Genomic DNA, 57,671 nt, shown 5'->3' with positions numbered 1-57,671 from the left:
GCCGAACCGCTCCAGTTTCATCCGCGCCGCGCTGCTGCACGCGCTCGATCACATTTGCCCCCTCTGCGGCGGCAGCGGCGTCTTCACGCCCGACCAGCGCCGGCACTGGCGCCACTTCGAGGCCTCCCACGCGGTCCGACGCTGCCGAGACTGCCATGCGGTCCACGTCGTCTGCCGCGCCGGCGCCGCCCGCCCCGCCCGAAGGCATTGCGCGACAACATGAGCCGCACGATCCCGACGCTGGCGCTGTGGGCTGCCGCCACCCTCAGCGGCGCCGCCGCACCGCCGCGGGTCCTCGCAACGATCTTCCCGCTGTACGACTGGGCCCGAGCGATCGCCGGCCCCGCCGCCCAGGTCCGCCAGCTTCTTCCGCCCGGCGCGGAGGTCCACTCGTGGGCTCCCACCCCCTCCGACGTCGCCGCCCTCCACTCCGCCGATCTCTTTCTCTACGCCGATGCCCAGCTCGAGCCGTGGGCCGAACGCCTGCTTCAGTCGGTCGGCACCACACCGGCGGTGTTCGTTGCCAGTCGGCATTTGCCCGCAGACATCCCCCCCAACGCGGACCCGCATTTTTGGACAGATCCTCTCGCGGTGACCAGCGTGGTCGCAGCGCTGAGCGAGGCGCTGGTCCGGTTGGACCCACCCCGCGCCGAAGAATACCGCGCGCGATGCCGCACCTACCTCGAGCAGGTCACGGGGCTCGACCGGGACATCCGCGAACTCGTCCGTCGGGCTCGACGGCGAACCATCATCTTCGCCGGACATCGTGCGTTCGACGCCTTCGCCCGCCGCTATGGTCTGACGTTCCTCACTCCCATCGAGGCCTTTTCGCCCGATGCGCCCCCGTCGCCCCACGCAGTTGCAGGCCTGGTGCGAGCGGTTCGCGACACTCACGCGCGCGTGGTCTACCACGAGGAAATCCTCGAGCCCAAAATCGCCAGCGTCATCGCCGCCGAGTCCGGCGCACAATTGCGCCGGCTCCACGCACTCCATAATCGCACGCCAGAAGAGGCGCTCCGCGGTGAAACGTGGCTGTCGCTGTACCGGCGGAACCTCGAAGTGCTGAGGGAAGGCCTCGATGCTCCATGAGCAGCTGCGTTGGTGACGTTCCGATTCTGCGGGTTCGGGACCTCACGGTCCGGCTGGGCGAGCTCGTCGTACTGGACCACGTGACGTTCGAGGTGCCCGCCGGCGCTTACGTCGGTGTGGTCGGCCCGAATGGCGCCGGCAAGACCACGCTGCTCAGAGCGATGCTGAACCTGATTGCCCGGGAATCGGGCGTCGTGGAGTTTTACTCACCAGACGGCCACCCCGCACAGCCGCGAATTGGTTACCTGCCGCAGAGTTTTTCGCTGCCCCTGCCGCGGTTCCCGGCCTGCGTCGAGGAAATCGTCGAAACCGGATGCGTAGCCGGAGCGCGCGAGTCGGGAGATGGCCGCAGGCGACGCGGCGACGTGGTTCAGGCGGCGCTGGAGGCCGTCGGCCTGAGCGCGCTGCGGCGGCGAGCGGTCGGCAGTTTGTCCGGCGGCGAGCGACAACGTCTGCTGCTGGCTCGAGCGCTTGCCGCGGAGCCGCAGCTGCTGATGCTCGATGAGCCCACCACCGCACTGGACCCCGCCTTTCGGGAAGCGTTTTACCGCCTGCTCGAGAAGTGGAATCGCGAACGCCGGACCACGATTCTGTTGGTCACCCACGACACCGCAACAATTGGCGCCCATGCCCAGCGGCTTTTGTACCTTGACCGAAGTGTCGTGTTCTACGGGACGTTCGAGCAGTTTTGCGCCTCCGCGGATATGTGCCGTCGCTTTGGCGCACCGCACCAGCATCTCATCTGCCACCGGCACGGCCCTGATACGGAGGACAGCTCCCATGCTGCCACCGGCTGAGCTTCTGCGGTACGCCTTTGTTCAGCGCGCGGTCGTGGCCGGGCTGCTCGTGGGACTGGCGAGCGGTTTCCTCGGCGTAATTCTGCTGCTGCGCCGCTCGGCGCTGGTGGGTGAAGGGCTCTCGCATTTCACGTTGGGCGCTGTCGGGATCGCACTGTGGCTGGGGTGGGCGCCACTGTCGTTGGCGCTGCCACTGGCCGCTGCCGCCGCACTGCTGATGGCGCGGCTGCCGGAACGCGGCACGATGTTTGGCGACACTGCAATCGGCATGGTCGCCGCCACCGGCCTGGCAGTGGGCAGTGCACTGGCCGCCCGTGGCGGCGGATTCCGCGCCGACCTGTTCGCATATCTGTTCGGCGATGTGCTGGCGGTGACACCGCGGGACGTGATCGTTGCCTCGGCGCTGGCCGTGGCCGTCACGGTCGCCGTCCTGCCATTGCGCCGGCACTGGCTCTCGATCACGTTCGACGCGGATCACGCGCGCGTTTGCGGACTGCCGGTTCACCGATACGAACGAGGACTTGCGATCCTCACCGCCGGCGCCGTCGTCATCGGACTGCGAATCGTCGGCAGCTTGCTGATGACCAGTTTGTTGATCTTTCCGGCAGCAACAGCGTTACTGCGAGCGCGAAGCTTTACAGGGGCCATCCTTTCCTCCGGTGCACTCGGCGTCGCCGGCGTGTTCGGAGGTCTAGCGGTGGGCCTTCTCCTCGACGTTCCCGCCGGCCCCGCGATTGTGCTGGTTCAGGCCGCGATGTTCGCGCTGGCGTGGCTCGCAAACACCTCGCAGAAACGACAGAGACGATCGCTCATTTGACCGACTGGTACGGCTTTGATAGCGTCCGGTGCGGCGTTGGGCCATGCCCTGTGCCGCATGCCAGCCTGTGCGGACCTGCCCCCCCGCGGGGCGAGGTGCGGCACTCGTGAGCTTGCTTCGGATCCGTCACGCGGAGAGGTGCCAGAGTGGTTGATTGGGCACGCCTGGAGAGCGTGTGTCCCCCAAAAGGGGACCGTGGGTTCGAATCCCACCCTCTCCGCCATCTCCTTCCTTGCCACCATGAGGTGTTCCGCCTGGCCTCCGACCGCCGGTGGCGGCACGCCGGTCGGGCTCAGGCGCGATTGGCTGGCGAGCCGGGCGCGAACCCGACCGAACCCCTTGCGGCTTCCCGATGAAGGCGGCCGCGATCCTCGCAGATCTCATACTGGTGTTGCACTTCGGCTACATCGCCTTTATCGTCGGCGGCCAGCTTTTGATCCTGATCGGCGGCTGGTGGAGATGGCGGTGGGTCCGTCACCGGGGCTTCCGGCTCCTCCACCTGGGCGCGATCGCTTTCGTCACGCTCGAGGCTTGGCTCGGACTGCCCTGCCCTCTCACCGTCTGGGAAGACCGCTTGCGCCGCGTCGCAGGGCAGCCGGGATACCAACGTTCTTTTTTGTACGACTGGATCGGCCGTTTCATCTATTTCGACGCGTCGCCCATTACTTTTGCGATCGCCTACACACTGTTCGGGCTGATCATCGTCGCAAGTTGGCGGCTCATCCCACCAAACAAGAAATCAATCCCGGCGGCCCCGCCCCCCTGAACAACATCAGCAACGACATGCCGGAAGGCAACACGCCGCCGGCCCATTGCGTTCGCCGGACGCGTCGCCTCCCCGCCGCAGGAACGGGAGCTGTGGATTCTTCCGTCCCCGCCGTCCCACGGCGCACATCGGGAAGAATCTCAACCGCAGTCTGTTTCAGCAGAGCCGCGTACGTGGCAAGCGCCTTGAGCCTCAATTGGAACAGTGCACAGAAGATCCCCGCCCTCCGCGCCGCCGCCCTGATGACGATGGTCCGCCGGCCTGAAAATCGCTCCTCCGACGCCCGCCTTGCGTGCAGCGCCGCGAATGACAACCCACATGGAGTGCTTCGATCCGCCGGCGCCCACGGGTCCAACGTCTCCTTGTCCCGCTCCTGTTCCTGCGGCCGCACCCTCAATCGACCCTCCCGATGCGCCGGTCATCGCGGCAACCCTGCTGCCCGCAAAGCAGAGAAAAACTCGTTTCCGCTGGGTTCGTTCCGCCGGCAACGCGCCAGCGCGTGACTTCCTCAAGATGCGGTTCCGCTGGTGGGTCAACGTGGAGGTCGGCACGTGGGAGGCTGCCCAAACACACACCCCTTTTCTTGTCCACCCCGCGGCAGGTCCCGCCGGGCCAACGTCGTGCACCTTTGCAGGGGGACGCTCCACCACCCTCGCGTGGCCGCCCCCTCACTGCGCGTTCCGCGCCGCATCCGGCGAAATCCCTCTCCCGTCCAAGCGGGACGCTTCCGGAAAACGCTCCGCGGGGATCAGCAGGGAGCCGCTTCGCCGTGGGGATAGCGGTAGTCGGCGGTCGCGTGCTCGGAAATCCGTTCCGTCGAACCGTACCGCAGGCGATACAAATACAGCTGACAACGGCCGAACGGGCCGGCGTGATAGACAATTGCGCTTTGATCAGGGAGCCACCGCGGATACGCAAACCACAAGGGCCGGCCATCCTCGTTCGCAAACGGTTTCGGGTGGTCGACCCGACGCCGCGGCGCGTCGAACTCCGCAATGTACAGCGTCCGACCCGCCATTGACCGCCCCCGGGAAAAGGACTGGTACTCGAAACAGATCAATCGCTCGTCAGGCGAAACGCTGATTCGATCCAGCAGCCCGTCCTTCGCCAGTGCGCACTCAATGGGTTCATACACGGGTTCTGTTCGATCTGTGTATTCAAGAAGTTAGTACCCGCGGCCCAGACGAGGAGGGGTGGCAGCGACCAGCAGTCGGCCATCCCGCAGTGCCGAATGTACCCAGGTGGTCACACGTCGGTCCGTGATCGCCTGCTCCTCGCCAGCGCGGCCCCCCACCCGACTGCGCATCACGATGTACCCGCCAGTGGCTTCATTCTTTCGGTTCCAGACCGGCGTGCTTGTCCCGTCCCGCGTCCAGGTGGGATTGAAGTCGGTATGGGTTCCATCGCTCAGAAAATGAAGGCCGGTCCCGTCGACCTTCACCACCAGAATCGCAGTCTTCCAGTTTGCCACCACACGGTCGTCCCTCAAACGCCGAAAGCCGACCAGCAGTCCGCCCGTCGGCGACCAGGACGGCTTGAAGTCCCAGTGCCCGGACGTGACCACCCGTTCGGCGCTTCGGCCCGGCACACCGATACGCAGTTCGCCGTCGCAGTAGTAGGAGATGCGCGACTCCGATCGCGCCGCATGCTCGCCGCGATCCCCCTCGGGTCCGGCTGCGCCCACTGCCGCGGCGGCCAGAAACTCCCGCCTCGTCAATCCCCTTGTCGACACCGTTTTCACTCCTTTACCTCATCTCGCCCGCGCTCCTGCGCGGCCGGAACCTCACGCCGGGGATCCCGCCCATACACCCCGTCATGCTCCGGTACAGGCAGCCGAGGCAGTGAGTCCTCCGGCCGGTCCTCCGCAAACCACCAGTTTCGTTCAAATCGGAACGTCTCCGGCGCGGTGCCCGGTCCGATGTTCACCTCCTCGCGGAGATCGGCACGACGAAACACAATCCGATTATCCGCAATTCGAACGTTGCCGCACCGAAGAAATTGTGGATCGCGAGTCTCCTGTAGGATGCGGAACACCCATCGCCGCGGAAACAGCACGATGTTGTTTTCGAACCGTGCACTGTCCGCGCCAACAAACGCGACGGCGCACAGCCCACCTTCGATGCGGCAGTCCCGCACCACCACTTCCCGCGCCTCCCACGTCGCACTGGCCGGCCGGAAAAATTCCCGCCCCGTCGAGCCACCAATGTTCAACGGCCGCTGGCCCGCCTCCACCAGCCGACAGCGTTCGACCACCACCCGACGGCTTCCTCCCTTGATCTGGATCCCGGCGGCCGCGCCGTTGCTTGGCCGGCCAATGATGTCACAGTCGCGGATCAGCACGTCGTCACAGCCGACGAGGTCGATCGCCTGACCTCCCCAGCCTTCGATGACGCACTCACGGATCATTACGTGCTGCAAACCGGAAAGTTTGATGCCGTCATAGTTGCCACCGGGACGAACCTCACGAACACGCACGCCTTCGAGCAGGACATCCGAGACCGGCGGATTGGCCGGCCCGCCATCGTCAATGTTCAGACCGTTGATCTTCTGGCCGCGAAACTCCAGCGCGCGCACGACGAGGCCGGGACACATCGAAAACTGCCATCCCGTCTCGCCACCCTGAATGATTGGCGGACGACTCGAATCCGCAGCGCAGACGGTCAGGTTCGACACGCCCCGGACATACAGCCGGCCGGCATATGCGCCTGGCGCCAACTTGAGCACATCTCCGGCTTGTAGAGCACGGACCGCGTCACGCAGTTCGGCTTCGCTCTGCACCCTGCGTTCGGCCGCGCCACCGACAACCGCGGCAAAAACAAGAATCACCCTCCACATCCGCCGAAGCCAGGTCACCATTGGGGCGCCGTACCTTTCGTCAACGCAAACACCGCCTGCCTCCTGCAACATGGGGGCGCCGCCCTTCCTCCGCACCAGTCGGTCCACCGGCCCTTTCCGAGGGGCAACAAGATGCTTCGTCCATCGAACGCGAGACGTCACGCCCGAACGCCTTCACCTCCAGCGTCTCCCGGCGGGGTTCTGCCGGCTCACCGATGGTCACGGTGCCGGCCGCGATCTGAAGCGGATCCAGCGATTCGTCCTCACCGGAATCGCCTCCGTCCAGTTTTCCAGCTCGGCCCGCTGGAACCAGAGAGTCCCTCCGGCGGCGTCATACCGAACATACGGCTGCCATGTGCGACCAAAGTTGGTGGTGAATTCGATGCCATAGAGCAAGTTCGTGCCCGCGAACTGGCTGAACAATGAGGTCCGCTGCAGCGGCCGCAGCAGGGAGGGCGTCTCCAGCACCTCGTTCACCACGGCGAGAACACGAGTGTCCCGTCCCTCCCCGCGCAGCGCGACCCGCCACGGCCCAGTGCGGGCGGGCACATGGTTGGTCATCCACATGCTGAGCTGTCCTTCCGTGTGCATCCAGATCTCGCTCTGCATCCTGAACCGACCGTCCGCGAGAGGCGATACGTCGATCCATCCCTGTGACACGGGCGAGACGCAATTGCGAATGCGAGCGAATAGGTGAGGCTCTCCGTCCTCATCTGCAAGCCAAACTTCTGCCAAAAGCGACTCCGCCCGGACTGGAATCCGGCCGACGGACTGGGTCGCCCCGCCGAGCGCGAGGAGTTGCATGTGCGCATTTTTCACTTGCATCGGATACGGAGGGTAAGAATCCTCATCGAAGCGGACGATGGTCACCTCGTACGCGAAGTCGAAATCAAAGTTGATGCGCAGGTCCGCTTGAACCTGAGTCCGCACGATGTTCGTGAATCCCATCATACGAACCCGCCGCAGATCGAAACAAAACACGTGGTTGGTCCCGAGGTACTTGAACGTGCCCTCATAGCGCACGACCTCATTCGGCAACCAGACATCGAACGCGCTGGACATCGGAGGCAGCAAGTTGGTGCCGACGATGGCTTCCGGCCAGTGGGGTGGCAGCGTCGCGCGGGACAGCACCGCGAGGAAGAAAACCACCGTACCAGCCGCCCGCAACCGCGCGCCGATCGACGTCGCCGCGCAAGGTGCACACCGCAAAGTCGACGGGGCCCCCGGACACGCTCTGCGGTGAGGAGCTGAAAGCCGTTTCTCGCTGATTATTGCAGTCATCGGCAGACCTCCCATTCTGCGCAAAGCCACAATGGTCCGATGGCTGCATCCGGCCCCACACTTATACCGTCCGACGATGCGCGCCACGTCGTTCGCGCTCCAGCTTATTGCCCCGACGAGAGACCGGCCACCCCCCCGCCGGAACTCGGCCGCTCGCCTCAATATACCACCGCCTCCGCTCCGGTAAACCAGGTCGGCTCCGCCTCGCGGTCGAGTTCGATCTTAATGGCGAACTTCGAACCGGCGCCCTGGGTCAATCGCCTGGGAGAACCTCAGCCGCTGCGCTTCCAGAGCCTGGCCTCCATGGAGGCGCTTCCGGTCGATGACCCAGCTGGCCGCTTTGCGTCGATTGCCCCGATCCGGCCGTCCTCGCACCGCCATCGCCGCCCACGGCGGTCTTGCATCGGGGGCTCTGACGCGCGTGTTGGCGACCGTCAGATCGCCCCCCCGATGGTTCACCGCGCGAGAGGGAAGCATCAGCGCAAGCCTTTTCCTGCCGCGAGCAAGAAACGCGGATCGCCGCATTTCTCACCGTGGTTGCGGTAAGTGCAGCCGCCTTGACGGTCTGTCTCCTCCCGTTGGTGTTGCCGAACGGCCGCTCTCACAGGGAACAGGCGTTGGGGAGCCGCCGCCCCTGAGCGTTCCGCGACGGCTGGCTAGATTCCCGGTCCTCAGGCATCCGACTCGCCAAACACTACCGCCTCAAACACCTCAAAGTCCGCCCCGCTTCGCCAGTCGTCGGGGGCGAGCCCCGCCTTGAGCGCGAGATGGCGGAGCGTCGTCGGCAGGTCCCATCCCTGCTGAGGCGCCACCTGCGGCAGGAAGAGCGCAGTGTGGCCTTCCTTCCGGAGGATGATGCCGTGCCGACCCAACACGATCTCGGACCACGACGAGACTGGCTTCGGCTCGGACAACGCGGAGATCTCAATCCGGCATAGCGGCAGCTCCAGCTCCTGAAGCGGCGGAAACCGTGGGTCACGGAACGCGGCATTCAGCGCCTGGTCCATCACCGCCGCATACAACGCGCGGGTCGGCAGAATCTCACCGATGCAACCGCGCAGCTCACCGTGTTTGTGTAGCGTCACAAACGCACCCGCCACTTGTCGCATCGCGGGGGTGATCTGCACCCCGAGCTCGGCGGGGGTCGCACGGCGCTGGTGGGCAAAGTAGAACCGGATCGTGGACCGGGCCAGCGACAGCAGCGCCGCGCGATCGGGCTCGGGAATCTGCAGCGGGCCCTCCTCTGTCGCCGAGGATTTCGGCGCCGGCTCTGCCGGCCGCTCAAGTGGCCTTGGCGTCCAGCGGCACCGAATCGCCGCACTGAGATAGCTCACCGAGTTCAGCCAGTCGCCGGTGATCCGTCCGGAGGTGTCGTAGGCGAGGAGCCGGACCTCCGCATCCTCCGGCAACATCGCGGTGAGCACGGCCACAGGGTCGCGGCCACAGATGGTCGCACCTGTCCGGTCAATGTAGCGCCGAAAACCGACCGCATCCCGCCGCCGGATAAACTCGAAGGCGCCCAGGTCCAGCTCCCGCAGCTTCGTTTCGATCGCGCCGGTGAAGGGCACGTAATCGAACCTCGGCCCATAGTGTGTGAAGTCGGTGCTGGCCACCACCAAGGTGTTGGAGTCCATCTCCGCGCGAAGACAGGCCGCTGCCTCGGTGACCGCCGCATCGTCGAGCTGGCCGACCACCAGCGGGACCAGCCGGAACTCCCCCAGCGCATCCTGCAGCAGAGGGAACTCGATCTCGATGCTGTGCTCACCCGGCATAGCACCGCGCACCGTCCGAAACAGCGGATAGCGGCGAAGTCGGCCGACGAACTCAACGTCGATCGGAATCGAGCCCAGAATTGTGGCGTATGCGTCTGCGTCCGGCGTAGCGATCGCATTGCGCATCGGCACGCGGTGCGTCGGGCCCATCACGATCACGCGCGAAAACGATCTCCCCTCCACCATCCGCGCCCCGTGCGCGGCGACCGCACCGGAGTACTGGTAGCCCGCGTGGGGGAGAATCAGGGCAAAGACCGCAGAGTCCGGAGTCTGACCCGAGGCCGCCCTTTTGGCGCGCAGTTCGCGGCGGAGCTCCCGCTCGTCCGCCGTGTACCAGGAGCCCGCCAGAGTGGATGTGTACGTGAACGGCGCTGCGTTAGTGTTCATCGCCCGACCTCCGGGCGGCCGCACCGCCGCGCCGAGGCACGTCAGCGCAACCGCCACCGTGGTGCGATACCGTCCTCTCATGCCGCCTCCGCCGACCAGCTACCGCGCGGCATCGCCGGCCGGCCTCTCCTCCACCCTACTCCAGAGCCGTCGCCCCGACAATCACACCATTGCAAACCAAGACACACTCACGCTATTCTCGCCAACGTTAGCCCCTAGCATGGGACCAGAGGAGTTACCAATGCGAACACTTTGGTCGTGTTGTATGTTATTCCAATCGTTGATGTTGAGCGGCCTGACCGCTGCAGCGACCGACCGGCCCAGCTTCGTGCTGGTCTTCACCGATGATCAGGGCTGGGCCGACGCCGCCTTCGCCGGTCACCCCTATTTAAAAACCCCCGCGCTGGATCGCCTTGCGCGGGAGGGCACGTGGTTCCAGCAGTTCTATGTCGCCTCCACCGTCTGCTCGCCCAGCCGCGCCGCAATCCTCTCCGGTCGCGAACCGGCCCGCTATCACATCCACGGTCATTTCTCGGACCCAGAACTGAACACGCAGCGGCACATGCCCCACTGGCTCGATCCCGCTGCACCCAGCGTCGCCCGGCTGCTCCGGGCCGCCGGTTATGCGACCGCTCATTTCGGCAAATGGCATCTGGGCAGCGGGCCGGGAGCGCCCGAACCCTCCGCCTACGGTTTTGACGTCCATCTCTGTGTAAACGCCAACGGCCCGGAACTCGGTGGCGAGGGTGCCCGGCGAGATCCCTTCTTCCGAGCGAAGTCCACCGCGATGATCGTGGATGAGACCATCGCGTTCATGCGGGCGAACCGCGAACGGCCGTTCTACGTCCATGTTTGGACGCTGCTGCCTCACGCGCCGTTGCGGCCGACCCCGGAACAGCTCGCGGGGTACTCCAACCTTTGCCCGCGTGCGGATGATCCTGCGTTCGGCCCCTGGATGCAGCGCTACCTCGCTGCGGCGGCGGACTTGACCAACCAAATGCGAGTTTACGCCGCCTCCATCACCGATCTCGATACTCAGCTCGGCCGGCTGCTCGACGCGATGGACGAGCTCGGCCTCTCTTCGAACACCGTGCTGTTTTTCAGCAGCGATAATGGCCCGGAAGACTACCGGATCAGCAATGCCGCGAACGCCGGTGTGGGCTCCACCGGGCCGCTGCGCGCGCGGAAACGGAGCCTGTACGAGGGCGGCATCCGGACCCCCGGCCTCCTACGCTGGCCCGGCCGCGTGCCCGCCGGCCGCGTGGATCGCGAGTCGGTGCTCAGTGCACTCGACTGGATGCCCACCGTCTGCCGGCTTGCCGGCGTCGAGATTCCGCCCGACCAGCGGGGAGTCGGCGAGGACGTCAGCGACATCTGGTTCGGCGCCACCCGCCCGCGTCGGACGGACCTGCACTGGGAGTGGTTGTTCCGCGTGTGGGGCGATGAGTACCTTCCCCCCATGCTCGCGATCCGGTCCGGTCCGTGGAAGCTGTTCGCCTACCATGACGGGTCGGGCGTCGAGCTCTACCGTATCCCCGACGATCCCGGTGAAACCCGCAATCTCGCCGCTCACGAGCCCGTCATCGTGAGCAATCTGGTCAATCGCCTTCTCGCCTGGGCGGATTCGCTGCCGCCGAGCGAGGCGCGCCGCAAAGCCGCCGAAACGCGAACTCCGTTTGACGCTACGGCATCCGCCCGGCGGCCTCCTACCCCTCAGGCCGAGGCTCGCCGGGAGATCTTCCGCAAAAAGGACAGGGACTCCGACGGGCGCCTGACCCTCGACGAATACCTCGACCGCTTTCCGGATCCGGTGGAGGGCCGCCGCCGTTTTTCGGCCTTCGACTCAAACCACGACGGCATCCTCAGCGAGGAGGAATTCGCCCGCGCCGGCGGCCAGTAACGCCTCTCAGGTGTTGCGCTCCGCTCTCGACTTGCACCCGGAGGTGCACTGCGTATGTTGATCGGGATCTTTTGGAGCTGTCAGCGATGCCGTTCACACTGCCCTTAGGCGCGAAAGCGCCGCCGTTTCGTCTGCCCGGCACCGACGGGCGCATCTGGTCGCTGGACGATTTTTCTGATGCGCCGGTGCTGGTGGTGTTCTTCACTTGCAACCACTGTCCGTACGTGATCGGGTCGGATGAGATCACGCGCGCAACGGCGGAGCGGTTTGCATCCTGGGGCGTGCGTTTTGTGGGCATCAACTCGAACAGCGCGCAAACCGTGCCCGAAGACGACTTTCCCCACATGGTGGAACGCATGGCGCGATACAAGTTCCCCTGGGTGTATCTGCGCGACGAAAGTCAGGAGGTCGCTCGCGCCTACGGGGCGCTGCGCACCCCCCATTTTTATGTGTTCGATCGCGATCGTCGGCTCGTCTACTGCGGTCGCGGCGTGGACCAGCCTCGCGACCCCTCGCGGATGACCGTGAACGATCTTGCGAACGCCCTTGACGACGTCGTAAACGGCCGGCCCGTGCGGGTGCCGCTGACGAACCCGATCGGCTGCAACATCAAGTGGGCGGGCAAACCGTTCAAGTGGATGCCGCCCGAGGCCTGCGATCTGGTCTGACCGGCGCCGCAGCTTGAGTGGCCACACAGGGGCGCTATGCTGGCGCCATGCGGGACGAGCTGCGGATGGGTCGTCGAGCCTTTCTGGCAAGAGCTGCCATCGCGTCGACCGCAACCGTCGCGGGGGCCCCGGTCAGACCCGTCTGGCCGCCTGCGGTCGTACTCTTCAGCAAGGTCTTTCAGGAGCTGAAGCTCGACTTTGAGACAGCGGCCGAGCTCACCGCTCAAACTGGCCTCGATGGTGTGGACTGCCCGGTGCGACCGGGTGGCGAAATCGAGCCCGAACGGGCCGCGGACGAATTGCCGCGCTACGCGGAGGCGCTTCGCCGGCGCGGCCGCCGAATCGGGCTGCTGACCACGCACATCGTTCGCCCGGACTCGCCACACGCGGAAACCGTGCTTCGAACCGCGAAAGAGCTGGGCATCCGATGGTACCGCACCGGCTACTGGCGCGTGCCCAAAGATGCGGCGCCCCCCGATATCGAGGCGATCCGCGCCGGTTTGCGTGAACTCGCGGACCTGAACCGCCGCCTCGGTGTGACGGCGGTCATTCAGAACCACTCTGGCGGGTTCGTTGGTGGGGATCTTGACGAGATGGCCAGGGTGCTTCAGGGGCTGAACCCGGATGAAGTTGGCTTTGCCTTCGACCTGTGTCACGCCCTGATCACGCACGGCGACGGCTGGGCGCCACGTTTTCAACGGCTCGTCTCACACGTGCGTGTCGCCTACGTGAAAGACACGCGTCTGCCCCGCGAAATGGTACCGCTCGGGCAAGGCGAGCTCGGCCGTACCCATTGGTTCACCTGCCTGAAACAGCTCGCGCTGGAAGCGCCGCTTTCGCTGCACATCGAATACGACTGGGCTCGTGGTGCCGCAAGAACCCGCGAGGCGCTCGCCGAGGCGATCCGTAGCGATCTGGCGGTCCTGAAACGTTGGCTCGCCAGCGCCTAGTACTCCGCTCAGCCGCCCGTCTCGCCAGCGCCCCCACTTTGCAGACTCTCGCCGCTCCGCGGGGCCGGTCGGCGCATCTGGCGCTTCTCGTCAGTTCGCCAACCCGCCCGGCATGGCACCAAACGGAATGCCAAACAACAGTGCGCTCCACCCCTTCGGAAGGAGGTCCTCATCTATGGTCTGAAGACGGCCATCTGCGCCATGGACCTATGCACGTGTGGAATGCTGAGGCGGTGGCGCCCCTTCCTGCTCCGCTGATCATCGGCGACCAGTTGGTCGCTGTGGCGGAGAAGGTGAGGGTGAGCGTACGCGACCTCCGTCCCGCCAAAATGGTCCGCGGGGAAGGGGCATCTCGTAGGCGCTCACCGCTGGAACCGCCTTGCGGCTCGTTCCCGTTTCCACAGTCACGCTCGCAGTGGGATTGGAGGGAGTCGGCCCCAATCTTTCTCCGATGAGGCCAGTCCGCTGCCGCGCCACATCTGACCGACAGACTTGCGGGTACCAACCGACTCGTTGGCCGTTTTCGGCCCGTTGGGCCAAGCGGCGCGCACCGCGCCACCATGGCCACTGCCAGGCGAAGACGTGGGGATCACGGGTGCCGGTTCTGTCGGCGCGAAGGCCGCCGCGATCGCGCGGCCCGCAACGACGATCCGTGGTGATGGCCGGTCCAAACCCGCGCGGGCGACGACCGGCTCAACGGTTCGGCATCGCGTTCGCGCTGGGCAGCCGCGATACCCCCTCGCCGATGTGAGGGCCCTCTCGACATGCAGGCGGCGATCGGGCGAAGCGGCGGAAGCGATCCGCACTGGAGCCAGGCGAAGCACGCGAGAAAGGCGGCCTGATCACGGTGCCGTCCTCGGCGTTTCCAACCCGTCGGCCCTCCATGCGACGGCGTCCTGCGGGATAACGCAGTGCCGGCCGCGCAGTCAGAAGACGAGGGAACACCCCAAGCGGGGCAGAACCGCAGATCTGAGTCCGGTCGCTTCTGGCAGATAGCCCCGCGTCTTCGCCAGGACCCCCAGATCCAGGCGGAGGACCGTGCGATCGGTTGGTCGGGCCACCCGAAGCCGGACGGTCGCCTCCAGCGCCCCACCCCACTCTCCCCTCCTCGTGTTGAACAGAAGGTTGTCGGGCTGGCGCCAGAGGTGAACGGCCACGTCAGCGAGCGCGATGCGGGTCTGGGAAAGATCCGCCCACCGCAGCCCGGCGGCTGGGAACCACGCGCGTCGGTTCTGCATCGCCCGGCCGTACGCATGCAGTCCCCACGCGCCGACTCGCGCGCCCCACACGCTGAGCTCCAGGGCGTCTCCAAACGGCGTCAGCCCGTGCGCGACTGACGCGGCCACCGGCCGCCCCTCCGTCCATTCCCACGCCGCTTTCCCCCACAAGAGCGGCGAGCCGAGATTCGCCAGCGATCGCCAGCCGACCCGCCGCACGAAACGTCGCTCCTCCTCCGTGAGGTCCGACCATTCCGTGTAACGGCGGAACGGCATCGAGGGCCGATGCAGATGGCGGGCGGCACCGTACACGTCGTGCCCCACGATGTCGCGGTCCAGCTCGTCCTTTTCCTCCGCGATGTCTGGATTCCACCGCAGCAGGCCGCTCGCCAGATAGCCCATCAGTGAAAGGCGGCGAACCGCGTGGTCGGTCCATAGCAGTTCCGTACGTTCCTCACCCCACGCGGCGAGCGTTTCGGCAGCCAGACAGATCCGCGCGTCGGACTCTAGCCCGGCCGTGTGCAGCCGGATGAACGTCGGCAGATCGCGGTCCCGCAGGTCGCGCAACGTCTCATCCCGCACGCCGACCACGCGAGCCGTGCCATCCGGTCCAAACCACGGCTGCGAAACCGAGCCGATGTGCTTCGAGCTCAACACCGACCGGTGCGCTTCCTCATGGGTGAGTGGTAGCAACAGCAGCGCGTCCACACCAAGGTGAACAAGGCGCAGAGCGGGCGCGTCGTACGCGTCGCCGAGGGACCGCAGTGCGAGGCGGTGCACTGACAGAAAATTCTCATTGACCTGCCGCATCGTCAGAGGCAGCTCCGTCCCCTCTGCGAAAAGGAAGGGGTAGGAACGAAGCCCGTCACCGGCAAACGCGGCCGGCGCCGCGCCGAGCAGAAGGCTAGCGAGTCGGCGCCACATTCAGCTCGCCATCCAGCGCAACGAGCGGACCAGCTTCAGCGGGCACTCGGCGAATTCGTTCGCCATGGCGCACCCAGGTGGAGCGGCCGGAAGGGCGGCGCAGCGTGGCCCCGCGCAGCCGCCCTTCGGCCCAACGAATGTCCACTTCGACGCCGCCACGCGCGCGCAATCCGCGCACGGTGCCATCTCGCCATTCGGAGGGCAGTGCGGGCAGCAAATGCACCAGAAACCCGTCCTCCGCGGAGCCGGCCGCCGTCAGGCCGGCCCGAGAGGCGCGCACATGGCTCTGCAGCAACATTTCCACCACGCCCGCGGTGTAGCCGAAGTTGCCGTCAATCTGGAACGGCGGATGCGCGTCGAACAGATTGGGGTACAGCCCGCCCTTTCCGGGCCGCACCGGTTCGACCAGGTTTCGGATGATCACCATCGCGCGGTCGCCGTTCAGCAGGCGCGCCCAGAGATTGATCTTCCATCCCATCGACCAGCCGGTGGCGGCATCGCCGCGGAAGATCAGCGATTGCCGGGCTGCCGCCCACAGATTGGACTCGACCCACGTGATGTCATCGCCAGGGTGAAGACCCCAAAGATGCGATACGTGGCGGTGCTGGTTGCGCGGATCGTCCTTGTCCTCGAGCCATTCCTGGAGCTGGCCATGCCGACCAATCTGATTCGGTGCGATGCGGGGCAGCAGACTGCGAAGCCGAGCGGTGAGGCCGGGATCGACACCGCCGAGCGCCGCATCCGCCTCGAGAACCGCATGGAACAACCGCCGGATGATCTGGTGATCCATGGTGGGACCCATGACGAGCCCCCCCTGTTCCGGCGAATTCGACGGGCCACTGATGAGCCAGCCGGTGAACGGATCATCCACCAGCGTATCCACGAAGAAGAGCGCCGCCTCCCGCAGCACCGGCCAGGCGCGCTCGCGAAGAAACGTGAGATCCCCGGTGAACAGCACGTGGTCCCACATGTGCAGCGCGAGCCATGCGCCGCCGGTGAGCCAGATGCCATGGTTGGCGTGGTTGATCGGCGCGGTGCCCCGCCAGAGGTCGAAGTTGTGGTGCAGCACCCATCCTCGCGCGCCGTAGTGTTCCCGCGCGGTGACACGCCCCGACTCGGCCAGCTCACTGAGCGCATCGAACAGCGGCTGCTGGCACTCCGCCAGGTTTGCCGGCAGTGCGGGCCAGTAGTTCATTTCGGTATTGATGTTGCAGGTGTATTTGCTGCCCCACGGCGGGTTGCGCAGTTCGTTCCACATCCCCTGCAGGTTTGCCGGCTGACCGCCCGGACGACTGCAGGCGATCAGCAAATACCGCCCGTACTGGAACAGCAGCGCAAGCAGCTCGGGATCGAACTGTTGTCGGAACGCAGCCAGACGCTCATCCGTGGGCCGGCCGGGCACCGCGGGCGGCCCGAGGTCGAGAGCGACGCGCCGGAACAGCGCCCGATGGTCCGCCTGGTGCTCGGCGAGCAGCGCATCCCACGACTTGCCCGCCACCGCCTCCAGCCGCTGCCGACAGAGCTGCGTGGGATCGCCGGAAATGTCCTTCCAGTTGCGAACATTGGTGGCGGCCACCAGGCGCACTACCAGCTCATCGGCCTCCTCCACGCACACCGCATCTTCCGTGGCGCGAACCTTCCCGCCACGAGCGTCCACGTGGGCATGGGCCTCAAATCGAACGCCGCCCTCGGCCACCTCGCCACGCAGCACCACACGATGGGCGTCCTCGACGACCACCGTTGCTCGAGGGTGCGGTGAGGAGAGCCGCACGCGACACGCCACCCGACCCGGCGGCTCCGATCGCCAGCGGACCACAATCGCCCGGGCGGGATACGACGCGAACACCTCGCGGAGGAACCGGACGCCGCCGGCCGCAAACTCGGTCGCGCAGATCGCACCATCAAGATCGAGCCAGCGCCGGTAGTCAGCCACTTCGGCGGGAACGGGTTGCTCGAGCCACAGGTCGCCACAGGGCTGATAGGCCATCTGGCGAAGCGGATCGCTCATGAAGCCGCGCATCGCGAGTTCTTCCGCCTGGGCTTGTTTCGCGCGCGCGGCCTTCAGCAGCGATTCCGCGTCCGCGTTCAGCGACCGCGCCTCCTCCGCGCGCCCGGCGGCGGCCAGCCTCTCTGCCGCGGCGATCTTCTCCAGCCCCTGCCGCTCGCTCGCCCGCCCCTCCTGCAGCAGCCGGCGGAGTTCCGGCAACACCTGCACCGCGTTGGTGCGAGCGTACAGCCGCGGTTGACCGGTCCAAACGGTGTGCTCGTTGAACTGAACTCGCTCGACCGCCGGATCCCCAAACACCATGCCCCCGAGATGGCCGCCACCGATGGGTAGCGCCTCCGTCCACACCACCGCGGGGCGCCGATACCACAAGCACAGCGAAAAGGGCGGCGGCGGCGCCTCTCCGCGGAACTCACCGGAAAAGGGCCTCGCCGAGAGGGCGTCACGGCGAAGAACCAGCGTGCCGGCGCGCGGTCGGATCTCGGGCGGCGAATCGGGCGGAAACGACCAATCGCCCAGAGCCCCGGCCACTGGCGGCGCATCGGCGGACGCGGCGCGGGCCGAAAGCTCCTCGGCGGTGAGCGCCCGGCGATACACAGCGGCGCGAAGAATCGCGCCGCGGAAACGGTGGCCACCGCCGGGATCGGCGCCCACGCACAGTGGCACGGCGCTGCGGCTCATCCGGGGGAACTCACCGCTCTCGTACCGCGCCACGTCACGACCGTCCACGTACAACCGCATGAGGCGCTGGGAAACGCTGTAGACGCCGGCGACATGGATCCAACGGTCCGCGCTCAGCCGTGCCGGATAGCGGCACATACCCTTCAAGTTCAGCAGCCGGAGCGAATTGCCGGGGTGTGTGTCCAACATGTAGCCCTGCGATGTCCCCGGAACCGATTTGTCGAGAATCCGACCGCCGGCCGCATCCATCGGATCCGCGCGGATCCAAGCCTCCAACGTCACCTCGTCGGTCAGATCCAACTCCGGCGAGGAGACGGTATAAAGCGGCCCCTGTTCTCCCAGACGGAGCCCCTCGCCTGCTGCGGCGCAAGGGGGGACCATCCGCCCAGCTACAATCAGCGAAATCACGAAAACGGACACGCGGTTCATCGGCATCGGACTCCTTGGGGAATCGCCGCGGTCACACTATCCTTGCCGCGGACGGCGAACAAGCGCCAACGGTGCCGACGGCGCAGAGGTTGACGTTTCGATCGCCCCGTGCTGAACTACGCGGCTGCACATTCAAAGACGCCTGGGAACTCAAGCGATGTCTGCACATTCGAGCCTAAAAATCGGCGGAAAGACCGCAGCCAAGCGGAACGTGCTGAAGCGGTTCGAGCGCATTGACGCGCTGATGCGCGCCGGCAAGTGGAAGCCCGGCGACCGTGCCCTCGGACTGCCCAAGACCAAGCCGACCATCTGAGGTCCGGCTCCAGCGATTTCTGGCGGCATGCGGCGTCGCGTCACGACGCGGCGCCGTTGAGTGGATCCGGCAAGGCCGGGTCACGCTGAATGGGCAGATCGTCACCGAGCCAGGTGTGCGTATGGATCCCGACCGTGACGAGGTGCGGTTGGATGGCCGTCGCCTGCGCCCCGAACCCCACTGTCACCTTCTGCTGAACAAGCCACGGGGCGTGCTGTGCACCTGCCGTGATCCCCAAGGACGCCCGACGGTCCTTGACCTCCTGCCCCGAAACATCGGTGTGCGGCTCTATACGGTGGGCCGGTTGGACTGGGACAGCGAAGGGTTGCTGCTGCTGACCAATGACGGAGATCTGGCGGCACGGCTCATCCATCCTCGCCACCACGTGGCGAAGGTGTATCGCGTGTGGACTGACCGGCCGCTGGCACCGCCGTGGCTGCATCGATTTCGCACCGGCATCGAATCGGAAGGGGAGATTCTGCGGGCCACGCGGGTGCGGGCGATCCGAACCACCCCTCGCGGCGCAGAATACGAGATCGAGCTGATCGAGGGCCGGAACCGCCAGATCCGCCGGATGGTGCAACGGGCGGGACGGCGTGTCGCACGGCTGTTGCGCATTCGCATCGGCCCGCTCACGCTCGGCCGGCTGGCCCCAGGCCGGTGGCGCCGGCTGACGGCGGAAGAGCTCAGAGCGCTGCGGCGTGCGGCCGGCCTCACCGCGGCTGAAGCATCAGAAAGTGCTCGCGGATGTAGCGGGCGGCCTCCTCCAGCGAAGGCAAAATTTTCGTGCAGTACTTCACCATCCACGGGCTGCAGTCCTTGAAGGGAAACGGAGAGAACGCGATCACAAACTTGTGCAGCACGTGGGAGGCGTAGAAGACCTCCATCGCGGTGCCGATGGACGGTTTGCTGTAGTTCACCAGGATGATGTCGGCGTCGCGCACGTCCTGGAGGTCAAACTCGACGATCTCGTTGGCGCTGTCCACCTCGCGATCCTTGAAGTTCCGCCGCATCGGGTCTAGGAGCGAGAACTCGCGGCCGAGCAGCTCAAAGGCCCGCTCGCGCCACGCACGCGCGTGACCGTCCACCTCGTCCATGATGGGACCGCACAGATAGATTTTTTTCCGTTCCACGACGTGTAGCCTCCCGGTCGCCAGGCCCGGCCTCAATCCGCACGGACGGGCGCTTCGGGCAGCCCGAGCTCGGCCGCGTAGGGCATCGCCGGGCCGAGCCGACGTGCGAGCGCAATCGCCGCATCCCTGAAGGTCGGGTCACGGGTTCGAATATGCTCGCCGATCAGCCACGCGAGCTTCTGCCGCACCCACAGGTCGCGGATTTCTGGACCGCCCGCTCTAGCCGTCCGCGGGTCCAGGCCGAAAACCATGTCGTAGGCGTTGGTGCCCGATCGCCCCAAAATCCGCACGCCCGCCTCGCCCATGTCCGCCGGGACCCGGCCGACAACGGTGAGCGGGCGGTCGAGGTACAGATGGGTCAGCAACTTCGGATAGATATCGGTCTCATCGACGCCGGACCACCGGTGCACAAGATCGGTCAGCACCGGCCGGCCGACCTCGCGCACCAGCGCCGCAAGCTCCGAGGGAATGGCGGCGAGATCGCGGACGATTTTGGACGCCCCGCGGTTCTTCTGGCTGAGAAAGTCCAGCAGGAACCGGTTCACGTTCTGACCTGCACCAAAAGAGAAGACCGAGACCCGGCCGCGGTTCGAATCCGAAAACCTCTGAATGATCTCGAAGTTGTCCTGCAAGCCACGCGTGGGGCGGCCGTCCGAAATCACAATTACGATCGCCGGCCGCGCCGGATCGGTCGGCATGGATTTGACCGCCTCCAGTGCGGCGTAGATGTCGGTCATACCGCGAGATTCCATCTGCTCGATGAACCATCCCCCCTGAGCCAGCTCGGTGGGGCGGACTGGCGCCCAGTCGTCAAAGCAGCGCGCGATCGCCTCACGGAAGGTGAGCAGATTGAAGCGGTCGGCGGGCTGCAGCAGTCGGAGTGACGCGTGGAGTCCTTCGCGGCAGGCGCGAACCTTGGCGGCGGTCATGCTCGCCGAACAGTCCTGCACGAAGAGAATATCCCGCGGCAGCGGCGGCAGTACCTGTTCTGCCGCTCGTCGGATATCCACCTGAAGGTACCGCCAACCGGGCTCATCGGGCGGTGCCCACGAAAAAAGATCCAGACGCAGCAGGTGCTCGACCGGCGGCACGCCGGTCACATCCGGCCCGCGCTCACGGACGGCGACCGCGACCTCGGCGGCCGGCGCCACCGTCGGCAACATTGGCGCACGCCCCGGCTCCGCGGGCGCGGGTTCCGCCGGCGGCGTAGGGACCGGCGGAGGAGGTGGCGACGCCATCGGCGTGGGCACCGCCTCCGGCGCCGGCGGTCCCGCCGGGCCCACCCCTCCGTCCCCCGCTCTCACCACCGCTGGCCGCGGCGGTGCGGCCACCGCGGGATCGAGCATCGCGGCGGGAACCACATCCGGCGCGCGCACCGACCGTTCCACCAGAGGCGCGATCCGGCGCGGTAGCGCCGCGACCTCGTCCGGAATCCAACCCGCGGGGATTTCGAGGCGCTCAGGGCGCGGCATCCACGCGCGCAAATCCTCCGCGGAGGGCGCGCGCCGCGGGGGTTCGTCGCCCGGCATCGCGGCGGGAAGCTCCGGCGCGATCCTCGACGGATCGGCCAGCGTTGCGGGCGGTGGCGGCACACTGGTCAACCCCACCCGTTCAGGTTCGAACGGCGGAGCGTCGAACAGATTGGGCGCCGCCTCCGGCCGAACCGACTCGACCCGCACCAGGCGCGCTATTGAGGGCGGCGTCCAGACGGGCGAGGCCACCGGAATGGGTGGCATCTCGACCGCGGCCAGCCAGTGCAGAGCGAGCGATACCGCGACCGCCGCCCACGCCAGCGCCTGCCGGGCCGCCCGTTTCGGCGGCTGCAGCAGCCATTCGTTGCCGGCGATTGCGGACGCCATCGCGCGCCTCCCCCGCAACTCAACCCTGCAGCGACAACAGGAACTCGATGTTGTTGCGGGTCTTCTTCAGCCGATTGATCAGCAGCTCCATCGCCTCCACCGGCGGCACACCGTTCAGCGCCTTGCGCAGAATCCAGATCTTCTGCAGCTCTTCGGGATGCAGCAGCAGTTCCTCTTTTCGGGTGCCGGACTTCTCGATGTTGATCGCCGGAAAGATGCGCTTGTCCACGAGGTTGCGGTCCAGCCCCAGCTCCATGTTGCCCGTCCCCTTGAACTCTTCGAAAATCACCTCGTCCATGCGGCTGCCCGTGTCGATCAGTGCGGTCGCGATGATCGTGAGACTACCCCCACCCTCGATGTTGCGGGCGGCGCCGAAGAATCGCTTCGGTTTGTGGAGAGCGTTCGCGTCCACTCCGCCGGATAGGATCTTCCCGCTGTGCGGTTGCAACGTGTTGTAGGCACGAGCCAACCGCGTGATGCTGTCCAGTAGAATCACGACGTCGCGGTTGCACTCGACCATCCGCTTCGCCATCTCGATCACGATCTCCGCCAGCTGCACATGCCGCTCGGGCGGCTCATCGAAGGTGGAACTCAGCACCTCCGCCTTCGTGTTCCGCTGCATGTCGGTGACCTCCTCCGGCCGCTCGTCGATCAGCAGAATGATCAGTTTCACGTCCGGATTGTTCGCCGAAATGCTGTTCGCGATCTCCTGAAGCAGCACGGTCTTGCCGGTGCGCGGCGGGGCAACGATAAGCCCCCGCTGACCTTTGCCGATCGGCGTCAGCAGGTCCATCACACGCATCGAAATGCTGCCGCCCGGCCGTTCCAGCACCAGCCGCTCGTTCGGGAACAGCGGCGTGAGGTTCTCGAACGGCACCTTCGACCGCGCCTTTTCTGGCGAGTCCCCGTTGATGCGCTCCACGCGCAACAGCGCAAAAAACCGCTCCTTCTCTTTCGGCGGCCGGATTTCCCCCTCCACAAAGTCGCCGGTTCGCAAGCCAAAACGCCGAATCTGGGAGGGGGAAACGTAAATGTCCTCCGGACACGGCAGATAGTTGGACAGCGGCGAGCGCAGAAACCCGAAGCCATCCGGCAGAATTTCGATCACGCCTCGGCCGAGCATCGTCGCGTTGCGCCGCCCGCAAGCCTTCAGGATCTCGAAAATGAGCTCGTGCTTTTGCAGCGCCGCAAAATCCTGCAGTCCGCACTCGTACGCGAGCGAATGCAGCTCCGGGACGCTCCAACTCTGCAGTTCGTACAGTCGAATCACCGTGCCGAGCGATACGCTCGGGGTTTTTGGGGGCGATGAGGGCTCCGCCGGCGGCGCTTCGGAGGCGGGCGGCGGGGGCGCGGGCGTCGCGGTGGAGGGCTCGGCCACCGCGGCGGCCGGTGCCGGGACCTCCGCAGGAGGTGTCGGCGCGGGCGTGAAGTCCGCCTCCGGCGCAGTCATCGTCTCCGCCGGCCGCGCAGGGCGCGGCGGACGCCCGCGACGCCGATGATGTGGAATCGTCGGTTGATCGGACATGAGGTCAGTCTCCTTCCTGGTGCCATTCCATCCACCAGCGACGGACCGCTCGTGCCAGTTCCGCGCGAGTGCCGTTGTTCCAGATGACGTAGTCAGCCGCGCGACATTTGCGCCGCACCGGCCACTGCGCGGCCAGGCGCCGCCGGGCCTCCGCCGGGCCAATTCCCCGGCGCCGCAACCGTTCCAGCACGGTGGCCCGGTTCGCGGCGACACACAGGACCGTGTCAAATGTACCCTGAATTCCGATTTCAAACAATAGCGGCACGATCGCGGCCAAGGCGGGGCAGCGGCGGCGCGACATGCGGCGGACCCATGCCCGAAGGTCGCGCAACACGGGCGGATGCAGGATCGCTTCCAGTTCGCGTCGCCGCGCCGCATCGCGGAAGACGATCGCGGCGAGCCGGTCCCGCGCCACTGCACCATCGGCACGCAGCACCGAGGTGCCGAAACGGCGCGCAATCGCGCGCGTTTCCCGCGTGCGCGGCCGCAGACGCGCGTGCACCGCTTCGTCCGCCTCCCAGACCGGCACACCCAGACGGCGCAGAATGCGGCCGACTTCGCTTTTGCCGCAGGCGAGGCCGCCGGTAATGCCAATCAAACGGGGCCGGTTCATGGGTCTTCCGGCGGGGTGGACCGGCGCTCCTGGCCGCCGGCGCGCTGCGCCTCGATACGCGAAAACAGCTGGCGGCACTGCGGGTGATTCGGCATGCGCCGGAAGACCTCGGCGGCGGCCGCCTCCGCCGCAACCAGATCACCCCGCTCCATCGCGGCATGCGCACGCTCCGCCCACGCGTCCGCAGCAGCCTCCTCCGCTGCAGTCACGAGGCGGAACACGCGGTACTTCGCGTTTTGCCACTCCAGCCGAAAGCGGGTCGCGCGCAGGGGATCAAACTCAAACACACGAGCCGGCGCCGAGGAGGGCGGATCCAGCGCATTGACCATGTAGCGCAGCGTCAGTTCGGGATGGTGCGGCGTAAACTCACCGAGCGAATACACGAACCACCGCGCACCGAGCCCCTCGGCCCAGTCCCGCAGCTCCCGTTCCGTGCCGAGGAACAACAGCCGTGCAAAGGTTTCCACGCGCCGGCGGACCTCGGCCGACTCAAACTTCGGATGTAGCAGGATGGGACAGCGACCGTACGCGAGCACCGTCGGACTCGTCTGAAAGTTTGCCAGCACAGGATCCGGCGCGGCGTTCCGACGCAGCCACTCCCCGAGTTCCTCGAGCTGCGGGTACATCTCCCGCGTGCGTCCCCATTCCGCCGCGCCGCCGAGCGTCACACCGGCCTCCCCCAGTCCCGCCAGCGCGAGCGCAGCCGCGACGCCCGCCCGTGCGCGAGGCCGCCACCGCTCCGCCGCCGCGAACCATGCGCCGGCCACCGCGCAGGTGCTCAACGCCGCAAACACACAGAACCTCACAAACAAGATGAACATCACCACGCCGACACCGTGCGCCAACAGCAGACCCGCGGGGCTGGGAAACCAGCCGGATAGGTTCTCGCGGCGCCGCACCATCACCAGCGCGCCGATCGCGGTCAACGGCAGCGCGGCCGGGAAGAGTGTGGTGAACAAACGCACGTCCGCCGAATGCAACGCGGGCGTCCAGAGAATCCGCTGTTCGAAGGTCAGCCGCGAGGGATCCGCGGGTTTCCGGTTCGCGTGCCGCAGCTTCGCGACGGCGAGCGAACCGAAATGGCCATAGGCTCCGGCCCATCGCAGCGCGCCCGCGGCGGCCACGGTGGCCACAACTGCGGCCGCCAGCAGCACCGCGAGCCATCGCTGCGTCCGGCCAAACCGACCGAACACCGCCGCTGAAGCGAGCGTCGCCCAGACCGGCCAGACCGCTGGCGATGCGATCAGGCCGTGCACGCGGTGATACGGACTGGCCACCGCCGCCAGCGCCACGCCGGCCGCAACCGCCAGCAGCGGCCGTGCGCGCGGCTCCCGCAGCACGAACGGCTGCCGCCACCAACCGGCGAACATCACCAGCCCCTGCACTGCGACCACATACTGCACGAGGTCCCAGCTCGCGAGCGCGACCGCAAGCATCAATGCGGCGCCCGCCCACCGCGCGAAGGTCCGGCCGCCGGCGCCCAGCGGCCCCGCGCAGAACGCCAGGTGCGCGAGCACCCAGGGCAGCGCGAAGTTTTCGTGCGAAATTTCCTGGCCCGTCGAGCGAATCACGGACGCCAGCGACACCGCATGCAGCCCCCCCGCAACGAAGCCGGCGGCCCAGGAACCAGTCATCCGGCGGACCCACACCACCACCAGCGGAGACGTGAGGCAAAACCATCCCACGCTCACCCATCGGATGCGGTCGGTCAGTGTGATGTCGGCCGGAAGCACACGGCAGAGCGCCGCGTAGACATACTCGGCCCCCACCGTGTCCTCCGCAAAGGTCCGAACGCCCACCGGAACCAGCAGATCGCGATCGATCACTGGCAGCCCCTGACCGGCGTAAATCATGCGGATCGCACGGTAACTCAGCGCGCTCTCCAGCGTGAACGGTAACGGGCGTCCCCGGTCGGGCAGCTGAAATTCGACGACATGCCGACGCACTGCGAGCCCCCCAGCCCACAGCGCCACCATGCCCGCGCCAATCGCCGCACGTCGCAAACGACGCCCCCACACCTCCGCCATCGCGCGGCTGACACCGGTCGGCTGGTTGGGCACCCCTAAAACAGCTCCCTCTGTTCAGCCTGCGGAACGAGCGACCGCAGTCCGTACCGCATCAGAAATTCGCGCAGCTTCTCCGTACGAGCGGGCCCCGGCGTGAGCGCGGCCCACACCGGTAGCCCCGGCACGTCGCGACGCAGCCGGACGATCGCGAGGTTCCGCTCCACGATCGGCCGGGCCGCCCGCAGCCGTTCTCGCAGCGCCGGCGGCGCGACCTCGTCGAGTTTCGTCCACAACTCGTCCAGCGAGCGCGCAGCCGAGAGCAGCCGCTGCGCGGTCTTCGGACCCACGCCGCCCACGCCCGGCACGTTGTCCACCGCATCGCCCGTGAGCGCCAGCAGTTCCGGCAGCCGCTCGGCCGGCACACCGAACAGTTGGGCCACCTCCTCCCGACCCATCGCGGCGTCGGGCGCGTCCGGCCGAATGACGCGGATGCGCTCGTTGACCAACTGCATGAGGTCCTTATCACCGGTGGCGATCAGCACGCTGGCCCCGTCCGCGGCGGCTTTCTCGGCGAGCGTTGCCAGCACGTCATCGGACTCCTCCCCCTCGCGCCGCACCGCCGGGATACCGGCGAGCGTCAGATATTCCTCGATCAGCGCCAGTTGCCGACTCAGCGACTCCGGCATAGGCGGACGCTGCGCCTTGTACTCCGGCAGCACCGCGACGCGCGAGGCCGGCACCCCACCATCGAACACCACCGCCAGATGCGTGGGCCGCCACTGCGCCCGCAGCGCTTGAAGGGAACGCACAAATCCGAGGAGCGCGCCGGTCGGCGTACCATCCGGTGCGCTCAGCGAGGCTGGCAGCGCATGGAAGCTGCGATAGGCGAAGTGATGGCCGTCGACAAGCAAGAGCTGAGCGTGGGCCAAACTCCCGACGGCCATGTACAACCGCCTCTCCGCGATTCGGCCGCCCGCCCCTTTGGCGCGACGCCGCGGGTCCCGCCCGCGGCGCGCCCCGACGCCTATGGTTGGGTCGCCTGCGTGGCCGCCCGGCGGGATTCGATTTCCTGCAGGCCGGTCTTCGGCGGGCGGACGACGGCGCCCGCGGGGTCCACCAGTCGCGCGGTGACAAAAATCACGAGGTTCTGCTTTTGGCTGAATTGCCCCTTGTTGCGAAACAGCGCGCCGAGCACCGGGATATGGCCCAGCACCGGGATCTTGTCATCCAGATGAGTGGCTTGGTCGCGGATCAGACCGCCCATCACCACGGTCTGGCCATCCCACAGCACGATGCTGGTGGTCACATTCCGGCTCGCGAACACCGGCTGGAGGATCGGATAGAGACCGGCCGGTCCGTAGTCGATCCACCGTACGAACTCCGCGACCTCCGGCACGAGCGTCAGATCAATGGTGTAGCCGTCAGGACCGACGGTGGGAGTCACGTTCAGGATCACGCCGATTTCTCTGGTCTCGAACGAACCGGGAATGGGCGGGCGATACGCATACGGCGAGATCTGCGTCCCGGTGATGGGGTTGATGATCGACCCGAAGCCGGTGCCCAGGTCACCGACCGACTGTTGTTCGTACTCGGTCGGATAGATGATTTCCTCGACCACCTTGATTTGCGCATTCACGCCGCTACGGGTCGTCACGCGCGGAGACGAGAGCAGGTCCACACCGCCCTTCTGCTCGAGCGCATGAAGGATCACCGTCAGCTCGGGATTTGTCAGGATGCTCGACAGGCTCAAGATGTTGCCCGCCATCTGGCCGGCGTTTTGCGTGGAGCGGGCCGCTGGCGTCATCGTGTCGCTGTTGTCAATGAAGTACCGAAGGCCGTGCGTGAACCCGCCCGAGCCCAAGTTCGCATTGACCTGCACGCGCTCCTTCGCCTCAATCGGGCCGGGTCCCTTCTTGTTGGCGATCTCCCACGCGTCGGTGAGCAGCCACTCAAACCCGAGTTCGTTGAGGTCCTTCTGCGCAACCTCCACGAAGCGCGCCTCGATTTCCACCTGCTTCGGCACCACGTCCAGAGCCGCAAGAATGCGCTCAAAGATTTCCAGGTTCTCTGGCGTGTTGCGCACGATCAGCTGACTGATCGCAGGGTTGTACGAGATCGAGGTGCCCGGCGGGAACGGCACGCCCATGTCGGAGAAGAACTTTTTCATGTCTCGCTGCTGGCTGATTTCGACGCCGGCAGTGCCGCCCATCGTAACAAACTCGCCGCGGGAGGCCTGGCGATCCGTCTCGGTCTTCGTCGTCACAATTTCAATGATCGAGGGCATCACGGGGTACAGGCGCGTCATGATCGTGCCTTCCACCGCCGTGCGCGGCGTGATGATGACCGCGTTCTCCTCGATGCGGTACTTCAGGTTCGCGACTTCGGTGACGTAGCGGATCGCGTCCAGCAGCGTGACCCGCCGCAGGTTCAGCGTGATCAGCGGGACGCTGGCCGCACCCCCAAACTCCTGCGCCGGCGCCGCGGCGGGCTCTGCCGGCTGCGCCGCAGCGGGGAAGCCGGCCGCATCGCCAGCCGGCTGCGGCTGCGCCGCGAACGGATCGGCCGGCATCGCGGGCGCAGCGGCGGCCTCGGGGGCAGCGCCCGCGACGTCCAGTTTCAAAATGATGTTCACCCCGCCCTGGCCCGTCGGGTCCGCCGCCTCGCTCGCATCGCGCAGGAAATTGATCACATCCACGATGTTCGCCTGGCGAAACTCGATCGCCGGAATGACGATCGCCTGCATTTTCTCCTGAAGCAGCCGCGTCGCCTGGCTGGTGCTGACCACGCCCTCCTTTTTCGGCTCCTGCGGCATCACCGCGGCCGCCCGCAGCGGCGGATTCCAGCGGTCCGCGATGTCCTGGATCAGATCCATCCGCGTCGCGGTGCGGTGCAGCTCGCTCAGCTTCAGCCGCCGTTCCTCAATGCGGCGAAGGTATCGCATCGCATCGCTGTTGTAGGGGTCGAGTCTCAGCGCCTGGGAGAACATCCGCTCCGCTTCGTCGTACTCTTCCAAATCGAAGTACTCGCGGCCCTGCCGGACGAAATCAGCGACCGTTGTTGCCTTCAATCGAACCGTTTCGCCGCGCCGGATCGGCACCGGGCGCGCGACGTCCCCGCGGATCACCGCCTCGAGATCGGCAATCCGTTCCATCCAGCGCTTCTGCGCCGCCAGCTGATTGGCATCCGGACGGTCGAGCGTGCCCAGCCGGTTGCGCGCCTCTGTCAGCGCCTTTGTCGCCGTCTCCCACTGCTCTTTGCGGCGTGCCTCCCGCGCATTTTCGTAGGCGGCCTCCGCCAGCTTCAGTGCCGCCTCGTTCTTGCCCTCTCGCGCGCGCTGCAGATCGGCGGTCCGCTCAGCGCGATCGGGTATTTTGGACAGCGCCACCTGGAACTGATCGAACGCCTTCTGGTACTCACCCAGGCGCATCGCCTCCTGGGCAGCGGCCAGCGCGTTCAGCCCCTCCCGCTCCTCCGCCTGACGCCGCACCCGTTCCTGCTCTTCGATTTCTTTCGGGCTGATTTGCGGCTTCTGCGGTGCCGCCCGCACCGGAACCGCGGGCACTGACTCGGCGGGCACCGCTTCCGCAGGCATCGGGGCGGGGGCCGCCGGAGCTGTTTCGCGCAGCAGCCGCTCAAGATCGGACGGCGGCGCCGCGGGAGCGGGGGCGGCGGGCATTTCGGGGGCCGCAGGAGCCGGGGTCTCTGCCGGCGGCGGCGTGGGAGCAGCTGGGGTTTCGGGCGCAGGAGCGGCCGGGGCTGCTGGAGCCGGCATCGCGGGCGCGGGAGCTTCCGCGGGGGGCTGCGCAGACGGCGGTGGCTGCGGGGCAGCCGGCGCGCTCGGAGCGGCCGGCGAATCCGCAGGGGGCATCGCCGGAGCCGCGGGGGCGGGGGTCTCTGACGGCGACGGCGCGGGCGGTGCTGCGGGGGCCGCGGGGGACTCAGGCGCGGACACGGCGGGGGTTTCCGCCTGCGCCAGCCGAATCGGCCGAGCGGCTCTCGCCGCAGCGTCCAATGATTCCAGCAAACGCTGCAGGCTGGATCCGTCCTCGGCCATGGCGCCGAGGATCCGCCATGCCGCGATCGCCGCGGCGGCCATCGCCGACACCCACCATCCATACCGTTTCATAGCGTTCCTTTACCTCCGAACCCCGAACCGGCTGCTTGCGTACCCACCGCCGCCGCGCTTCGCGAAATCACACATGATTGCGCGCATCGTCTCCGAACTCGCCGCTTCTGTCAACGCGCCCACCCCGCAGCCCAACGGACTATTGCAATGCACCGGGCCGCGCCGGCATCAACGCCGGCGGTGCCGGCCCCACTGGGGCGGGCGGCGCCGCCGGCCCCTCCGGCGTGCCCAACGGTGCGCTCAGCCGCAGCCGCATCTCCGCTTCTTCCTGTGGGGTCGGCATCGTCACCACGTGTTCCTCCGACGTCCCCTCGCGAACGATGCGGGCCGACTGGCGATCCCGCGAGACCTCCACCACCCGCGCGGTCAGGCCCCGAATCGTGAACGTGTCGCCCACGCGGCACTGCAGGTTTGTGCCATCCAACAGGAACACCAGCTGCAGATTCAGCTGGTCGTCGTCAATCACGCGCCCGCGCTGCAGACGACGCACCACATCGCCGCGCCGCAACACGAGGGTGTCGGTGGCGCGATCGTACTGCTCGACGCGATAGCCCTCGACCTCGTCACCGATCTTCGGGAAATAGGTCCGCTCCAGCGTGCGCGCGTTCAGCTGATACCTCTCCTCGGTCGCGGTGAGATGCTGTACCGCGACAAATCGCAGCTTGAACGGAGTCGTCCACACCCGGCGCAGTCGGAGCTTCCCAAGGATGGACGGCGCGCTGTCCGCATTCCGTGGCTCGGTGCCGGCGCGATATTCCTCGAGCGTCGAGAATCCGTCACCGTCGTGGTCGAGGCGGGCGTCATCGGGGTTGTATGGATCCAGCCCGTGAGACTCCTCCCACGTATCGGGAATCCCGTCGAGATCGGAGTCCACATCCTTGCCCGGCGGTGGCGGTTGCTCGGCCTCGCAAAACGGACACTTGCGCGCCGCGTACTCGATCCACTTCCCGCACTGGACGCAGAACACCCGGATTTCGCTCACAAAAAACCGGTTGCTCGACTCGCCGATGCGCGCCGGCTGCACGAGTCGCGCGAGCGCATTGGAATAGGCGCCAAAGTCCAGGTCCTGAAACGCCTGCTCCGCGCGCGGCCGAATGGTCTGATCCATCGTGCGAAGGCGGGCCTCGGCCCCATCCAGCTGGAAGGCGAGAAACGCGCTCGAGGCGGCCAGCGCCAGCAGCGCGACCGCCAACGTCACCAGCTCATAGTGCTGGCCCACCCACTGCAATCGCGTCGGCCACTTCACGGCTTCGCCTCCCCGGCCGAGGCGCCCGGCCGCCGGAAACTGTAGAAGTCCACCTGCATCCGCACGCGCAGCGTCTCCGTCATGCCGGCGACAGTCCGCTCCTCGTGCTTGAGCGGCCGCCTCAGCGCACCGACCGCCGGTGCAGGCACGGTGGTGGGGGCGGCCGGCACCGGCGGGCGGGGCGGCCCGCGGCCCGGCACACCGCCCAGCAGCGCCGCCTCGTCCGCGGGCAGCTCACCCACGCCGGCCCCGGTCACGCCCTCCGCAACGCGCCGGGTGCCATCCGCAGGGTTGTAGGGCACCGGTCGGGGCGCGTCGTTCCATACGTCCACGTCCGAAATCACGCAGAATACCGGCAGCGTCGGCAGCAGGTCCAGTACCGCCCAAAGCGTGTTCTCCTTCGCCCGAAACTCGTAAATCAGCCGCTCGCGCACGAAGAGCCCTTCGGGATCCTCCGCGTAGCCGGCTGCGGCCCCCGCCAGACGACCGCGGGCCTCAATCGGTTCCTCCGTCCGCGACACCACCCCTTCGGCCGCGCGGACCTCTTCCTCAAACACGTGCCGCTCGATCGAAACAATCTCCCGGATCTTCGCGGAAAAAATCGCACGAGTAATCGTCTCGACCGCGTGAATCTGCCGCGCGAGACGAGGGATGTCCTCCTTGTTCGGAAGCTGTCCGCGCGCATACCGGTCGAACCCGTACATGAAACGGTCCGGCACGCTGACATTGTTCGACACCGCCGCCAGGTTCATCGCGGCGATCGCGCGCTGCAGCAAGATCGGGAATCGTGCGGGCTCGATCGCCGGTGGCGTGTGCGTGCGCTTCAGAAATTCTGCGATCGCGGCGTCAAAGAACGCCTCGATTCTCGCCTGGTTGGTCGCGGCCCGCTCGACATTTTCGGGGCTGGGGAATGGAACGCGTGAGGCGAGCCGGCGGAGCTCCGCCCGCGCCGTCTCCAGCTCGTGCGCGACCTGCCGGTGCCGCACCACCGCCCCTGCCACCCAGACCACCAGTCCGACGGCCAGCACCGCGGACACCCCACCGGCGACGATCAGCGGAAGAAAAGAGCGAATCTTCATAGCTGGATCGGTGTCTTCAACACCAGCCGAATCGTGAATTCCCGGATGAAGTCGTCGCGCCCCTCCTGCGGCATCGCGGCGATGTCGGTCGTTTCGTCAAACCACGGCGACTCCCGCAACCGGTCGCGGAACTTCAGGATGTCCGGCTGCTGCACTTTGTCCATGTACGCGTACCCTGTGATCTCGATCGCCTTGATCTGCTGGGCCGATTCCTCCGTGGGCGAGGGCGGGCCGGCTGGCGCCGGCGCCAGCTCGCCGCCCCCACTGCGCGCTGCGCCGCTGGCGGCCTCCGCACCGGTCAGCGTCGCAAACTGCACAATCCACATCCCCTCCAACAGCCGGGAACGGATGTCCGCAAGGATTTGCGGCCAGAGCGTCGCCCGCTCCGGGAGTGCCAGCAGCCGGTCCAGCCAGCCCCGGTGTCGCGCAATCACGTCTTCCTTTTCCTTCAGCTGCGCCTCGACCGCCTGCAGCTCTCGCAGACGTCCGCGCAGCTCGCCGAGCCGACCGGAGTTCAGCGAGGTCAGCTGTCGGACGCCCACCCCCCACACACCCAGCGTCGCCAGCAGCGTCACCATCCCCGCCACCAGGTACGGTTGGCGCCGCCGGAACGTCTCCTCCCTCACGTACCGCGGCGGCAGCAGATTGATCTCGATCGGGCAGGTCATCATGCGCCGGAGCGCCAACCCGACGACCTCACCCAACAGATGGGCCCGCCGGCCAATCTCCTCCGCGTCGATCGTCGAGGCGACCGCGACGCTCTGGAACGGGTTGAAGTAGTCGACCTCGATCTGCAGCTTTTCTTTCAGAAACTCGTCCGCGTATGTGATGATCGAAGAGCCGCCCGTCAGCAGCGCCAGCTTCGGCTCGCCACCGGACTGCTGCGTCCGATAGAAGTTGATCGAGCGGGTGATTTCGCTGTGCAGCCGGGTCATTACCGACCGCACCGTTTTGGACACCTTGTCCGCCACCTGGCTGGCTGGCGCTTCATATGCGCCCCCGAGCCCGACAAACGCATGGGTTTTCTTTAGCTGCTCCGCCTCCGCGAACGGCAGGTCGAACTCCCGCGCGATCTGCTGGGTGATTGCATTGCCGCCCACCGGGATGCTGCGGTTGAACACCCGGTTCTCCTCGATGAAGATCAGGTCGGTGGAGCGAGCGCCGATATCGATCACCAGCGTGCAGGGCGGCAGCTCGGAGTAGCTATAGCGCACCGCGTTGTAGAGTGCCAACGGCGCGACGTCCACCAGCTGCGGGCGCAGCCCCGCCTTCATCGCGACGTCCACCACCTGCTCGACCAGCTCCGCCTTCATCGCGGCGAGCATCACGTCAATCGCGCCGACACCCGATCCCAGAAACTGATAGTCCCAAACCACCTCGCTGATCGGGAATGGCACGTTCTGCTGCGCCTCGTACTGCACCATCTGCAGCACCTTGTCGCGCGACACCGGCGGTAGCTTCACAAACCTGGAAAACACCTGCTGGCCCGGCACGCTGATCAGCACCGGAAAGCCGGTCGGAATGCCGAGCTGGGCCCTCGCCTCCTGCAGCACCAGCTGGACGTCGGTCATCCGGTGCTCCTCGTTCGCGGGATCCGGATCCATCTCCCGCACCGCGTAGCCGACCAGCTCCAGCGTGCCTCCCTTCCGCGGCGCGAACAGGCCCAGCTTCACGCTGCTGGCACCGATATCCATCGCCAGAATCGTGTCCGCTCGCATCGCGCGCCCCTCCGCATCACTGGCCCGAGCGGGGCTTCGACATCTCGAACGCCTCGTAGTCGAGATGCGCGAACGGCGTCTCCCGCGGCATCAACACGTATCCCTCCTTGGGTGCCAATTGCTCGATCCAACGGCGATAGTTTTTGTCCGATGCCTCCGCGCCCAGCGGCCGCCCCTGCATGCTGAACTCCACCGCGTACCCCTCCACCTTGCCATACCGGCGCAACATCGAAGGGTGAACAAACGCGTGCGCGCGATGCGTGCCGCGGCTGATGTGAATGAACGTGTCCTCACCCTTCAGCAGTACGAACGGCTCGCGCGGATCGTTCGTCTTCATCAGCACGTAGAAGGTGATCTTCAGTTCATCGGTCCACTCGGGCATCGTCTCGTACAACACTTCGATCTGGTACCAGTCCACGCGGTTGGGATTGAGCGAGTTGTAATTCTGCGCCTGGATCCGCGGCGACCGCACAAGGTTCCCCGTCACCCGCACCCGGCCCAGCGGGTTCAACCCCGCCGGTGCCTGCGCAACGCCACGAGACACCGCCAGCCCCAGCGCGACCGCCGCGACGCTGATCGCCCACCGCCGCATGGTTCCCGTCATCGCCAGATCTCCTTCCCGAAGTGCCGGCGCACGCCGTCCATCGGTCATCATGACCGGTTTGCGCGGGCTTTGCAATGCGCGCGGAACTTCGATCCCCCGCCGACACGCTGGAGGCGGGTTGCACGCCGCGGCGGAACAGGCTTTAGTGTCCGGCCGCCACCTTCGTGGCACAGCGAATCTCCGATGAGAATCTACAACTTGTTTCCTCGACTGGCCGGCCGGTTCGATCAGTGGCGCCCCCACCTCGAACGCGCCGCCGAGCTTGGCTTCGACTGGATCTACGTGAACCCCATCCATCCGCGCGGCGCGTCGGATAGCCTCTACGCGGTCGCCGATCCCTTCGCGGTCGCGGCCGACTTCGCGGCGCCGGACGGCGGACCGCCGGTGGCGCAGCTGCGCGCGCTGCTGGCGGAGGGCCGCCGGCTGGGACTGCGTTGGATGGCGGACCTGGTCGCGAACCACTGCGCGGCGGATTCGCCGATTGTGCGCGCGCATCCCGCCTGGTTTCGCTGGACCGCGCCTGGTGAAGTCGAACACCCCTCCTGTGTGGACAACGGCCGTACCGTCGTCTGGCACGACCTCGCCCGGTTCGACTTCGCCGGCACCGCCGACCGCGCCGGCCTCGTCGCACACCTGCGCCGGATGGTGGACTGGCTCGTGGACGTGGGCTTCGATGGTCTCCGGTGCGATGCCGCCTACCAGGTGCCCCGCGATATTTGGGCCGACCTCATCGCGCACGGCCGCGCGCGCCGGCCCGACCTGCTCTTCGTCGCCGAAACGCTGGGTTGCACCGTCGACCAAACGCTTGAAACCGCCCGCGCCGGCTTTGACCTCGTCGTGAACAGCGGCAAGTGGTGGGACTTCTCCTCCGCCTGGCTGATCGCGCAATACGATCTTGTTCGGCATGTCTGCGGCTCGATTGGTTTCCCCGAAAGCCACGACACCGCGCGGCTCTTCGAAGAAACCGGTGGTTCCGTGGCCGCGCAGCGGCAGCGCTACCTGTTCGCCGCGCTCTTCTCCACCGGCGTGCTGATGCCGATCGGCTACGAGTTTGGATTCCGACGCCGATTGCACGTGGTCCACACCCGCCCCTCCGACTGGGAGCAGCCCGCCACAGACCTGCGCGACTTCATCCGCCGCACCAACGCCGTGAAGCGAAGCGCGCCGGTCTTCCAGGAAGACGGCCCCCTGCAAATCATCCCTACTGAAAATCCGGCGGTGCTGGTGATCTGGAAGGGATCGCTGCGCAGCCGACAGGAGGGAATCCTGATCCTCAACAAGGACGTTCACGCGCGTCAGTGGTTCCGGACGCCGGCGTTGCGGCACTGGGTACAGTCGGGCGCCCCCCTGCGGTGTGTCTCACCGGAAAACCCACTGGAGTTTCTGCCGGAGCCGTTTGAGTACGAATTACGCCCCGGGGAGGGCATCGTGCTGCTGGCCGACCGTTGAGTTGCCGCCGGACGGGGGGCGGTCACCATCGGCACGTCTCCCAACTCGGACCGGCGCGGTGACGGCATGCTGCGCCAGGCGCGGCCGCCCTCGATCGCGACGCCGAAAAGTCGCGAGAGCATGTTGAACGTTCCTACACTCTCGGGCGTCTAAGCCCTCGGAACGCCCCGCCGGCGGACCGGGTGGGTCGGCCGGCGTGAGAGTAAGGCCGCGCGGTCGCCGTGGGCGTTCGGCGACCCGCCGTCAGGGCTTGAAGAGGTGAGCAGTATGCGGAACGCAATCATTCTTCTGATCGCTGTCTTCGCGCTGGCCGCCTCTGCGCGGGAGGTGGCTTACCTTGGCGTGGCGACCGAACCCGTGAGCCCGGCGATCGGCCGGCACCTGGGGTTCGGGGAGGGCGTCGGCGTTGAGGTCGTCCACGTGGATCGAGAGGGCGCCGTGCGAGGGATCTTGGAAGAAGGTGACATTCTTGTTCAATTCAACGACCAGATCCTCGTCAACCACGAGCAGCTCGCGGTTCTGGTCCGGCGACAGAAACCCGGTGACACCGTCAAGCTCACGTATTGGCGGGAGGGTCAGCGCCGGACCGCCGAGGTGAAGCTGGGCAAGGTGGATGAAGAACGGCTGGCGCCAGTGCCCCGCGGCGGATGGGGGGCAGCGCCCGATCGGCCGTTTGGCTGGACGCCGGAAGCGTTCCAGCGCTGGATGGAGGAGCTGCAGGCCCGCGCCTGGCGCCCCTTCGGCCGGCGATGGATGGCGCCGGAAGAGGACGAGGAGTCCACCGAGCCGCGCACCTCTCCCCGCGCCGATGTCCGTATCCAGACGCACAGCTCCGCGGTGATCTCCGAGAGCCGCGACGGCGTCACGGTGACCGTCACCATGCAGGACGGCCGCCGCTCCGCAAAGATCGTGAAAGACGGTCAGGTCGTCTTCGACGGTCCGGTGAACGACGACGCGGAGATCGGCAAGGTCCCGGAAGAATACCGCGAGCGGGTGGCCGACATGTTGAAGCGCGTGCGCGTCGAGGTCCGCAGTTCGGGCGATGCGCCGGCCCCCGAAAAAAAGTCTCGCGGAGGGACTGGACTTCGACGGGGGAACGTCCTATAGTATAGCGCGACAAGTTTCCACGGGGCGGGCCGTCAGTCCCCTCCTCCTCCCTCCAACGGCCCGCCCTTTTCTTTTCTTCGTGTTGTGCCGCGGCCGTTTGACGCCATGTCCGCCCCCACCCATCATACCGACCGGCCGGAGGGCCTGCGGCAACACATGAACGACCCCAAATTCCCTATCGAGATTCGCGCCGAGGGCGTGGACGTTGCGTCGGTGGTGGCCGAGCTGCAGCGCGCGGTGGACGCCCGCATCGCCGCGGGCGAGTTTGACGACGCCCGCGTGGCGCGCGCGGAACGGCTCACGCTGGCTCAACTTCCTCGCGAGGGCGCGAGCGTCTCGCACTATCTGCGCGGTCTGCGTGATGCGGTTGAGGTGGACATCGGCGATTTCGAGATCCGCGAGCGGCGCGCGCGCTGGGCGCCGCTGCTGGTGCGTCTAAAGCGGCTCATCTGGACGCTGCTGAAGTTCTATACCTACCGGCTCTGGTCACAGCAGAATCAGATCAACAGTGCGCTCGCCGCGGGGCTGGAGGGGCTCGACGAGCAGGTCGCAGAACGGCTGCGGCGGCTGGAGGAGCGCGTGGAGAAGCTCGAGCGGCGTCTCCACGCCGACGGTGACCCGCGCTGAAATGCCCGCGCTGCGTTCCATCGCGGTGGTCGCGCCGCGCTACGTCGCCGACGGCGCGGCAGTTGGCGGTGCCGAAACTTTGCTGGCCGCACTCGCCCGCCGGCTGGTCCGCCAGGGCGTGCGCGCCCGACTGCTGACCACCTGTGCGGTGGACCACTTCAGCTGGGCGAACGAGCGGCCGGCGGGCGTCGTGCAGGATGGGGAGCTGGAGGTCGAATGCTTCCCCGTCGACCCGCGCGAGCCGGCGCGGTATCTCGCGCTGCAGCGGGCGATCGGCCAGGGCGCGGAGCTGTCGGCCGCCGAAGAGGCCGAATGGCTCGCGAACGGTGTCCGCAGCCGCGCGCTGCTGGAGCACCTCCGTGCCGCCGACTACGAACGGGTGATCGTGGGCCCCTACCTCTTCGGGCTCACCGAGGAGGTGGTCCGCGCACTGCCCGACCGCGCGCTGCTGGTGCCCTGCCTGCACGACGAGCCGTTTGCGCGTCTGCGAACGATCCGCGCGATGTTCGCGCGCGCGCGCGGCTGCTTGTTCAACAGCGAGCCCGAAATGGCGCTCGCCCGGCGCCTGGTGGGACTGGACCCGGCCCGCGGCCGCGTGGTGGGCATGGGCCTGGAGCTGTTCGACGCCGACCCGGCCGCGTTCGCCGCCGCGCGCGGGCTCTCGGTCCCTTACCTCATTTACAGCGGCCGGCGCGAGGCGGCGAAGGGCACTCCCGCACTGATCGAATACGTGCGCACGTTCCGGGAGCGTACCGGCCGCGACGTGCGGCTGGTGCTCACCGGCAGCGGCGCGGTCGAGCCGGCGCCGTTTGTGGTGGACGCGGGCGTGCTCCCGGAGCCCCAGAAGCGCGAGGCGATCGCCGGAGCGCACGTCTTCGTGCACTCCTCCCGACTGGAGAGTTTCGGGATCGTGCTGCTCGAGGCGTTTCTCGCCCGGGTGCCGGCGCTGGTGCCCGCCGGCAGCGAGGTGCTGCGCTGGCAGTGCGCGCGCGCCAATGCGGGCCTCTGGTACCGCCACTATCCGGATTTCGAGGTGGCGCTGCAGCAACTGCTCGCAGACGAACCGCTGCGGCGGCGGCTCGGCGAGCAGGGACGACGTTTCGTCGAGCGGGAGTATTCCTGGAGCGCAGTGGAGAGGCGGCTATGGCGCGCGCTGGAGGAGCTGTGAACAGCTCGAGCCCTCAACCCGGATGACCGCCCGCTCGCTCCATCAATTCCTCGCCGGATTCAATCTCGGCGACGCGATCAGCCACGAGGCGCTGTTGATCCGCCGGTTCGCGCGCGCGCGGGGACTGGTCTCGGAGATCTGGTGCGACCCGGCCCGCGTGCCGCCCGAGTGGCGCGGCGACATTCGCGACCTCGCCCGTGCGCGCGCGGAGCTTGGCCCCGACGACGCAGTGCTGCTGCACCTCTCCATCGGTTCGCCCGCGAACGAACTGTTCGCGACCCTGCCCGTTCGCCGCGCGATCCTCTACCACAACATCACCCCCCCGGAGTGGTTCCGAGGACTGCGCGACTCGATCGCGCGCCAGCTGGCGCTCGGCCGCGAACAGGCGCGCGCGCTGGCCGGCGCCGCCCACGTCGTGCTCGCTGACAGCGCCTTCAACGCCGCCGAGCTGCGGGCCATGGGCTACGCGCGCGCCGAGGTGTTCCCGCTGGCGCTCGACTTCGAGCAGATCCTCACGCCCCCGGACTCGCGGCGGCTGGCGGAGTGGGCGGACGGGCGGCCCGTCGTGTTGTTCGTCGGTCGCGGAGCGCCGAACAAGCGCCTCGAGGATCTGCTGGCCGTCTTCTACTACCTGCAGCGATACGTGGAGCCGACCGCCCGTCTGATCCACGTCGGCTCCTGGGCCGGCACCGAACTGTACCTGAACTGTCTGCGCGCGAAGGTGCGCGAGTGGGGACTGCGCGACGTGCTGTTCACCGGCGCGCTGCCGCAGGCACAGCTCTCCGCCGCCTATGCGGCCGCGGGCGCGTTCGTGTGCATGAGTGAACACGAGGGGTATTGCGCCCCGCTGATCGAGGCGATCGCACACGACGTGCCCGTTGTCGCGTACGCGGCCGGCGCGGTGGAGGAAACGCTCGGCGGCGCCGGCGTGCTGCTGCGCGCAAAGCGGTTCGACCTGATCGCAGAACTGCTCGGGCGCATCTTCCGCGATCCCGTGCTGCGCGAAGGCATTCTGATGCGGCAGCGCCGGCGGCTGGCGGAGGTGCGCCGCCGCGACCCCGCCGCGGAGCTCTGGGCGCACCTGGCACCGGTCCTCGGCCCGACCGGCTGAACCGGCGGTTCGCGCCAGCCCGCTCGACCCGCTACGTTGGTGCCATGTCCGGCGAAACGCGCATTCGCGTGCTCGGCGACGCGGTGATCAACAAGATTGCCGCCGGCGAAGTGGTGGATCGCCCGGCGTCGGTCGTGAAGGAGCTGGTCGAGAACTCACTCGATGCGGGCGCCACGCACATCGAGGTGGAGGTCGTCGGCGGTGGCCGCACGCTGATCGCGGTGACGGACGACGGCGAGGGGATGTCCCGCGACGACGCGCTGCTCTCGATCGAACGGCACGCGACCAGCAAGATCCGCGACGTCGCCGACATCGAGCACATCGCGACGCTCGGATTTCGCGGCGAGGCGCTCGCCGCCATCGCCGCGGTGACCCGCCTCACGCTGCAGACCGCACGGCGCGGCGATCCGGAAGGCACGGAACTGACTGTACATGGCGGCCGGCTGATGGACGTGCGCGGCATCGGCGCGCCGGCCGGCACGCGCGTCGTCGCGCGCAACCTCTTCTTCAACGTACCCGCCCGCCGCCGCTTTTTGCGCACCGAAGCGACCGAGCTCGCGCAGGTCCGTCAGACGCTGCTGCCCTATGCCCTCTCGCGCCCCGATGTCGGGTTCCGGTTCGTCGCCGACGGCCGAGAGGTGTGGCGACTGGCGGCCGGAGAGTCGCTGTTCGAGCGTCTCGCCGCGCTGTACGGCGAGCCGGTCGCCGCCGCGCTGCGGCCGGTGAAGGGAGAGCGCGGCTCCGTCCACATCGAGGGTTGGGCCGGCCTTCCCCAGACCAGCCGCGCCGACCGCGCCGAGGTTCACCTCTTTGTAAATCGGCGACCTGCCGGCGCGCCGGTGCTGCAGCATGCGCTGAACGAGGCGTATCAGACGCTGCTGCCCCGCGGGCGCTATCCGATGGTGGTGCTCTTCATCGAACTGCCGCCGGAAGAGGTGGATGTGAACGTGCATCCGACCAAACGCGAGGTTCGCTTCCGGCGGCCGGGCGACGTGCGCGATGCGCTGATCGAGTCGGTCCGCGCCGCGCTCGGCCGGCCAGCAGCCGGTGCGCCCGCCGCCCCCTCCGCTGCGGCGGCGCCGGCAATGCCGGAGAGCTGGACCCATCCACGTCTGTCCATTCCCGACCTGCCCCCCGCGCGCGCGTTTGTGTATCCGCGCTGGACGCCGCCCGCGCCCGCCGCCACCGCCCCGAGCCCACCGCCAACGCCCTCCTCCGAGGCGGTCGGAACGCCCTGGAGCTGGTGCCGGGTCGTCGGGCAGGTCGGCGGACTGTTCGTCGTGCTCGAAACGGAAGACGGGCTCGTCGTGATGGACCCGCACGCCGCGCACGAGCGGGTGCTCTACGACCGGCTGATGCGCGAAGCGACCCGCGGACAGGTTCGTTCGCAACCCCTGCTCGTGCCGGAAACCGTCGAGCTCGGCGCCCATGACGCCGAACTGGTGCGGGGTGTTCTGCCGGCGCTGCGAGAGATGGGATTTGGTGTCGCGGAGTTCGGCGGCGACGCGTTCGTGGTCGACGCGGTGCCGGCAGTGCTCGGCGACGTGGTCCCCGCGGGCCTGCTGCCGGAAATCGCCGCAACGCTCGAGCGCGGCGGATCGCGCGGCGGCACCGAACGGTGGATCCAAGACCGCATCGCCACGGCCGCCTGCCGCGCGGCGGTGAAGGCGCGCGACATTCTGAAACTCGAAGAGATCGAGCGGCTGGTCGTGGAACTGGCCGGCACCGACATGCCGTACACCTGTCCGCACGGCCGACCCACGCTGATTCATTTCGACTTCGCGGAACTTCGCCGGAAGTTCGGCCGCGAGTAGCGCCGGCGATCCTCGCGCCGTCAGATGGCCGTCTCAAGCCCCGCGGAACTCAGCGCCGCGTCCGCACCCCGAAGTAGATCAGTTCCAGCGCCGAGTCGCGCGCGGCGCCCAGCCGATGCGTTGCTCCGGGATGGATCACCACACAGTCGAAGGGTTCCAGCCGCACCCGCCGTCGGCCGCACGCGGCCCATCCCCGCCCCGCGACTGCGAGGAAAACCTCCGTCATGTCTCGATGCACATGCGCGGAGGTCGAGCGACCGGGCGGCAGTCGGCAATGTGCCAGCTGCAGCACACCCTCCACCTCGCCCGCGCGCAGCAGCACGCGTTTGACCAATGCCGGATCGTGCGAAACCGCCTCGCCCCGCACACGACGAAAACGCACCCGTTTCACCGCGCGCCGCCGGACCGTGAGTCGGCCACCGTGCGGGCGGCCGCGACATCCACCGACACGCGGAAGAACGCGGGAAACTCCGCCGCCGGCTCGTCGCGCCGCTCCCAATCCGGGATCGCGGCCGGGTCGAAGTACTCCACGTGGACCAGTCGCCGCCCCCTGACGATTCCGCCCCAGAACCTGGTCCGGTAACGCGCATACGGCGTGCCGCCGATCGTGAACGCGATGGGGTAATCGCGCGGCAGGCCGTCCGGACCCAGCGTCACCTTGGTCAGCGCCCCCGGGCCGGCCTGATCGGAAAGGTTCGTGAACACGTGAAACTTCGCAATACGTTCGGCCGCAGAACGCTGCTCCGGCGTGGGCGTCCAGTAGCGCCGGCCGAAGTCGCCGCAACCGACAGCCAGCGCCGTGGCCGCGGCCAGCAGTGCGCCGGTGCCGGCCCATCGGGCGCGACGTCCAAGGGTTGGAGGCACCCGCGTGGCGGCCGTCCAATCCTTGGACGACGCCACGCGGCCGGTGCCGGGATCGGTTCGGGTGGTCACCGCGGGACCTCCGGGGCGCATCTCAGCCCTCGAACACCGCGACCAGCTCGCGCAGCTTTTCGAGCTGGGCCCGCAGCTCCTCGCGGCGGGCTTGCTGCTGCGCAATCGCCTCGGGTTTCGCGCGCGCAAGGAACGCCTCGTTCGCCAGCTTCGCCTCGATGCGCGCAAGATCCGCCTCCGCCTGCTGCAACCGCGCGCGCACCTTCGCCGCGTGGCCGGCGAGGTCTCCGATGTGGTGCACGTCGAGAAACACCGTCGCGATCCGACTGACCGCGCTGGGCATCGGCCGCGCGGGCATGAAGTCCGGCGCGACGCGCACCTCCGGTGCCCGGCAAAACAGCTGCAGCACCGGCCGGTCCGCCTCCAGCCGCGCCGCCGCGACGGCATCGGCAGGCCGCACCACCAGCGCGGCAGTTTCCTGCGGCGCCAGCCCCAGGTCGGCGCGCAGGTTCCGCACGGCACGGATCAGCGCCTGGCGGTCGGCGACGTGGGCGGGTACGGAAGGATCCGGAATCAGCGCGGCGCGCAGCTCCGGCTCGACCGGCCGCGGCCAGGGGGCCAGCGCCAGGTGCTGCTGCGGGCCGCCGTAGCCCATCCGGTGCCACAGTTCCTCGGTGAGGAACGGCATGAGTGGCTGCAACAGCCGCAGCGAGGTCTCCAGCACATGGTGGAGCACGGCCAGCGTCACCGCGCGCCGCGCCGGGTCGGCGCCCTGCAACGGAAGCTTCGCGTACTCGACGTACCAGTCGCAGAACTCGTGCCAGACAAAGTCATAGGCCGCCAACGCATAGTCGTTGAACCGAAACTTCTCCAGCGCGTCATCGCAGGCGCGGATCGCGGCGTCGAGCCGGTCCAGCACGTGCTGGTCGTCCGGCGCCAGTCGGCCCGCCAGCGACTCCAGAGGAGCGCGCGGTGCGCCGTCGCCCCGCTGCAGGTGCAGAAACCTCGCCGCGTTCCAGACCTTCGTCGCAAAGTTGCGGCCGACCTCGAACTTCGCGTCGGACAGCTGCACATCCTGCCCGAGCGCGGTGAGCATCATCAGGCTGGAGCGCAGCGCGTCGGCGCTGGTGGCCTCGATCACCTGCAGCGGATCGATCGCATTGCCGAGACTCTTCGACATCTTGCGGCCGACGTCGTCGCGCACGGTGCCGTGGATCACCACGGTGGAAAAGGGCGGCCGCCCCATGAACTCAATGCCGGCCATGATCATCCGCGCGACCCAGAAGAAGATGATCTCCGACGCGGTGACGAGCGTGGTGGTGGGGTAGAACGCGGCCAGCTCGGGCGTGCGCTCCGGCCAGCCGAACACGCTGAACGGCCACAGCCACGACGAAAACCAGGTGTCGAGCACGTCGGGGTCCTGCGCCGGCTCCGGCGCGCCGCAGGCGCGGCAGGTGCCGGGCCGGCCGCGCGCCGCCCAGGTGTCGCCACAGGCGGCGCAGCTGAAGACGGGGATCCGGTGCCCCCACCAGATCTGACGCGAGATGCACCAGTCCCGGATGTTGTCCATCCACTGCAGATACACGCCGGTCCAGCGCTCCGGCACGAATCGCACCTCACCGCGCCGCACCGCCTCGGCCGCCGGCTCCGCGAGAGGTTTCATTCGCACAAACCACTGCCGGGAGAGGCGCGGCTCAACGACCGTGTGGCACCGGTAGCAGTGTCCGACCGCGTGCACGTGATCCTCGACGCGCTCGAGCAGCCCGTCGCGCTCGAGATCCGCGAGGATGCGCCGGCGGCACTCAAAGCGGTCGAGACCCGCGTACGGGCCGGCGTTTTCGTTCATCCGGCCGTGATCGTCCATCACGTTCAGCGCGGGCAGACCGTGCCGCTGCGCGATCGCGAAGTCGTTTGGGTCGTGCGCGGGCGTCACCTTCACCAGTCCGGTGCCGAAGGCGGGGTCCACCGTCTCGTCGGCGACGAACGGGATCTCGCGCCCGAGCACCGGTAGCACTGCGCGCCGGCCCAGCAGGGGGCGGTGACGTTCGTCGGCCGGGTTCATCGCGACCGCGGTATCGCCCAGCAGCGTCTCCGGCCGCGTCGTCGCCACGACGATGTGCGAGGGCGGCCCGCCACCGACGACCGGATAGCGGATGTGATAGAGGTGGCCGCGGATCTCGCGATGTTCGCTCTCCTCGTCGGACAACGCGGTGGTGCAGCGAGGGCACCAGTTCACGATGTAATGGCCGCGGTAGATCAGCCCTTTCTCGTACAGGCGGATGAACACCTCCTCGACCGCGCGGCTGAGCCCCTCGTCCATGGTGAACCGCTCGCGATCCCAGTCGCACGAAGCCCCGAGACGGTGAAGCTGTCGGATAATCGTGCCGCCCTTTTCCTCGCGCCAGCGCCACACGCGGCGCAGAAACTCCTCGCGCCCGAGGTCCTCCCGACGCAGGTGCTCGCGTCGGAGCTCGCGCTCGACAACGTTCTGCGTCGCGATGCCCGCATGGTCGGTGCCGGGCACCCAGAGGGCGCGCCGGCCGCGCATCCGCTGCCAGCGGATCAGTACGTCCTGGATCGTGTTGTTCAGCGCATGGCCCATGTGCAGCACGCCGGTGACGTTCGGCGGCGGGATCACAATCACGTAGGGCTCACCGGGACCGTCCGGTTCCACGTGCCAGAGCCGGCGCCGAGTCCACTCGGCCTCCCAGCGCGGCTCGACCTCGCGCGGGTCGTATTTGGTCGGAAAGTCGTCCATCAGGGGCGTCCTGCCCAGAGAACGGCGAGCATAGGCGATGCAGCCAGGAGGTGCAAATTCAGCGTGCGCGGCCTGCCCCGCCGCCCATGCCGCGAGAGCGCAGCCACGCCCGGACCGGCACCCCGCCCAGTTCGAGGTCCTCGATCACCCCTCGCCCCCCGCGCACCCGCACCACCACCACGGGGGGCCGGTTCGTTGCACTGAGGGCGGTGCGAGCATATTCCGCCTCCACCTCGGGCGCGACCCGCTCGGGAAGATACAAACGATCGAACGGGGGTATGACCCGGCCGGTGTGGTCCGGGCCCGGCGACCAGCGCACCTTCAGCCAGTCGCCGGTCGCCGGCGGCCACCGACCGAGCCGGCCGAAGTGCGCCAAGCCATCCGGGCCGATTTCGAGCGATGCGGCGACCCAGCCGCGCGGCGTTGGCGCGCGATCCCACGACTGCGTCACCGTGGCCGCCGGGATCTGGATGCGCACGTAGCGGCCCCGAAACACGTCGGCGGGATCCACCGGCTCGCAACGAAACCGGTACACGTGTCCGTGCCTCAGCACCTGCTCGTACCGGACGATTTGTACCAGCGGCACCGCAATCTGCAGCGCGCTGGCGGCCAGAAACACCCCCCGACGCCACCGCGCGCTCATCGTTGCGGCTCTCCGCGTGCCGCGCGTCGGCCCCACGCGAGGTTCACCCCGAGCATCACCGCACCGGCGACGATGAACGCGACACCCCGCCAGAGGTACGACAGCTCCGTGTCAAAAAACCTCGCCAGCATCACCGCGCCCAGCAGCGCCATGCCCGCGTTCACCGCCCCCAGCCGACGGCCTCGCAGACCCTGCACGAGACGCAACACCCCGATCAGCACCAGCACGGCGGTCAGGATCAGTGCGGGCACCAACCCGCCGCCCGCCCCTGCCAGCACCCGCGCGCCGGCCACGCCGATCACCAGCGGTCCCGTCCATGCGCCGCCCCACTCGCGCCGTCGGACCGCATCCCACGCCAGCGCCAGCGCGATGCTCAGCGGCGCCGCCAAAAGGAACACGCCCACGCCGTGTTCAAACCCCCGACACGGCTCGACCTCAACCCAGGTCGCCCGGAAACTCATCAGCAACGTCACCACCACCGCCCCGACGGCCCCCACCACCCGCCACGGCGCCGCCCGCACGCCGGCCTCCGCCGGCCACAACCGCGCGCCAATCAGGTGCATCGCAACCAAGAGCGCTGGCACCCACAAACGCCACTCCCGCGCCGCCTCGTCGAACGGTCGGATCGCGATCAGGTACGCCACCGGCAAAGCGATCGCGCTCGCCCACATCAGCAGCAGCGTCCGCGGATGCGCGCGCCGGCGGCGAAGTTCCCCCGCCAGATAGGGCACCAGCAGCAACAAGCCGCCGAGCGCCGCCAGTCGCTGCGGGTCGTTGGACTCCAGCGCGCCGGCCCACCCGAGCAACGTGCCGAGGTACACGAGCACCGGAACCGCTGCGTCCAGCGAGTAGACCAGCGGCAGCACCAACAGTGCCCACGCGCGCATCAGGTCGTCGACCGTGCTGCCCAGATGGTAGGTCTGGCCAATCAGTGCGAGCGCAAGCCCCACCGCCAGCGACTGAAACGCCCCCACTCCTTCCCGCCATGCCGCACCGCGACCGGCCGCCAGCGTCTGTGCCCCCAACCCCGCTGAGATGACCAGCGGCGCGATCGCGATCGCCGCACGCGCCGGCCGCGAGAGTCCGTCCCAGTTGTGGGCGAGCAGAAGCATCAGTCCCCCGCCGATGAGCACCGCCGCCAGCACCGCCAGCAGCGCCGCTCCCCACCGCCGCGCCGCGCCACCATCCGTGGGCACATAGCCGGCACGGATGCGCAGCGCGATGTCGTCGGAGATGACACCACGCCGCACCAGCTCCGGAAGGTCGTCCTCCAGCCACCGCCGAGCATAGGGGCGCCTCGGCAGCGGCGTGTGCTCCCCACCATTCGGCATGGGCGCGATTCAATCCCTGCCCACCACCCTTGTCAACCGGCCGAGCGGGCCAATCGGGCGTCGCGCGCGGACCCGTCGCCCGCACGGTCGCCTCCGTGGTATGCTTGCGGGTGCCAGCGTGTTCGAACCTCGCCGCGCGAACGAAAGGGGATCCGATGATCGCGAATCTTCAGTCGCGGGGACCTGTGGGCCTTGTTGCGGTGGCGATCGGCCTTACTGCGGCCGGTGGAGTCACCGTCCCGCCTCCTGCCAACAGCTCGCGCAACGCGGGGCCGAACATGGGGACCGCTCGCGTCGAAGTCTACAAACGTATCCGCGGCGTTGCGCTCAATATGTACATCTTCGAGCCGCCGGCACATTCGACCAACCGCCCCCGGCCGGCGATCGTCTTTTTCTTCGGCGGCGGATGGAGGGGCGGCACTCCCGCCCAGTTCCGGCCCCAGGCCGAGCGGCTCGCGGCGCGGGGGATGGTCGCGATGTGCGCGGACTATCGAGTGTCCTCCCGCCACGGGGTCACCGCCAAGGACTGCGTCGAGGATGCAAAATCCGCGATCCGGTGGGTCCGCGCGAACGCCGGTCGCCTCGGCGTGGACCCGAACCGAATCGCCGCCGCCGGCGGTTCCGCGGGCGGGCATCTTGCGGCCTGCGCCGGCGTGGTGCCGGGCTTCGAGACGGAGGGCGAGGACCGGGCGGTACCGTCGGTACCGAACGCGATGGTGCTGTTCAACCCTGTGCTGGTGTTGGCGCCGCTCGTCGGTCTCACTGACTGTTCGGAAACACGAACGAATGAGCTGCGTGAACAATTGGGCGCCGAGCCCGCCGCTCTCTCGCCGGCACACCACGTCACCAGCAACCAGCCGCCGTGCATCATCTTTCATGGAACCGCGGACACCACCGTTCCCTACCGGACCGCCGAAATCTTTGCGGACCTGATGCGCCGGCACGGCAACCGGTGCCAGCTCGTACCCTTCGAAGGGGCGGGCCACGGTTTTTTCAACTACGGCCGTGCCGGCGGCGGCTACGCGGAAACGCTGCAGAGGACAGAGGAGTTTCTTGAATCGCTCGGCTACTTGGAGCGGGAGGCGACTTTCCGCTGAGCCGGTGGATTGCTGACCCCACCACCGAGCAGCACCTCACCGATCAGCTCAACGTGTTCGTTCGGTCGCGGAACTGGACCACCGCCGCCGCGACCCCGACCGGCGGGGGGGGAGACCACCTCAACTCAGGCGGCCGGGCAACGCCCACTGCGGAAAATAGGTCTGCGCCAACAGCACGTACAGCAGCGCGCCCATTACCAGGAACGTCAGGATCGCGACGATCGCGTAGCCCAAACCCGGCTCGGCAGTGGGCACGCCCAACGCCGCCTCCAGTTCGGCCTTCGGCTCGATCGTCGGCACCGGTGCACCTTCGGTCTTCGGTGCCGCCGTCACCGGTGGTCGCGCGAGCACAACGGTGCGCGCACTGGAGACGGGCGCCTCGCTCCGTTTGATCCGGATCGTCTTGCGTTGCGTGGTCGGCGCAGCAGCGTCCAACGCAGAGGCGGGAATGGAAATGCGGGCGGTGGCGCCCTTCGCCTCCAACGTCGCGGCCGGCGACGGAGTCTCCACCGTCGCCGGGCCCGCTGAGGGCGGTGACACCGCCGGTTCCGCGGGCGCCGACGGCGATGGCGGTTTGAGCACGACCGTTTTCGGCGCAGCACCGGGCGCGCCCTCCGGACGCTTCAGCACGATGGTCTTCGGCGCCGGCCCGGCGGCCGGCCGCTGCAGTCGGACGGTCTTCGGGGGCGTGCCGGGCGCGGGCGGCACCGCGGCGGGCGGAATCGTCATCTTGCCGGTGTCACCGAGCGAACCGCCCGTCGGCAGCGACTCCTCCTCGTCAATAATGATGCGCGCGGTGCGGCCGAGCGCTCCCTGAGCCGCGGCCGCGGCCGCAGCGGCGGGTGCCTGCACGCCCTCGGTCGCGATCGGCGAGGTCGCTCGCTTCGTCGGGATCGCCTTCGGCACTTCCCCCGCTTTCTCCGCCGCAAGCCGCTGGGACTCGCTCAGCGGAATGCGCGAGGTGGCCGCCTTCGCGACCGGGACCGACTCGCCCGGCTGCACGGGCTGCGAATCCGAAACACTTAGCCGTGTCGTCTGCGATTTCGGCGGGACCGCAGAGGGCATGCGCACTTCGGTGCGCGGAGAGACCGACTTCAGCACATCCGCAACGCGCAACGGCTCGTCCCCCGTGGGCGCCGAGTCGGGCGGCTCTGCCGCGGAAAGATCAATGCGTTTCGTCTCCGGCTTGAGCCCGTTCGGTTTTCCCGACCCCGGCAACCGCAACTTGGGCGGCAACTCGGAGGGTGACGGCTCCTGCGGCGACGTGTCCCTGGCCTCGTCAATCATGTTGCTGGCCTCGCTGCTGTGCTTCCGTCTCGCACATTAGGCCAATTCGACGCCGGGGTCAATGCCCGCAGCCCATGGACGTGGGGCGGCATGGCTTGCGGCCCGTCGGCGGCCATGCTAGTCGGAGCAGGGGCGGTCAGGAGGTCTGCGCCGCCCCGCAGAGGAGTATCGCATGAGCCCAACGCCGGTTCCCGGGATTCGACGCCGCGCATTTCTGCGCCACACGAGCGCGGTGGCGGCCAGCGTCGCCGCGCCGCACCTGGCGCTCGCCCAGTCGGGCGACCGCCCCTTCCGCACGGTGCTGATCGGCTGCGGCTGGTGGGGTAACAACATCCTCCGGGAGGCGATCGCCTCCCGCGAATGCCGCATTGTGGGCTTGTGCGACGTTGACCGGCGCGCGATGGAGGCGACCGCCGGCCGGGTCCGCGAGTCCTGCGGCGATGAACCGCGGTGCCTCGTCGATTACCGGGAGCTTCTGCAGTTGACCCGCCCGGATATCGCGATCGTCGCGACGCCCGACCACTGGCATGCGCTCCCGACTCTCGCCGCGATCGAAGTGGGCGCTCACGTCTACGTCGAAAAGCCGATCGGCCACACGATCGGCGAGGGCCAGGCGATGGTCCGCGCCGCGCGCGCGGCCGACCGCGTGGTGCAGGTCGGCACACACCGCCGGATCTCGCCACACAACATTTCCGCGCGGGAGTTCATCCGCAGCGGCCGGCTGGGGCGGCTGGGCATGGTCCGCGCCTTCGTGCTGTATTCCGGCGGACCGGAGCGGCCGCGCCGGAACATCGAGCCACCAGCATGGCTGGACTGGAATCTCTGGTGCGGGCCGGCACCGCTTCGGCCTTACAACGGCGAACCCGACGGTTCTGCGGGCGGCGGCATTCACCCGCGTGGATTTCGTCAGTACCTCGACTACGCGAACGGTACTCTGGGCGACTGGGGCGTCCACTGGCTCGACCAGATTCTCTGGATCACCGGCGAGCGCGCCCCCCGCACCGTGATGTCGATCGGCGGTAGGCCAGTGAAAGGCCCTCCCGTGCTCACCGACACCGAGCAGACCTCCGACGCGCCGGACCACCAGTGCGCGATTTTCGAGTTCGATGGGTTCACGGTCAGCTGGGAACATCGTCTGTTCGCGGGCAACAACGCCGAAAAAGGCGAGAGCGTGGGATGCTATTTCTACGGCACCGAGGGGACGCTGCACCTGGGCTGGCGATCCGGGTGGACCTTCTACCCGAGCGATCCGAAAAAACCGGAGATCCGGGAGGAGGCCCGGCTGAACGCGCCAGACCACCAAAACATCCGAGAACTGTGGGCGGATTTTCTGGCCGCAATCCGGGAACGGCGGCGGCCGGTGTCTGACGTCGGCGAAATCCATCTGGCGACCAACATGTGCCTGCTTGCGATGATCTCGATGAGACTGCGCCGGAGTCTGCGCTGGGATGGCGCGCGCGAGCAGGTCGTGGGCGACGACGAGGCGCAGGCGCTGTTGCGGCGCCCCTATCGCGCACCGTGGGTCTATCCGGTCGTCTGATCGTGCCGCCGCCCGCTTGCGTCCCGGCGGCGGCGGCGTAGACTCGGCGTATGAGCCCACACGATCCGGCTGTGCGGAGATGGCGGCACGCAGCGGCCACCGTGCAAACGATCGCGATGCTGGTGGTGGCAGCTGGTCTGATCGGGTTCTCGATCTGGTGGGGCCGCCGCCAGACACCCTCCGCGGTGCTGGAGCGAACGGACGATCAGTTCCCGGTGGACTACGTCTGCGAAGCCTGCCAGCACAAGTTTCAGATGACCTATCAGCAAGCATGGACACTGATCCGCGAGGGCAAGACCGAAAGCCCGCCCGGGCAGTACCGTCGGTTCCCGTGCCCGCGATGCGGTCAGGTCAAGGCGGTGAGCCATGAAGCCGTGGCACGTTGACCGGTGCTCGCGAAGGCGTGGCTTCACGCTCGTGGAGCTACTCGTCGTCATTGGCGTGATCGCCGTGCTGATGGCGATGCTGCTGCCATCGATCACCTCGATGCGCGAGCGTGCGATCATGGTGCGCTGCAAGCAAAACCTCGGCAGCATCATGCAGGCGGCGATCCAGTACGCGTCGCAGTCGCCGGACCGCGACTATCCCGACTCGTGGCGGTGGGTGTACAGCCGGAGCCTCTCCTACGGCGGCGTCTGGATGGACTGGGCCTTCTTTGAAACGGTCACGAATGGGTTTCTGTGGCCGTTCCTCGCGCGCGAGCCGCGCGTCTATTACTGCGAAAAGTTTTTGAAGACATATCCGCTGAATCCCAACTTCCCGCCTGACGCGCCCTGCTATGTGAGCTATGTCATGAATGAGTACTACCGCTCAAGTGGCTGGAACAGCCAGCCGCGAATGCGCCGCCAGCAGATCCTCTTTCCTGCCCGGGAGGCGATCTTCGGCGAGGAAACGCCGATCGCCACCCCTTACAACAACAGCGTGATCAACAACCTCTGTCTGGGCGTGCCGGAGTATGACGGCAAGGACGCGAAAACCGGTACCCGTCGCGATGGGCTCGCGGCCTTTCATGATGCCCCGGGGGGCAACCTGCGGGAGGGCTACGCGAACGTCGCATTCGCCGACGGACACGTAGAGCGCATCCACCCCCGGGATATCAAGGAGTACTTCACGCCGGAGATCGTCAAGCGCCGTCTGTTCCCCGACCGCATTCCGAAGTAGCCCGCCGGCGTTCGCAACCGGTCGCGATTCGGGAGGTACCATCGTATGAGCTCACTCACACGACGCGCATGGCTCAAAAAGTGTCTGGAGAGCGGCGTCGCACCGTTGATGATCGCCCATCCGCTGCGCGGCCACGCCGCGCCGTCAAACCGCATCACCATGGGTCTGATCGGCATGGGGCTGATGATGAAAGGCCACCTGCGCGCGATGTGCGGTCGGCCAGACGTCCAGGTGCTGGCCGTCTGCGACGTGGACCGCGGCCGCCGGGAGAGCGCGCGTCAGGCCGTCGAGGCGGCCTACGGCGCGCAGCGCGCGTCGGGCAGCTGGCACGGTTGCGAAGCAGTGAACGAATTCGAACGGATCCTCGCGCGCGACGACATCCAAGCCGTGCTGATCGCCACTCCCGACCACTGGCACGCCCCCATCGCCTGTGCCGCGATCCGCGCCGGCAAGGACGTCTACGTCGAAAAACCGATGACGCTCACTCAGCGCGAGGGCCGTGTGCTCAGCCAGCTGGCGCGACAGTGCGGCGCAATCGTCCAGGTCGGCACCCAACAGCGGTCGGAGAACGCGTTCCGGAGAGCCTGCGAAATCGTCCGCAACGGCTGGATCGGCCGGGTCCACACCATCTACGCGCGACTAGGTGAATTCCCGCCGCCCGTCGAGCTGCCGGAGGAGCCGATCCCCGATGGCTTCGACTACGATCGCTGGCTCGGGCCGACGCCCTGGCGCCCCTACAACGCCGAGCGGGTGAAGGGCGATTACGGCGGTGGCTGGCGCCGCTTCTGGGAGTACGGTTCGCGCAAAAACGGCGACTGGGGCGCCCATCATTTCGACATCATTCAATGGGCGCTGGGCATGGATGACTCGGGCCCGATCGAATTCATCCCCAAGGGATGGGAAGGCACCGAGTTTCAAACTCATGTGTACGCGAACGGAGTACGCGTGCTGCGAGACCATCCAACCCGCGACGGACACATGATCCAGTTCATCGGCACCGAGGGAGAGGTCTGCGTGAGCCGGGGCAACCGGCTGGACACCATCCCGGCCGCGCTCGCGGAACGCACGCCGGGGCCGAACGAGATCCGCCTCTACGAGTCAGCGAACCACCACGACAACTGGATCGAATGCATCCGCACGCGCCGCCCCACGATCTGCCCCCCGGAGGTCGGCCATCGCAGCGCGACGATCTGCATCCTCGCCGGGATCGCGGAGCGTCTCGGCCGGCCGATCCGCTGGGATCCGGTCCGCGAAGACATTGTCGGAGATGAGGCTGCTCGCCGTTGGCTCGACCGGCCACGACGGGCGCCTTATCTGATGTTGTAACCCTCATCGAGGAGGTCACGCCGTGCTTCTCGTTCCATTGCTGCTGTGGGCGCTCAGCGCGACGACCGCGCTGGCCAGTGTCGAAGAGGATCTCGCCCGACTGCTGCCCCAGCTGGCCGACGCCAATCCCGCGACGCGCGGCGACGCCCGCCAGCTGCTGCGCGGTATCACCGCCCGCGCGTCGGCCCCCGAGCGCGGCAACGAGCGCGCGGAACTCGAACGCGCACTGGCCGCGCGGGCCGGGGACCGGACCCTGCCCGCTGCGGTGCGCATCGAGCTGATGGCACAACTTGAGACCGTTGGCGGATCGAACTGCGTGCCGGTGCTCGCAGCCGCCCTGACGGAGCCCGAGCGCGAACTGCGCGACGCGGCACGACGAGCACTGGAAGTGAACCCCTCCGCCGAAGCGGGCGCGGCGTTGCGTGCGGCGCTCGAGACGACAACCGACCCCCTGCTGCGGCTGGGGCTGGTCCATTCACTCGGCATCCGCCGCGATCCGGCCGCGATGCCGCTGCTGGTGCGCGCGCTGGAGGACCCCGCCACCCGCGCGGCCGCCGCCGCCGCACTGGGGCGCCTCGGTGGTGCACCGTCCCTTGCCGCATTGCAGCGCGTCGCCACCACCGGTGACGCCGCCATCGCGGCAGCGCTGGTGGAAGGCGCTGCCCGCTCCGGCGGTGCCGGCCGCGCGGCGCTGCTGAGGCTGTCGGCGGACGCCACCGCACCTCCGGCGCTGCGTGCCGCCGCGATCGCCACGCTGATCGAACGCGAGGCGGACCCCGATGAGGCCCTCCGGCGCATGACCACTGCGCTCACCGATGCCAGCGTGCAGATCCGAACGGCCGCGCTGGCCGCCGCCGCATCCCGGCGCGGCCCTGCGCTCTCCGCCGCTCTGGTCCGCGCATGGAACGAATTACCCCCGGACGCACGTGCCGGGGCGATCGACCTGTTGGACGAGTCCGCGAAAGATTTTGTCGCCGCACAGTGCCGGTCCGACGATCCCGCGCTCGCCGGCCGGGCAATCGAGGCCTACGCGCGTTTGGCGGGCGGTGCGGCGCTGTCGGCGCTGTTGGAGTGGGCGTCAGCCGAAACGCCGCTACGGCGGACCGCGATGCGCGCGATCGAAACGCTCACCGGCGACAGCGTGCGCGACGACCTTCTGCGCGCCGCCGTCACGGGTGCGCCACCGCGGCGGGCGGCCGCGCTGATCGCACTTGCGCGCCGGCGGGAAGCCGGCGCCGCGACGGTACTGGCGCAGGCGCTCACCGATCCGGAGCCGGCCATCACTCGTGCGGCTCGGGAAGGTCTGCGCGTCGTTGGCGGAGCCGACCAGCTCGAGCCGCTGTTGCGGTTCGCCGCTCAGCAAGAGCCGGACGCGTTGAACGACCTTCGCGCTATGCTCACACGGTTGCGCAATGACGCGGCGGCCGGCGCGCGACTGATTGCGCTGGCGCAGAAGAGTGGCACCGCTGAGCGCGCCGCGGTCGCAGCGGTGATTGGTGTGGTGGGAGGAACCAACGCACTCACGTGGCTGCGCGAGCAGCTCGAGGCGCCGGAGCCGCGCCTGCGAACCGCCGCCACGCGCGCGCTGTCGGAGTGGTCCGGCCCGGAGGCGCTGCCGTTGCTCCGCGAGCTGGTCGCAAAAGAGGACGCGAACGAGACCGACCGCCGGCTCGCAGCACGGGGCATTGCCCGCCTGGTGCTGGCCTCCACGAACGCGCCGGCCGAACTGCGCTGCGATGCCGCGCTCGCCGCGCTGCGCGCGGCCCGCGAGCGGGAGGACCGGCTTGCGCTGATCGCCGCGCTCGCGACCGTACCGGATCCGCGCGCCGCCACCGCGCTGCGCGAGCAGCTCGACCAAGACCCCGCCGCCCGGAAAGAAATTCTGCTCGCGATGGCCACTCTTGCGGAAACCATCGGCAAGCGGGACCGTGAGCTGGCGCGGCAACTGGCGCGCCAGGTGCTCGCCGCCTCGGACGCGCCCGACGCCGCTCGTACGAAAGCCGAACCGCTGGCCCGCTGATCCGCTCCGGGCGCGGCGGTCCAACGATTGGAGGCTACCGTAGGGCTGTCTTCCAAGCCTTGGAACTTCTCTTTGCCGCGCCCGGATACGGCGCCGCGCGCGGCATCCTCGAGCGCCGCGTCAGCCCGTCAGTCGCCCTTTGGCGCGCTCCGGCTGCCGGCGTCCGAACTGTCCGCTCGGCGCGCAGGGGCCAAGCGTTCCTCCGCCGGCAGCGGTTCACCGCGCCCCGGGGGAATGTTCAGACCATACTCCTCGATCTTCCGGTGAATCGTCCGCCGACTGATGCCCAGCCGTCGTGCCGCCTCCGCGCGATTGCCGCCGGTTGCGGTGAGCGCTTGTTCGATCAGCCGGCGCTCCGCCTCCGCGAGTGTCAGCCCTTCCAACCGCGGGGCCGCCGGCGACGACGCCATCGCGACCGGTGCCACCGCGCGCAGCTCCGGCGGCAGATCGCCGAGGTCCAGCACCTCACCTCTCGCCAGCACGATCATTCGCTCGAGCACATTTCGCAGCTCGCGCACATTCCCGGGCCAGGAATAGACGTTGAAGACGTCCAAAACCGCAGGGGAGAGCTTCGGCGGCGAACGGCCGTTCTGCGCGGCGAGCTCCTCGACGAAGTGCGCCGCCAGCAACGGGATGTCCTCGCGGCGCTCGCGCAGCGGTGGCAGCCGGATCGACACCACATTCAACCGGAAGAAGAGGTCCTCCCGAAACGCCCCCTGGTCCACCATCCGTTTCAGGTCACGGTTGGTCGCGGTGACCAACCGCACATCGACGTCAATGGGCATGCTGCCGCCCACACGCTCGAAGCGATGCTCCTCGATCACGCGCAAGATTTTCACCTGGATCGCCGGTGAGATTTCGCCGATTTCGTCGAGAAACAGCGTGCCGCCATCCGCGATCTCAAACCGGCCGATCCGCCGCTCGGTCGCACCGGTGAACGCACCCCGCTCGTGCCCGAACAGCTCACTTTCCAGCAGCGTCGGCGCCAGCGCGGCACAGTGAACTGCGACGAACGGCCCGTCGCGCCGCGGTGAGAGACCATGAATCGCGTGCGCGATCATCTCCTTGCCGGTGCCGCTTTCGCCCTGAATCAGCACGGTCGTGCGGGTCGGCGCCACCTGCCGCACCGTCTGCAGCACCTCCAACATCGCCGCCGACTGGCCCACGATGTGCTCGATGCCGAAGCGGACGTCGAGCTGCTCTTTCAGCCGGCGGTTCTCGGTGCGCATGTCGCGCGTCTCGATCGCCCGCTTCAGCAGCACCTCGAGCCGGTCGAGGCTGACCGGCTTCTGCAGAAAGTCGTACGCGCCGGCCTTCACCGCCTCGACCGCCGTCTCGATGCTACCGTAGGCGGTCAGCAAAATCACGACGGGCTGGGGCTGTCGCGCGAGAATGCGCCGCAGCAGTGTCAGACCGTCCATCCCCGGCATCCGGAGGTCCGTCAGTACGACGTCCGCGGGCTCCTCCGCGAGCATCGCGAGCGCCTGCTCCCCGCTTTCGGCCAGACGCACCCGGTAGTCCCCCGCCAGCGCGCGGGCGAGCCCCTCGCGGGTCGGCCGCTCGTCGTCCACGATCAACACCGACCGCAGCCGCTTCACGCGCGCATCTCCTCGTGGCGG

47 protein-coding genes, 1 tRNA gene and 1 pseudogene (1 of these 49 running past the window's edge) are annotated in these 57,671 nt (G+C 67.9%); 24 read left to right on the top strand and 25 right to left on the bottom strand.

The genetic code is table 11. The features are described from left to right. The 6 genes from N2652_02765 to N2652_02740 form a co-directional block, all read left to right on the top strand. Positions 1-223 carry the 3' portion of a CopG family transcriptional regulator gene (locus N2652_02765; GenBank protein ID MCX7818119.1) on the top strand. Its footprint begins 80 nt before the window's first position, so 223 of the gene's 303 nt are visible here — the last part of the coding sequence; its start codon lies beyond the left edge, outside the window; the stop codon is at positions 221-223. Next, positions 220-1,089 carry a metal ABC transporter substrate-binding protein gene (locus N2652_02760; GenBank protein ID MCX7818118.1) on the top strand — a complete coding sequence of 290 codons (870 nt, stop codon included), beginning with the start codon at positions 220-222 and terminating at the stop codon, positions 1,087-1,089. Before N2652_02765 ends, N2652_02760 begins: the two co-directional genes overlap by 4 nt. Continuing rightward, positions 1,086-1,886, top strand: coding sequence for an ATP-binding cassette domain-containing protein (locus tag N2652_02755; GenBank protein MCX7818117.1), 801 nt, complete (start codon positions 1,086-1,088; stop codon positions 1,884-1,886). Before N2652_02760 ends, N2652_02755 begins: the two co-directional genes overlap by 4 nt. Next, the gene (locus tag N2652_02750) at positions 1,870-2,703 is read left to right on the top strand and encodes a metal ABC transporter permease (GenBank protein ID MCX7818116.1); all 834 of its coding nucleotides are present in this window, start codon (positions 1,870-1,872) and stop codon (positions 2,701-2,703) included. Before N2652_02755 ends, N2652_02750 begins: the two co-directional genes overlap by 17 nt. 132 nt (positions 2,704-2,835) lie before the next feature. Continuing rightward, a tRNA-Ser gene (locus tag N2652_02745) sits at positions 2,836-2,926 on the top strand. Positions 2,927-3,055: 129 nt separating this feature from the next. Next, positions 3,056-3,469: a DUF2784 domain-containing protein gene (locus tag N2652_02740; GenBank protein ID MCX7818115.1), complete on the top strand. Its 414-nt coding sequence runs from the start codon at positions 3,056-3,058 to the stop codon at positions 3,467-3,469. A gap of 748 nt (positions 3,470-4,217) precedes the next feature. Here the strand turns inward: N2652_02740 and N2652_02735 are convergent. The 5 genes from N2652_02735 to amrB form a co-directional block, all read right to left on the bottom strand. Then, the gene (locus N2652_02735) at positions 4,218-4,604 is read right to left on the bottom strand and encodes a hypothetical protein (protein MCX7818114.1); all 387 of its coding nucleotides are present in this window, start codon (positions 4,602-4,604) and stop codon (positions 4,218-4,220) included. A gap of 30 nt (positions 4,605-4,634) precedes the next feature. Then, a complete protein-coding gene (locus tag N2652_02730) occupies positions 4,635-5,201 on the bottom strand; it encodes a hypothetical protein (protein ID MCX7818113.1) in 567 nt (188 codons plus the stop codon). A 5-nt stretch (positions 5,202-5,206) separates the two neighbouring features. Next, positions 5,207-6,325 carry a right-handed parallel beta-helix repeat-containing protein gene (locus N2652_02725; protein ID MCX7818112.1) on the bottom strand — a complete coding sequence of 373 codons (1,119 nt, stop codon included), beginning with the start codon at positions 6,323-6,325 and terminating at the stop codon, positions 5,207-5,209. Positions 6,326-6,523: 198 nt separating this feature from the next. Further along, positions 6,524-7,453, bottom strand: coding sequence for a hypothetical protein (locus N2652_02720; GenBank protein MCX7818111.1), 930 nt, complete (start codon positions 7,451-7,453; stop codon positions 6,524-6,526). A gap of 803 nt (positions 7,454-8,256) precedes the next feature. Beyond that, positions 8,257-9,744 carry an AmmeMemoRadiSam system protein B gene (amrB, locus tag N2652_02715; protein ID MCX7818110.1) on the bottom strand — a complete coding sequence of 496 codons (1,488 nt, stop codon included), beginning with the start codon at positions 9,742-9,744 and terminating at the stop codon, positions 8,257-8,259. Positions 9,745-10,027: 283 nt separating this feature from the next. Between amrB and N2652_02710 the strand changes: the two genes are divergently transcribed. From N2652_02710 to N2652_02700, 3 genes are all read left to right on the top strand, one after another. Next, the gene (locus N2652_02710) at positions 10,028-11,644 is read left to right on the top strand and encodes a sulfatase-like hydrolase/transferase (GenBank protein ID MCX7818109.1); all 1,617 of its coding nucleotides are present in this window, start codon (positions 10,028-10,030) and stop codon (positions 11,642-11,644) included. Between the two features lie 86 nt (positions 11,645-11,730). Next, complete coding sequence (locus N2652_02705) at positions 11,731-12,312, top strand: thioredoxin family protein (protein ID MCX7818108.1); 582 nt, start codon at positions 11,731-11,733, stop codon at positions 12,310-12,312. A gap of 47 nt (positions 12,313-12,359) precedes the next feature. Then, the gene (locus N2652_02700; protein MCX7818107.1) at positions 12,360-13,262 is read left to right on the top strand and encodes a sugar phosphate isomerase/epimerase; all 903 of its coding nucleotides are present in this window, start codon (positions 12,360-12,362) and stop codon (positions 13,260-13,262) included. A 926-nt stretch (positions 13,263-14,188) separates the two neighbouring features. Here the strand turns inward: N2652_02700 and N2652_02695 are convergent. Together N2652_02695 and N2652_02690 are read right to left on the bottom strand one after the other, a co-directional pair. Next, positions 14,189-15,403 (bottom strand): hypothetical protein, encoded by a 1,215-nt coding sequence (locus N2652_02695; GenBank protein ID MCX7818106.1) that lies wholly within the window; start codon positions 15,401-15,403, stop codon positions 14,189-14,191. Continuing rightward, positions 15,384-18,518 carry a glycoside hydrolase N-terminal domain-containing protein gene (locus tag N2652_02690; protein ID MCX7818105.1) on the bottom strand — a complete coding sequence of 1,045 codons (3,135 nt, stop codon included), beginning with the start codon at positions 18,516-18,518 and terminating at the stop codon, positions 15,384-15,386. The genes N2652_02695 and N2652_02690 overlap by 20 nt, the downstream gene beginning before the upstream one ends. A 157-nt stretch (positions 18,519-18,675) precedes the next feature. On the opposite strand from N2652_02690, the gene N2652_02685 reads away from it, so the two are divergent. From N2652_02685 to N2652_02675, 3 genes and pseudogenes are all read left to right on the top strand, one after another. Next, positions 18,676-18,831: a small basic protein gene (locus N2652_02685; protein ID MCX7818104.1), complete on the top strand. Its 156-nt coding sequence runs from the start codon at positions 18,676-18,678 to the stop codon at positions 18,829-18,831. Beyond that, positions 18,794-18,946, top strand: a pseudogene (locus N2652_02680) (S4 domain-containing protein). Before N2652_02685 ends, N2652_02680 begins: the two are co-directional and overlap by 38 nt. Before the next feature lie 6 nt (positions 18,947-18,952). Continuing rightward, positions 18,953-19,654, top strand: a complete 702-nt coding sequence (locus N2652_02675; protein ID MCX7818103.1) for an rRNA pseudouridine synthase — start codon at positions 18,953-18,955, stop codon at positions 19,652-19,654. On the opposite strand, the gene N2652_02670 is transcribed toward N2652_02675, so the two are convergent. The 11 genes from N2652_02670 to N2652_02620 all read right to left on the bottom strand — a co-directional run bounded on the left by N2652_02670 (position 19,545) and on the right by N2652_02620 (position 34,740). Beyond that, on the bottom strand, positions 19,545-19,964 hold the full coding sequence (locus N2652_02670; protein ID MCX7818102.1) for a nucleoside 2-deoxyribosyltransferase: 420 nt from the start codon (positions 19,962-19,964) through the stop codon (positions 19,545-19,547). The two genes, N2652_02675 and N2652_02670, sit on opposite strands and share 110 nt — an antisense overlap. Positions 19,965-19,996: 32 nt before the next feature. Then, positions 19,997-21,823, bottom strand: a complete 1,827-nt coding sequence (locus N2652_02665) for a VWA domain-containing protein (GenBank protein ID MCX7818101.1) — start codon at positions 21,821-21,823, stop codon at positions 19,997-19,999. A 19-nt stretch (positions 21,824-21,842) separates the two neighbouring features. Continuing rightward, the gene (gene rho, locus N2652_02660) at positions 21,843-23,348 is read right to left on the bottom strand and encodes a transcription termination factor Rho (protein ID MCX7818100.1); all 1,506 of its coding nucleotides are present in this window, start codon (positions 23,346-23,348) and stop codon (positions 21,843-21,845) included. A gap of 4 nt (positions 23,349-23,352) precedes the next feature. Beyond that, the gene (coaE, locus tag N2652_02655; protein ID MCX7818099.1) at positions 23,353-23,961 is read right to left on the bottom strand and encodes a dephospho-CoA kinase; all 609 of its coding nucleotides are present in this window, start codon (positions 23,959-23,961) and stop codon (positions 23,353-23,355) included. After that, positions 23,958-26,021 (bottom strand): hypothetical protein, encoded by a 2,064-nt coding sequence (locus N2652_02650; GenBank protein ID MCX7818098.1) that lies wholly within the window; start codon positions 26,019-26,021, stop codon positions 23,958-23,960. Before N2652_02650 ends, coaE begins: the two co-directional genes overlap by 4 nt. A 2-nt stretch (positions 26,022-26,023) precedes the next feature. Then, positions 26,024-26,911 (bottom strand): flap endonuclease, encoded by an 888-nt coding sequence (locus N2652_02645; protein MCX7818097.1) that lies wholly within the window; start codon positions 26,909-26,911, stop codon positions 26,024-26,026. 80 nt (positions 26,912-26,991) lie between these two features. After that, a complete protein-coding gene (locus N2652_02640) occupies positions 26,992-29,559 on the bottom strand; it encodes a hypothetical protein (GenBank protein ID MCX7818096.1) in 2,568 nt (855 codons plus the stop codon). Between the two features lie 673 nt (positions 29,560-30,232). Then, positions 30,233-31,339 (bottom strand): hypothetical protein, encoded by a 1,107-nt coding sequence (locus N2652_02635; GenBank protein MCX7818095.1) that lies wholly within the window; start codon positions 31,337-31,339, stop codon positions 30,233-30,235. Next, positions 31,336-32,418: an Amuc_1100 family pilus-like protein gene (locus N2652_02630; protein MCX7818094.1), complete on the bottom strand. Its 1,083-nt coding sequence runs from the start codon at positions 32,416-32,418 to the stop codon at positions 31,336-31,338. Before N2652_02630 ends, N2652_02635 begins: the two co-directional genes overlap by 4 nt. After that, positions 32,415-34,136: a type IV pilus assembly protein PilM gene (gene pilM, locus N2652_02625; GenBank protein MCX7818093.1), complete on the bottom strand. Its 1,722-nt coding sequence runs from the start codon at positions 34,134-34,136 to the stop codon at positions 32,415-32,417. The genes N2652_02630 and pilM overlap by 4 nt, the downstream gene beginning before the upstream one ends. Positions 34,137-34,152: 16 nt before the next feature. Then, complete coding sequence (locus tag N2652_02620) at positions 34,153-34,740, bottom strand: hypothetical protein (protein ID MCX7818092.1); 588 nt, start codon at positions 34,738-34,740, stop codon at positions 34,153-34,155. Between the two features lie 183 nt (positions 34,741-34,923). Here N2652_02620 and N2652_02615 point away from each other — a divergent pair, with 183 nt between their 5' ends. The 6 genes from N2652_02615 to mutL all read left to right on the top strand — a co-directional run bounded on the left by N2652_02615 (position 34,924) and on the right by mutL (position 42,016). Then, the gene (locus tag N2652_02615; protein ID MCX7818091.1) at positions 34,924-36,189 is read left to right on the top strand and encodes an alpha-amylase family glycosyl hydrolase; all 1,266 of its coding nucleotides are present in this window, start codon (positions 34,924-34,926) and stop codon (positions 36,187-36,189) included. Between the two features lie 267 nt (positions 36,190-36,456). Continuing rightward, positions 36,457-37,296, top strand: a complete 840-nt coding sequence (locus N2652_02610; protein MCX7818090.1) for a PDZ domain-containing protein — start codon at positions 36,457-36,459, stop codon at positions 37,294-37,296. A 156-nt stretch (positions 37,297-37,452) separates the two neighbouring features. Beyond that, on the top strand, positions 37,453-37,923 hold the full coding sequence (locus N2652_02605; protein ID MCX7818089.1) for a hypothetical protein: 471 nt from the start codon (positions 37,453-37,455) through the stop codon (positions 37,921-37,923). Position 37,924: 1 nt separating this feature from the next. Beyond that, positions 37,925-39,091 (top strand): glycosyltransferase family 4 protein, encoded by a 1,167-nt coding sequence (locus N2652_02600; protein MCX7818088.1) that lies wholly within the window; start codon positions 37,925-37,927, stop codon positions 39,089-39,091. Positions 39,092-39,113: 22 nt separating this feature from the next. Further along, a complete protein-coding gene (locus N2652_02595; GenBank protein ID MCX7818087.1) occupies positions 39,114-40,202 on the top strand; it encodes a glycosyltransferase family 4 protein in 1,089 nt (362 codons plus the stop codon). Positions 40,203-40,246: 44 nt separating this feature from the next. Continuing rightward, positions 40,247-42,016 (top strand): DNA mismatch repair endonuclease MutL, encoded by a 1,770-nt coding sequence (mutL, locus tag N2652_02590; GenBank protein ID MCX7818086.1) that lies wholly within the window; start codon positions 40,247-40,249, stop codon positions 42,014-42,016. A gap of 49 nt (positions 42,017-42,065) precedes the next feature. On the opposite strand, the gene N2652_02585 is transcribed toward mutL, so the two are convergent. The 5 genes from N2652_02585 to N2652_02565 are packed head-to-tail and all read right to left on the bottom strand — an operon-like array spanning position 42,066 to position 47,621. Continuing rightward, entirely contained in the window at positions 42,066-42,407 is a 342-nt protein-coding gene (locus N2652_02585) for a cupin domain-containing protein (protein MCX7818085.1), read from the bottom strand. After that, positions 42,404-42,949 (bottom strand): hypothetical protein, encoded by a 546-nt coding sequence (locus tag N2652_02580; protein MCX7818084.1) that lies wholly within the window; start codon positions 42,947-42,949, stop codon positions 42,404-42,406. The genes N2652_02585 and N2652_02580 overlap by 4 nt, the downstream gene beginning before the upstream one ends. 22 nt (positions 42,950-42,971) lie before the next feature. Further along, entirely contained in the window at positions 42,972-45,647 is a 2,676-nt protein-coding gene (locus N2652_02575; protein MCX7818083.1) for a valine--tRNA ligase, read from the bottom strand. A 58-nt stretch (positions 45,648-45,705) separates the two neighbouring features. Continuing rightward, positions 45,706-46,290 carry a GDYXXLXY domain-containing protein gene (locus tag N2652_02570; protein MCX7818082.1) on the bottom strand — a complete coding sequence of 195 codons (585 nt, stop codon included), beginning with the start codon at positions 46,288-46,290 and terminating at the stop codon, positions 45,706-45,708. Further along, positions 46,287-47,621, bottom strand: a complete 1,335-nt coding sequence (locus tag N2652_02565; GenBank protein MCX7818081.1) for a DUF2157 domain-containing protein — start codon at positions 47,619-47,621, stop codon at positions 46,287-46,289. The genes N2652_02570 and N2652_02565 overlap by 4 nt, the downstream gene beginning before the upstream one ends. Before the next feature lie 155 nt (positions 47,622-47,776). On the opposite strand from N2652_02565, the gene N2652_02560 reads away from it, so the two are divergent. Next, the gene (locus N2652_02560; protein MCX7818080.1) at positions 47,777-48,718 is read left to right on the top strand and encodes an alpha/beta hydrolase; all 942 of its coding nucleotides are present in this window, start codon (positions 47,777-47,779) and stop codon (positions 48,716-48,718) included. A gap of 120 nt (positions 48,719-48,838) precedes the next feature. Here the strand turns inward: N2652_02560 and N2652_02555 are convergent, their stop codons facing one another. After that, positions 48,839-50,005 carry a hypothetical protein gene (locus tag N2652_02555; protein ID MCX7818079.1) on the bottom strand — a complete coding sequence of 389 codons (1,167 nt, stop codon included), beginning with the start codon at positions 50,003-50,005 and terminating at the stop codon, positions 48,839-48,841. A gap of 172 nt (positions 50,006-50,177) precedes the next feature. Between N2652_02555 and N2652_02550 the strand changes: the two genes are divergently transcribed. From N2652_02550 to N2652_02530, 5 genes are read left to right on the top strand one after another with little or no spacing between them, the layout of a single operon-like run. Next, positions 50,178-51,545 (top strand): Gfo/Idh/MocA family oxidoreductase, encoded by a 1,368-nt coding sequence (locus N2652_02550; GenBank protein MCX7818078.1) that lies wholly within the window; start codon positions 50,178-50,180, stop codon positions 51,543-51,545. Between the two features lie 50 nt (positions 51,546-51,595). After that, a complete protein-coding gene (locus N2652_02545; protein ID MCX7818077.1) occupies positions 51,596-51,931 on the top strand; it encodes a hypothetical protein in 336 nt (111 codons plus the stop codon). Further along, positions 51,912-52,706, top strand: coding sequence for a prepilin-type N-terminal cleavage/methylation domain-containing protein (locus N2652_02540; protein ID MCX7818076.1), 795 nt, complete (start codon positions 51,912-51,914; stop codon positions 52,704-52,706). The genes N2652_02545 and N2652_02540 overlap by 20 nt, the downstream gene beginning before the upstream one ends. 45 nt (positions 52,707-52,751) lie before the next feature. Further along, positions 52,752-54,032: a Gfo/Idh/MocA family oxidoreductase gene (locus N2652_02535; protein ID MCX7818075.1), complete on the top strand. Its 1,281-nt coding sequence runs from the start codon at positions 52,752-52,754 to the stop codon at positions 54,030-54,032. Between the two features lie 22 nt (positions 54,033-54,054). After that, the gene (locus N2652_02530) at positions 54,055-56,052 is read left to right on the top strand and encodes a HEAT repeat domain-containing protein (GenBank protein ID MCX7818074.1); all 1,998 of its coding nucleotides are present in this window, start codon (positions 54,055-54,057) and stop codon (positions 56,050-56,052) included. 128 nt (positions 56,053-56,180) lie between these two features. On the opposite strand, the gene N2652_02525 is transcribed toward N2652_02530, so the two are convergent. Continuing rightward, positions 56,181-57,650 carry a sigma-54 dependent transcriptional regulator gene (locus N2652_02525; GenBank protein MCX7818073.1) on the bottom strand — a complete coding sequence of 490 codons (1,470 nt, stop codon included), beginning with the start codon at positions 57,648-57,650 and terminating at the stop codon, positions 56,181-56,183. Positions 57,651-57,671 lie beyond the last annotated feature (21 nt).

The organism is Kiritimatiellia bacterium (assembly GCA_026417735.1).
GTDB lineage: Bacteria > Verrucomicrobiota > Kiritimatiellia > PWTM01 > PWTM01 > CAACVY01.
The sequence above is the reverse complement of the archived record's forward strand: the minus strand, read 5'-3'. Positions and strand labels throughout refer to the sequence as shown.

Bases quoted from the DNA above. Each gene is read 5' to 3' on its own strand.
- N2652_02760 (MCX7818118.1), top strand. From the start codon at position 220: ATGAGCCGCACGATCCCGACGCTGGCGCTGTGGGCTGCCGCCACCCTC.
- N2652_02755 (MCX7818117.1), top strand. From the start codon at position 1,086: ATGAGCAGCTGCGTTGGTGACGTTCCGATTCTGCGGGTTCGGGACCTC.
- N2652_02750 (MCX7818116.1), top strand. From the start codon at position 1,870: ATGCTGCCACCGGCTGAGCTTCTGCGGTACGCCTTTGTTCAGCGCGCG.
- N2652_02740 (MCX7818115.1), top strand. From the start codon at position 3,056: ATGAAGGCGGCCGCGATCCTCGCAGATCTCATACTGGTGTTGCACTTC.
- N2652_02725 (MCX7818112.1), bottom strand. From the start codon at position 6,325: ATGGTGACCTGGCTTCGGCGGATGTGGAGGGTGATTCTTGTTTTTGCC.
- amrB (MCX7818110.1), bottom strand. From the start codon at position 9,744: ATGAACACTAACGCAGCGCCGTTCACGTACACATCCACTCTGGCGGGC.
- N2652_02710 (MCX7818109.1), top strand. From the start codon at position 10,028: ATGTTGAGCGGCCTGACCGCTGCAGCGACCGACCGGCCCAGCTTCGTG.
- N2652_02705 (MCX7818108.1), top strand. From the start codon at position 11,731: ATGCCGTTCACACTGCCCTTAGGCGCGAAAGCGCCGCCGTTTCGTCTG.
- N2652_02700 (MCX7818107.1), top strand. From the start codon at position 12,360: ATGCGGGACGAGCTGCGGATGGGTCGTCGAGCCTTTCTGGCAAGAGCT.
- N2652_02695 (MCX7818106.1), bottom strand. From the start codon at position 15,403: ATGTGGCGCCGACTCGCTAGCCTTCTGCTCGGCGCGGCGCCGGCCGCG.
- N2652_02690 (MCX7818105.1), bottom strand. From the start codon at position 18,518: ATGAACCGCGTGTCCGTTTTCGTGATTTCGCTGATTGTAGCTGGGCGG.
- N2652_02685 (MCX7818104.1), top strand. From the start codon at position 18,676: ATGTCTGCACATTCGAGCCTAAAAATCGGCGGAAAGACCGCAGCCAAG.
- N2652_02675 (MCX7818103.1), top strand. From the start codon at position 18,953: ATGGATCCCGACCGTGACGAGGTGCGGTTGGATGGCCGTCGCCTGCGC.
- N2652_02665 (MCX7818101.1), bottom strand. From the start codon at position 21,823: ATGGCGTCCGCAATCGCCGGCAACGAATGGCTGCTGCAGCCGCCGAAA.
- rho (MCX7818100.1), bottom strand. From the start codon at position 23,348: ATGTCCGATCAACCGACGATTCCACATCATCGGCGTCGCGGGCGTCCG.
- coaE (MCX7818099.1), bottom strand. From the start codon at position 23,961: ATGAACCGGCCCCGTTTGATTGGCATTACCGGCGGCCTCGCCTGCGGC.
- N2652_02645 (MCX7818097.1), bottom strand. From the start codon at position 26,911: ATGGCCGTCGGGAGTTTGGCCCACGCTCAGCTCTTGCTTGTCGACGGC.
- N2652_02640 (MCX7818096.1), bottom strand. From the start codon at position 29,559: ATGCCTGCGGAAGCGGTGCCCGCCGAGTCAGTGCCCGCGGTTCCGGTG.
- N2652_02630 (MCX7818094.1), bottom strand. From the start codon at position 32,418: ATGAAGATTCGCTCTTTTCTTCCGCTGATCGTCGCCGGTGGGGTGTCC.
- pilM (MCX7818093.1), bottom strand. From the start codon at position 34,136: ATGCGAGCGGACACGATTCTGGCGATGGATATCGGTGCCAGCAGCGTG.
- N2652_02620 (MCX7818092.1), bottom strand. From the start codon at position 34,740: ATGACGGGAACCATGCGGCGGTGGGCGATCAGCGTCGCGGCGGTCGCG.
- N2652_02615 (MCX7818091.1), top strand. From the start codon at position 34,924: ATGAGAATCTACAACTTGTTTCCTCGACTGGCCGGCCGGTTCGATCAG.
- N2652_02610 (MCX7818090.1), top strand. From the start codon at position 36,457: ATGCGGAACGCAATCATTCTTCTGATCGCTGTCTTCGCGCTGGCCGCC.
- N2652_02605 (MCX7818089.1), top strand. From the start codon at position 37,453: ATGAACGACCCCAAATTCCCTATCGAGATTCGCGCCGAGGGCGTGGAC.
- N2652_02600 (MCX7818088.1), top strand. From the start codon at position 37,925: ATGCCCGCGCTGCGTTCCATCGCGGTGGTCGCGCCGCGCTACGTCGCC.
- N2652_02595 (MCX7818087.1), top strand. From the start codon at position 39,114: ATGACCGCCCGCTCGCTCCATCAATTCCTCGCCGGATTCAATCTCGGC.
- mutL (MCX7818086.1), top strand. From the start codon at position 40,247: ATGTCCGGCGAAACGCGCATTCGCGTGCTCGGCGACGCGGTGATCAAC.
- N2652_02575 (MCX7818083.1), bottom strand. From the start codon at position 45,647: ATGGACGACTTTCCGACCAAATACGACCCGCGCGAGGTCGAGCCGCGC.
- N2652_02570 (MCX7818082.1), bottom strand. From the start codon at position 46,290: ATGAGCGCGCGGTGGCGTCGGGGGGTGTTTCTGGCCGCCAGCGCGCTG.
- N2652_02565 (MCX7818081.1), bottom strand. From the start codon at position 47,621: ATGCCGAATGGTGGGGAGCACACGCCGCTGCCGAGGCGCCCCTATGCT.
- N2652_02560 (MCX7818080.1), top strand. From the start codon at position 47,777: ATGATCGCGAATCTTCAGTCGCGGGGACCTGTGGGCCTTGTTGCGGTG.
- N2652_02555 (MCX7818079.1), bottom strand. From the start codon at position 50,005: ATGATTGACGAGGCCAGGGACACGTCGCCGCAGGAGCCGTCACCCTCC.
- N2652_02550 (MCX7818078.1), top strand. From the start codon at position 50,178: ATGAGCCCAACGCCGGTTCCCGGGATTCGACGCCGCGCATTTCTGCGC.
- N2652_02545 (MCX7818077.1), top strand. From the start codon at position 51,596: ATGAGCCCACACGATCCGGCTGTGCGGAGATGGCGGCACGCAGCGGCC.
- N2652_02540 (MCX7818076.1), top strand. From the start codon at position 51,912: ATGAAGCCGTGGCACGTTGACCGGTGCTCGCGAAGGCGTGGCTTCACG.
- N2652_02535 (MCX7818075.1), top strand. From the start codon at position 52,752: ATGAGCTCACTCACACGACGCGCATGGCTCAAAAAGTGTCTGGAGAGC.